The sequence below is a fragment of the Pseudomonas sp. A1230 genome, from assembly GCF_044218825.1.
GTDB lineage: Bacteria > Pseudomonadota > Gammaproteobacteria > Pseudomonadales > Pseudomonadaceae > Aquipseudomonas > Aquipseudomonas iridis.
This window is the reverse complement of the sequence record NZ_CP162582.1, coordinates 4926158-4983172: the sequence shown is the minus strand read 5'-3', so window position 1 is coordinate 4983172 and position 57015 is coordinate 4926158. Positions and strand designations below refer to the sequence as shown.

At 59.0% G+C, this 57015-nt stretch carries 53 protein-coding genes and 1 pseudogene (2 of these 54 only partly in view); 39 read left to right on the top strand and 15 right to left on the bottom strand.

Features of this window, described 5'->3' with window-relative positions:
- On the top strand, nt 1-530 hold the end of the coding sequence (locus tag AB4P97_RS23350) for a PLP-dependent aminotransferase family protein (RefSeq protein WP_200612775.1). It extends 1024 nt beyond the left edge of the window; only the last 530 of its 1554 coding nucleotides appear in the window; its start codon lies off the left edge, out of view; the stop codon is at nt 528-530.
- Here the strand turns inward: AB4P97_RS23350 and AB4P97_RS23345 are convergent.
- The 6 genes from AB4P97_RS23345 to aspA form a co-directional block, all read right to left on the bottom strand.
- Nucleotides 487-5100, bottom strand: coding sequence for a dermonecrotic toxin domain-containing protein (locus AB4P97_RS23345; RefSeq protein WP_395601674.1), 4614 nt, complete (start codon nt 5098-5100; stop codon nt 487-489). The genes AB4P97_RS23350 and AB4P97_RS23345 overlap by 44 nt on opposite strands.
- A 145-nt stretch (nt 5101-5245) precedes the next feature.
- Entirely contained in the window at nt 5246-6277 is a 1032-nt protein-coding gene (locus AB4P97_RS23340) for a histone deacetylase family protein (protein ID WP_042561831.1), read from the bottom strand.
- 168 nt (nt 6278-6445) lie between these two features.
- Nucleotides 6446-7441 carry an AraC family transcriptional regulator gene (locus tag AB4P97_RS23335; protein WP_395601673.1) on the bottom strand — a complete coding sequence of 332 codons (996 nt, stop codon included), beginning with the start codon at nt 7439-7441 and terminating at the stop codon, nt 6446-6448.
- 248 nt (nt 7442-7689) lie between these two features.
- Nucleotides 7690-8691 (bottom strand): asparaginase, encoded by a 1002-nt coding sequence (locus AB4P97_RS23330; RefSeq protein ID WP_395601672.1) that lies wholly within the window; start codon nt 8689-8691, stop codon nt 7690-7692.
- A gap of 168 nt (nt 8692-8859) precedes the next feature.
- Entirely contained in the window at nt 8860-10308 is a 1449-nt protein-coding gene (locus tag AB4P97_RS23325; RefSeq protein ID WP_042561827.1) for a sodium:alanine symporter family protein, read from the bottom strand.
- A 483-nt stretch (nt 10309-10791) separates the two neighbouring features.
- On the bottom strand, nt 10792-12216 hold the full coding sequence (gene aspA, locus AB4P97_RS23320; protein ID WP_042561826.1) for an aspartate ammonia-lyase: 1425 nt from the start codon (nt 12214-12216) through the stop codon (nt 10792-10794).
- 180 nt (nt 12217-12396) lie between these two features.
- Here aspA and AB4P97_RS23315 point away from each other — a divergent pair, with 180 nt between their 5' ends.
- The 5 genes from AB4P97_RS23315 (at nt 12397) to AB4P97_RS23295 (ending at nt 16203) form a co-directional block, all read left to right on the top strand.
- Nucleotides 12397-13305 carry a LysR substrate-binding domain-containing protein gene (locus tag AB4P97_RS23315; protein WP_042561825.1) on the top strand — a complete coding sequence of 303 codons (909 nt, stop codon included), beginning with the start codon at nt 12397-12399 and terminating at the stop codon, nt 13303-13305.
- 331 nt (nt 13306-13636) lie between these two features.
- The gene (gene purE / locus AB4P97_RS23310; protein ID WP_007954291.1) at nt 13637-14128 is read left to right on the top strand and encodes a 5-(carboxyamino)imidazole ribonucleotide mutase; all 492 of its coding nucleotides are present in this window, start codon (nt 13637-13639) and stop codon (nt 14126-14128) included.
- 10 nt (nt 14129-14138) lie between these two features.
- Entirely contained in the window at nt 14139-15221 is a 1083-nt protein-coding gene (locus tag AB4P97_RS23305; protein ID WP_042561824.1) for a 5-(carboxyamino)imidazole ribonucleotide synthase, read from the top strand.
- A 111-nt stretch (nt 15222-15332) separates the two neighbouring features.
- Nucleotides 15333-15578, top strand: coding sequence for a GlsB/YeaQ/YmgE family stress response membrane protein (locus AB4P97_RS23300; RefSeq protein ID WP_016772475.1), 246 nt, complete (start codon nt 15333-15335; stop codon nt 15576-15578).
- 88 nt (nt 15579-15666) lie between these two features.
- On the top strand, nt 15667-16203 hold the full coding sequence (locus tag AB4P97_RS23295) for a DUF3299 domain-containing protein (RefSeq protein WP_042561823.1): 537 nt from the start codon (nt 15667-15669) through the stop codon (nt 16201-16203).
- A gap of 122 nt (nt 16204-16325) precedes the next feature.
- Here the strand turns inward: AB4P97_RS23295 and AB4P97_RS23290 are convergent, their stop codons facing one another.
- Both AB4P97_RS23290 and AB4P97_RS23285 read right to left on the bottom strand, forming a co-directional pair.
- Entirely contained in the window at nt 16326-17225 is a 900-nt protein-coding gene (locus AB4P97_RS23290; protein WP_047304235.1) for a D-hexose-6-phosphate mutarotase, read from the bottom strand.
- Nucleotides 17226-17283: 58 nt separating this feature from the next.
- Nucleotides 17284-17688: an acyl-CoA thioesterase gene (locus tag AB4P97_RS23285; protein ID WP_003229628.1), complete on the bottom strand. Its 405-nt coding sequence runs from the start codon at nt 17686-17688 to the stop codon at nt 17284-17286.
- Between the two features lie 375 nt (nt 17689-18063).
- Between AB4P97_RS23285 and AB4P97_RS23280 the strand changes: the two genes are divergently transcribed.
- The 8 genes from AB4P97_RS23280 to AB4P97_RS23245 all read left to right on the top strand — a co-directional run bounded on the left by AB4P97_RS23280 (nt 18064) and on the right by AB4P97_RS23245 (nt 28791).
- Nucleotides 18064-19362 carry an MFS transporter gene (locus tag AB4P97_RS23280; protein WP_042561821.1) on the top strand — a complete coding sequence of 433 codons (1299 nt, stop codon included), beginning with the start codon at nt 18064-18066 and terminating at the stop codon, nt 19360-19362.
- A 230-nt stretch (nt 19363-19592) separates the two neighbouring features.
- Nucleotides 19593-20591 carry a phosphate ABC transporter substrate-binding protein PstS gene (locus AB4P97_RS23275; protein ID WP_042561820.1) on the top strand — a complete coding sequence of 333 codons (999 nt, stop codon included), beginning with the start codon at nt 19593-19595 and terminating at the stop codon, nt 20589-20591.
- 424 nt (nt 20592-21015) lie between these two features.
- Nucleotides 21016-23049: an ABC transporter permease subunit gene (locus AB4P97_RS23270; RefSeq protein ID WP_181818473.1), complete on the top strand. Its 2034-nt coding sequence runs from the start codon at nt 21016-21018 to the stop codon at nt 23047-23049.
- A gap of 16 nt (nt 23050-23065) precedes the next feature.
- Nucleotides 23066-24736 carry a phosphate ABC transporter permease PstA gene (pstA, locus tag AB4P97_RS23265; RefSeq protein ID WP_042561818.1) on the top strand — a complete coding sequence of 557 codons (1671 nt, stop codon included), beginning with the start codon at nt 23066-23068 and terminating at the stop codon, nt 24734-24736.
- A 93-nt stretch (nt 24737-24829) separates the two neighbouring features.
- Nucleotides 24830-25663, top strand: coding sequence for a phosphate ABC transporter ATP-binding protein PstB (gene pstB / locus AB4P97_RS23260; RefSeq protein ID WP_042561817.1), 834 nt, complete (start codon nt 24830-24832; stop codon nt 25661-25663).
- Nucleotides 25664-25788: 125 nt separating this feature from the next.
- Entirely contained in the window at nt 25789-26550 is a 762-nt protein-coding gene (gene phoU / locus AB4P97_RS23255) for a phosphate signaling complex protein PhoU (protein ID WP_042561816.1), read from the top strand.
- Nucleotides 26551-26726: 176 nt separating this feature from the next.
- A complete protein-coding gene (locus AB4P97_RS23250) occupies nt 26727-27686 on the top strand; it encodes a response regulator (protein ID WP_042561815.1) in 960 nt (319 codons plus the stop codon).
- Between the two features lie 208 nt (nt 27687-27894).
- Nucleotides 27895-28791, top strand: coding sequence for a M23 family metallopeptidase (locus AB4P97_RS23245; RefSeq protein ID WP_042561814.1), 897 nt, complete (start codon nt 27895-27897; stop codon nt 28789-28791).
- Nucleotides 28792-28905: 114 nt separating this feature from the next.
- Here AB4P97_RS23245 and AB4P97_RS23240 read toward each other — a convergent pair whose 3' ends face one another.
- From AB4P97_RS23240 to phoB, 3 genes are all read right to left on the bottom strand, one after another.
- A complete protein-coding gene (locus tag AB4P97_RS23240; protein WP_042561813.1) occupies nt 28906-30246 on the bottom strand; it encodes a hemolysin family protein in 1341 nt (446 codons plus the stop codon).
- 122 nt (nt 30247-30368) lie between these two features.
- Complete coding sequence (gene phoR, locus AB4P97_RS23235; RefSeq protein ID WP_215729332.1) at nt 30369-31655, bottom strand: phosphate regulon sensor histidine kinase PhoR; 1287 nt, start codon at nt 31653-31655, stop codon at nt 30369-30371.
- Nucleotides 31656-31792: 137 nt separating this feature from the next.
- Nucleotides 31793-32482, bottom strand: a complete 690-nt coding sequence (gene phoB, locus AB4P97_RS23230) for a phosphate regulon transcriptional regulator PhoB (RefSeq protein WP_007896474.1) — start codon at nt 32480-32482, stop codon at nt 31793-31795.
- 151 nt (nt 32483-32633) lie between these two features.
- Here phoB and AB4P97_RS23225 point away from each other — a divergent pair, with 151 nt between their 5' ends.
- Nucleotides 32634-33020 (top strand): hypothetical protein, encoded by a 387-nt coding sequence (locus tag AB4P97_RS23225; protein ID WP_150688302.1) that lies wholly within the window; start codon nt 32634-32636, stop codon nt 33018-33020.
- 110 nt (nt 33021-33130) lie between these two features.
- Here AB4P97_RS23225 and ubiA read toward each other — a convergent pair whose 3' ends face one another.
- Nucleotides 33131-34021, bottom strand: a complete 891-nt coding sequence (gene ubiA / locus AB4P97_RS23220; protein WP_042561810.1) for a 4-hydroxybenzoate octaprenyltransferase — start codon at nt 34019-34021, stop codon at nt 33131-33133.
- Nucleotides 34021-34581, bottom strand: coding sequence for a chorismate lyase (locus AB4P97_RS23215; RefSeq protein ID WP_261735507.1), 561 nt, complete (start codon nt 34579-34581; stop codon nt 34021-34023). The genes ubiA and AB4P97_RS23215 overlap by 1 nt, the downstream gene beginning before the upstream one ends.
- Before the next feature lie 200 nt (nt 34582-34781).
- Between AB4P97_RS23215 and AB4P97_RS23210 the strand changes: the two genes are divergently transcribed.
- From AB4P97_RS23210 to AB4P97_RS23200, 3 genes are all read left to right on the top strand, one after another.
- On the top strand, nt 34782-34949 hold the full coding sequence (locus tag AB4P97_RS23210) for a rubredoxin (protein WP_007954349.1): 168 nt from the start codon (nt 34782-34784) through the stop codon (nt 34947-34949).
- Nucleotides 34950-34970: 21 nt separating this feature from the next.
- Nucleotides 34971-36119 carry an NAD(P)/FAD-dependent oxidoreductase gene (locus tag AB4P97_RS23205; RefSeq protein WP_042561809.1) on the top strand — a complete coding sequence of 383 codons (1149 nt, stop codon included), beginning with the start codon at nt 34971-34973 and terminating at the stop codon, nt 36117-36119.
- Between the two features lie 190 nt (nt 36120-36309).
- Nucleotides 36310-36585, top strand: coding sequence for an HU family DNA-binding protein (locus AB4P97_RS23200; RefSeq protein ID WP_003213368.1), 276 nt, complete (start codon nt 36310-36312; stop codon nt 36583-36585).
- Nucleotides 36586-36682: 97 nt separating this feature from the next.
- Here AB4P97_RS23200 and AB4P97_RS23195 read toward each other — a convergent pair whose 3' ends face one another.
- Complete coding sequence (locus AB4P97_RS23195; protein WP_042561808.1) at nt 36683-37039, bottom strand: hypothetical protein; 357 nt, start codon at nt 37037-37039, stop codon at nt 36683-36685.
- 335 nt (nt 37040-37374) lie between these two features.
- Nucleotides 37375-37656, bottom strand: a pseudogene (locus AB4P97_RS23190) (type VI secretion system tip protein VgrG); the annotation flags it as partial.
- A 713-nt stretch (nt 37657-38369) separates the two neighbouring features.
- Here AB4P97_RS23190 and tssA point away from each other — a divergent pair.
- The 21 genes from tssA to tagH all read left to right on the top strand — a co-directional run.
- The gene (tssA, locus tag AB4P97_RS23185; protein ID WP_042561806.1) at nt 38370-39932 is read left to right on the top strand and encodes a type VI secretion system protein TssA; all 1563 of its coding nucleotides are present in this window, start codon (nt 38370-38372) and stop codon (nt 39930-39932) included.
- 32 nt (nt 39933-39964) lie between these two features.
- Nucleotides 39965-40468, top strand: a complete 504-nt coding sequence (gene tssB / locus AB4P97_RS23180) for a type VI secretion system contractile sheath small subunit (protein WP_042561805.1) — start codon at nt 39965-39967, stop codon at nt 40466-40468.
- A 26-nt stretch (nt 40469-40494) separates the two neighbouring features.
- The gene (gene tssC, locus AB4P97_RS23175) at nt 40495-41970 is read left to right on the top strand and encodes a type VI secretion system contractile sheath large subunit (protein WP_042561804.1); all 1476 of its coding nucleotides are present in this window, start codon (nt 40495-40497) and stop codon (nt 41968-41970) included.
- Nucleotides 41971-41979: 9 nt separating this feature from the next.
- The gene (gene tssE, locus AB4P97_RS23170; protein WP_042561803.1) at nt 41980-42387 is read left to right on the top strand and encodes a type VI secretion system baseplate subunit TssE; all 408 of its coding nucleotides are present in this window, start codon (nt 41980-41982) and stop codon (nt 42385-42387) included.
- Nucleotides 42388-42398: 11 nt separating this feature from the next.
- Nucleotides 42399-42797 carry a hypothetical protein gene (locus AB4P97_RS23165; protein WP_210623211.1) on the top strand — a complete coding sequence of 133 codons (399 nt, stop codon included), beginning with the start codon at nt 42399-42401 and terminating at the stop codon, nt 42795-42797.
- Nucleotides 42794-43210 (top strand): hypothetical protein, encoded by a 417-nt coding sequence (locus AB4P97_RS23160; RefSeq protein WP_210700698.1) that lies wholly within the window; start codon nt 42794-42796, stop codon nt 43208-43210. Before AB4P97_RS23165 ends, AB4P97_RS23160 begins: the two co-directional genes overlap by 4 nt.
- 64 nt (nt 43211-43274) lie before the next feature.
- Nucleotides 43275-43799: a PAAR domain-containing protein gene (locus AB4P97_RS23155; RefSeq protein WP_395601671.1), complete on the top strand. Its 525-nt coding sequence runs from the start codon at nt 43275-43277 to the stop codon at nt 43797-43799.
- 66 nt (nt 43800-43865) lie between these two features.
- Nucleotides 43866-44798, top strand: a complete 933-nt coding sequence (locus tag AB4P97_RS23150) for a DUF6402 family protein (protein ID WP_042561799.1) — start codon at nt 43866-43868, stop codon at nt 44796-44798.
- 981 nt (nt 44799-45779) lie between these two features.
- On the top strand, nt 45780-46562 hold the full coding sequence (locus AB4P97_RS23145) for a hypothetical protein (protein ID WP_200892971.1): 783 nt from the start codon (nt 45780-45782) through the stop codon (nt 46560-46562).
- The gene (locus AB4P97_RS23140; protein ID WP_155401177.1) at nt 46553-46903 is read left to right on the top strand and encodes a hypothetical protein; all 351 of its coding nucleotides are present in this window, start codon (nt 46553-46555) and stop codon (nt 46901-46903) included. Before AB4P97_RS23145 ends, AB4P97_RS23140 begins: the two co-directional genes overlap by 10 nt.
- Nucleotides 46900-47286 carry a hypothetical protein gene (locus AB4P97_RS23135; protein WP_042561796.1) on the top strand — a complete coding sequence of 129 codons (387 nt, stop codon included), beginning with the start codon at nt 46900-46902 and terminating at the stop codon, nt 47284-47286. Before AB4P97_RS23140 ends, AB4P97_RS23135 begins: the two co-directional genes overlap by 4 nt.
- Entirely contained in the window at nt 47283-47678 is a 396-nt protein-coding gene (locus AB4P97_RS23130) for a hypothetical protein (RefSeq protein ID WP_052491578.1), read from the top strand. Before AB4P97_RS23135 ends, AB4P97_RS23130 begins: the two co-directional genes overlap by 4 nt.
- Complete coding sequence (locus AB4P97_RS23125; protein WP_042561795.1) at nt 47675-47896, top strand: hypothetical protein; 222 nt, start codon at nt 47675-47677, stop codon at nt 47894-47896. Before AB4P97_RS23130 ends, AB4P97_RS23125 begins: the two co-directional genes overlap by 4 nt.
- Complete coding sequence (locus tag AB4P97_RS23120) at nt 47893-48339, top strand: hypothetical protein (protein WP_042561794.1); 447 nt, start codon at nt 47893-47895, stop codon at nt 48337-48339. Before AB4P97_RS23125 ends, AB4P97_RS23120 begins: the two co-directional genes overlap by 4 nt.
- Complete coding sequence (locus AB4P97_RS23115; RefSeq protein ID WP_042561793.1) at nt 48332-48757, top strand: hypothetical protein; 426 nt, start codon at nt 48332-48334, stop codon at nt 48755-48757. Before AB4P97_RS23120 ends, AB4P97_RS23115 begins: the two co-directional genes overlap by 8 nt.
- A gap of 27 nt (nt 48758-48784) precedes the next feature.
- A complete protein-coding gene (gene tssF, locus AB4P97_RS23110) occupies nt 48785-50572 on the top strand; it encodes a type VI secretion system baseplate subunit TssF (protein ID WP_042561792.1) in 1788 nt (595 codons plus the stop codon).
- Entirely contained in the window at nt 50536-51543 is a 1008-nt protein-coding gene (tssG, locus tag AB4P97_RS23105) for a type VI secretion system baseplate subunit TssG (RefSeq protein ID WP_042561791.1), read from the top strand. The genes tssF and tssG overlap by 37 nt, the downstream gene beginning before the upstream one ends.
- An 11-nt stretch (nt 51544-51554) precedes the next feature.
- On the top strand, nt 51555-54212 hold the full coding sequence (tssH, locus tag AB4P97_RS23100; protein ID WP_395601670.1) for a type VI secretion system ATPase TssH: 2658 nt from the start codon (nt 51555-51557) through the stop codon (nt 54210-54212).
- Nucleotides 54213-54222: 10 nt separating this feature from the next.
- Entirely contained in the window at nt 54223-55743 is a 1521-nt protein-coding gene (locus tag AB4P97_RS23095; protein WP_395601669.1) for a sigma-54 interaction domain-containing protein, read from the top strand.
- Nucleotides 55744-55836: 93 nt separating this feature from the next.
- Nucleotides 55837-55977, top strand: a complete 141-nt coding sequence (locus AB4P97_RS23090) for a hypothetical protein (RefSeq protein ID WP_042561788.1) — start codon at nt 55837-55839, stop codon at nt 55975-55977.
- 18 nt (nt 55978-55995) lie between these two features.
- On the top strand, nt 55996-57015 hold the 5' portion of the coding sequence (gene tagH, locus AB4P97_RS23085) for a type VI secretion system-associated FHA domain protein TagH (protein WP_042561787.1). It continues 177 nt past the right edge of the window; 1020 of the gene's 1197 nt are visible here — the first part of the coding sequence; it begins with the start codon at nt 55996-55998; the stop codon falls past the right edge of the window.

Sequence of the window (57015 nt, the reverse complement as noted above, 5' to 3'; positions counted from 1 at the left end):
CACTCGATCAACAGGGCCGCGTTCTGTATGTCGGCACGTTCGGCAAGGTCGCATTCCCGGCGTTGCGCCTCGGTTATCTGGTGCTGCCACCGGCGCTGGTGCCAGCGTTTTCGCAGCGCCGGGCGGTGGATGTCCGGCATTCCGAGGTGAGCACGCAAGCGGTGATGGCCGAGTTCATGGCGGCCGGGCATTTCCAGCGGCATATCCGCCGGATGCGCCGCGCCGCGCTGAATCGGCGCAATACGTTGCTCGATGGTTGGCCAACGGCAATCCTCGGCGTCGGTGACCTGCCGGCGGTGTCGGCCGGGCTGCACTTGACCGTGAAGGTGGAGAGCATCGACCGTGAGCGGCAACTGATCGAGCAAGCTGCGCGCGTGGATGTCGAAATCAGCGGCTTGAGCCATTACTGGCTGCCGGACTCTACGACTCCCCAGGACCAGCGCGCCGGACTGGTCCTGGGGTTCGCCGCCGTGCCGGAAGCCGCGATCAAAGCTGCGTTGGCCCGGTTGCAGCAGGCTTGGCGGGCGTGAAGAACAAGGTCTCGGCCAATTGGGTGGAAATCTCGCTGCGGTGAATATCGATAATTTGCTGATTATTCAAACCACGCAATTCATAGGTCCCCCCTAGATGCCGCTGCGCGTTGGTTTTCAGGTGTCCGGCGAGGAATGGCGTTAACGGCGCGCTGACACTGCTGTAGTGAAAGTGCGCGTAACACACCACCTTGCTGGTTTTGATATCGCGTACTTCGTACTCGTCCAGAAAGTCATTAGGACGACTTTTGAGTTCGCGTCGCGTAAGGATTTTGGCGATGGTCACTTCACCGTGATTTTTCAGCCATTCGACGCCGGCTCCCGTCGGCATCTGCTGTTTGATCATTCTGGCCCGGGTACTGGTGCCTTTTTCATCAAGCGCCTTTGCTGCCTTCTCCAGCGCGTGACCTAGTTCTTGCGTCGGGTTGTCGAGATCCGCCGTGGCATTGCGCGCCGTCAATGCCTCATCGATGTCCGCGTTGGCTTTACGCAAAAGCGCTGCATGCCGGTGGTATTCCTCCTCGACCTCCACCGGGAGCCGCGGACCCCGCTTGATCCGAGCGTCGGTAACCCGGTGAAACTCCGCAAGGCCATCGAGCAGTGCCTGGCCAGCGCGGATACTTTTATTGAGATTGGGCCTAGGCGGCGGCTTAGGGAGTTGCGTCGTCGGCGTAGCCGTAATGTGTTCCACCCAAACGCCGGGTGACTCTTCCTGAAAGGTAGCGATGACCCCTGCCATGTTCGAGCGCAATTCGACCAGGTCGCTTGGCCCGTCTTCAGTCGCAGTTTTCGGTACACCGACGAGAGTGCCTCTGCTACGGGTCTTGATGATTTTCCGGGTGTTCATGCCTGCAGGCCTGGACGGACCGGCTTGAGGTTCGACCAGACGCCGGTCACGCAGCAAGCCTGCCAGCTGCGTGACCGCTATGTCGCTGAACTCCTTGACCCTTTCACGTACCCGCGCAAGCCGTGGAAGGTTGAGCTGGTCCGCAAACTCGGCGGCGATATCGCCAAAACCCTGATCCACCGCGGCAAATTGCCGTGTCAGGTGATTCAGGGTGTCGATCCGCTCACCGAGGTTGTGCAGACTTTCATCGGTACTCAGATTCAGCGAGCTCTGAACGTTCAGTGCTGCGCTTTCGATGAGTTGTTCCATTGTCGCCTGCACCTGTCCCCTGACCGCTGTTGTGCCCGGCTTGACGCAAATCTCCTGGCCAAGACAGATTTGCAGCAGCTTGAAATCATTCAGATCGTAGTCCGGCAGAGTTTTCCGATATTTGATCAGTATCTCCACAGCGCCTTCGCCGAGGCGTTCAAGTTCTGCGAACCGGGCATGGGAAGCGTCGATTTTTTCCATGATCCCCTGAGTCTGATCGCTCATTTCTTCGCAGGTCTGAATGAACCGCTGCGACGAAGATTGCTTACGGTCCTCAATTGCCATCGTCGTAGCGCGGATATTGGCCTGAAAATCCGTGCCGTTCTCCATGAGCCATTCCTGGCCGAGGAACAGTTGCATCTCCAGCCGCTCGGTTATCACCGCGCGGAAATTGGGAACCTCCTGAAGCGAATTCAACAGTCTGATTTGATTGATATTTTCCCCGTATTCCTGGAGCTGTGAATCCAGCAGGTCGAGGTATTTTTTGCGTGCAGTCTTGGCCGTTTCCGGCAGGGCGGCGTCCATGGCGGTGCGGGCTTCTGTGAGCTCAGTCAGCTTGGACGGCATCGTCAAGTCGAAAGCGCTGATAGCACTTCGGTGCTGAGATATGCGCTGCATGTTCTGACGCTGGACCTGTCTGCGCCGACTGCTCAGGCTGCCGCCGCTCAGGCGCAATCGCAGATCGACGACCCATTGGCCGGCCGCGCTGCGTACCAGAAATGGTCCGGTACCGGGAGGCTGTCGGCTCGAGTCGATGATCTGCACGTGCTCCTCTTCATTGATCTGCACCTGGAACCAGCGCTTGTCGACCGGCGCGTACCATTTCCCGCCATGTTGGTAGAGGTGCTGATACGGGCCCTCACTCGCCGCAGTCCCAAGCGTTTCGGGTTTGCTGACGTTGAGACGGTCCAGCAGTGCGGCGAGGCTGTGGTTCGATTGCTCTAGAGCGGCGATGGTGTTGATCGACGTTCCATGATTGGCGACCAGTTCACTGCCCGCGATGTCCGGCGCGCGTACAGGGTTGATGAGCTCAGGTACGGGTTGAGGTGTCGGCGACTCCCACTCATCAACTGCACTGATGGCCTTGTGGGCGGGCTTGTGACCGACCGCTGCGCGATGGGCGAGGACCATGCCCAGTGCGAGGAGAATATCGGCAAGTGCCGACCAGGCGACTTTGCCGGATTGCTGATTGGCAGCGTCGCTGACCTCCTGCAAGTCGTCCATGATCTGCCAGATCCAGGCCGCTATCGAGACACCGCGCCCCAGAAAGGGCAGCGCCGCGTTAAAGAGTACCCAGCCACCGCGTTTGAGCGTGGCCCAGCGTGCTTGCGCGTTGGATACCGATTGGCGGTCAGCTTGAGTGATGACCGCTTGCACATTGGTCTTGTGCAGCGTTGCCAGAACATCGCCTTCGATGACGTCGGTGCCCAGCGTGACGGGCCTGGACATATCAACGAGGGTCAGCGGGTGAACCACTATCTCTGGAATGACCCACACCGAGGGAAACCTTGCCGCAAACACATACTGGCTGAAGTTGAATCGCACGCTATCGGGTAACCACGCCAATACCGATTCGCGCAGATCCTGAGAATGCTTGATTGCGTACAGCAAATTGGTAGGACCGGGGTATTGAATCAGCGCCTTTGCGAACAGCGGTCGATAAAGCAGGCAGGGCCCTTTGTCCGGCTCGCGCGGGCCGATGACGAACATGTTGTCCACGGTGTCCGCGCGGGAGGTGCTGCGGTGGGTCACGAATGCCAGAGGGCGGATGACGATTTCCTGCCCGTCGACCTGACGATCTGCAGCGACGCTGCTCAGTGCCGCAACCACGTATCGGTAACCCAGCTCAGTGAAGCCTGCTTCGCCACGGATCTTGTGTTGCAGGGCCAGCAACGGCAATTCAAGGGGTAACTGTTGGCTATAGATATCCTGCAAAGCAGCCGCCTGAGTGGCGTCGTCGACCAGTTTTTTCTTCAGGTAAGCGGGGTAAGTGCTGCCGATGTCGACGGTCTTCACCAGCTCTTCGACAAAGGTCACGGTCATCCATTGCGGTAATGCGCTGCCGTCTTTGTAGGCCACCCTTTTATTGCCCAGGGGCAGACCCGCCAGGTTTTGCAGTGCGAGTTCGAGAAGCGTCAGCGTTTTGGTCTGAAATTCGCCCGGCACTATGAACGTGCCCCAGATCACCAGGCTGACGATGGTCATCTCGATGTCGTCGAGCTTTATATCGGTCGCTGTCGGGTGGTCTTTTAGAATCTGTGCAGTCAGTGCCTCGCGTGTGAATGTCTGCAGATCCTTCACTTCGCTCTGAAACGATTTGCCCTGGTTCGCATGCTGCACCACGGTCAGATCCAGCAAGTGTCGGCCGTAGAGGGTCTGATCGGCAGGCGAGGCAGCGTCCAGCCACCCGGGCAGCATTGGCCTCAGTCGCTCGATGTGCGGTTTCAGGCGCGGTATCGGTTGTTGATGGTTGCCTGCGGTTCCGGCGTGAGGATAGAGCCTGTTGAGAATCGGACCTTCGAAGAAATTGATCTGGCCCAGCGCATCGGCTTCAAGCGCAATGACAGTGCAGGCCTGGTGGTTGAAGAAGTCGCCTTCAGGCTCGACAAGTCGCCAGCTCAGACCTTTGGCGCTGGCCCCTTCGCGAAACCGGTGTGGCAGGGCATTGCCGATTTCGTCCACCGAAGCGAAGCGCCGAAAGCCTTGTACCACCGAGTGAGTGAGCACCAGCGTGCGCTGCCCGAGCGTACCGATCAGCACGGCAGTATTGAGCAACGTCGCGTGTTTGCGGGCATCCCCTTCACCGTGATCCAGGTCAATCAGACAGGCGCGGGTCTTGTACTTGTCGTTGGTTCTTTTTCGTTTGTCCGGGTTGTTGAAAACGGCGAGGGCCATGGCTTGCTCATCGGCATCCCAGCCAAGGCTTGCGTCGACATTCCAGAATCTGCGCAAGCCATTCGACAGTTGGTACCAGCGCGGGTGATTCGCAGCGGTGTTTTCGCTCCAGTAATCGATGTGTTGCTCTTTGTAGGCAACGAACAGCAGTGGCGCCAGCTCGTTGATCAGCCGGGCGATGGCACTGATTTTCACCGGCAGCTGGATTGCCGGGCTGACAGTGGGCTGCAAGGTCAGGAAGTGTTCGTCGTCGAGGTACGTCACCGTGGTGCCGGACAGGCCAAGCCGCACCAGCGCGTCGGTAAGGGATTCGAACTTATCGGCGCCCGGGGTTGCATGCTCGTCAGTGATGACCCATGTCGGCGTCGCGACCATGGCCCGTTGCGGGTCGATCTCCAGGTTCGGATACAGCGTTTTGAGGGCCTGGCGCAGTGTTGTTGTGGCGACTTCCCGCAACGAGGGGCCGGTCACCAGTTGGGTCAACACATCGACCGCGCTGGGTATGGATATTTCGGGCATGGGCAATTCCTGCTCTGACTGTTGGGCACACCGGGGAAGTGGCCGAGCAGGGCAAGGTAAAGTTCGCGTCGCGACGGTGTGCGGTACATAGATCTTGCGGGCAAAAAAAGACCCGCACGAGCGGGTCCAGGTGTTTAGCCGTTGCTCAGTGAGCGCTTTCAAAGCCCTCAAGCACGTTGACTGCGTTGATGCCGATTTCTTCCACCGCGTAGCCACCTTCCATCACGAACAGCGTTGGTTTGCCGAGCGCGGCAATCCGCTTGCCCATCGCCAGGTAATCCGGGCTATCGAGCTTGAATTGCGAGATCGGGTCATCTTTGAACGTATCGACACCCAGCGACACGACGATGATCTCGGCGCCATAACGGTCGATCTCGTTGCAGGCTTGATCCAGCGCCGCACTCCAGGTGTCCCAGCCGGAACCGGCGGGCAGTGGATAGTTGAAATTGAAGCCTTCGCCGGCGCCTTCACCGAGCTCGTCTTCGTAGCCGAGGAAGAACGGAAACTCCGCTTCCGGATGGCCATGGATCGAGGTGAACAATACGTCGCTGCGTGCGTAGAAAATCGATTGGGTGCCGTTGCCGTGGTGGTAGTCGACGTCGAGGATCGCGACCTTCTTGTGGCCTTGATCAAGAAACGCCTGCGCCGCAATGGCCGCGTTGTTGAGGTAGCAATAACCGCCCATCAAATCGCCGGCAGCGTGATGTCCGGGTGGGCGACACAACGCGAAGGCACTGTGTGCGCCGTGCTGGATCGCCGCTTGCGCGGTCAGTGCAACTTGCGCCGCGCTGTACGCGGCTTGCCAGGTGCCGGCGGTGATCGGTGCGCCGCCATCGAAGCTGTAGTAACCGAGTTGGCCGTGCAGGCTGGTCGGTTTGATGGCGCGCAAGGTGCGCGCCGGCCAGGTGTAGGGCAGCAAGTCGCCGTCGGTGTTGAATTCAGTCCAGCGCGCCCACGCGCCTTTGAAGAACTCGAGATAGTCGCGGCTGTGAATGCGGGCGATCGGTTCGAGGCCGAAGTCCTTCGGTGCCTCGACCGGACCCAGATGCTGGTGCTGCACGCGTTGCAGCACATGGTCGGCGCGCGAAGGCATCTCGAAGCAAGGCTTGAGCTGGCCATCGATCAATTCGCAGCGGCCATGGTGCAGGTGGTGATCATCCGAGTAGATCGTCAGCATTTGTTGTTCTCCGCAGGGGCTGATTCGGTTTGCGTCCAGTGTTGCGGCGCACAGCGATTCGGAAAACGGCAGAAGAGGCCAAAAGGGGATCGATCTGGCCAGAACCTCTGACCGCTATTCGCCCCTTGCTTGAGTAGGCCTGCCCAAGCCTGCTCCCACAAAGGAATATCAATGCGGTCGGAACTGGCTCGGCGCGACCCCACTCCAGCGCACAAACGCATGGCGAAAGCTCGCGGTCTCGCTGAAGCCCAGGGTTTCGGCGATGCGGTAGATCGGAAGTTGATCCTCACACAGCATCTGCTTGGCTCGCTCGAAGCGCAGTTCATCGAGCAGTTCCTGATAACTGCTGCCCATGTACTTCAGATGTCTGCGCAAAGTGCGCGGCGAGCATTTCATTTGCTGGGCCAGACCTTCCAGTCCCGGTGCGGCGTTCAGCTGGGCACTGAGCAATTGGCGGATACGGCCCAGCCAGGCCTGACGTCCGGTGAATTCGAGGTTCTGCTTGCGACAGCGTTCAGCCATGGCTTGGTGGGTGACGGCGTCCGCCAGCGGCAGCGGCCGGTCCAGCCAGTGGCGGTCGAAGGCGAACGCGTTGTCTTTGGCGGCGAAGTGCAGCGCTGCATTGAAGTGCTCGGCATAGCTTTCGCGGTAATCCGGTGCCTCATGTTCAAAACGGACGGCGAGCAACGGCAGCTGACCACCGAGTAAATCGTCGCAAATGACTTTGAGCGAAACCAGACAGAATTCGGCATTGAACACTGCCATCGCCGGGCTCTCGCGGTAATCGGCGGCGACAAACCAGACGCGTTCGCCGTCGTCCTCAAGACTCAGCTCGAAAAGTGTTCCCAACAGCGCCGGATAGCGGATGGCCAGGCGCAAAGCGTCACCGAAGGTGGCACAGGTCAGCAGTGCGTAGCCAAGAATTCCATAGCTGGAAACGTGCATGCGTCGGCCCAGTTCCAGACCGATATCGTGCTTGAGCGCGACCGCGTTGGCGCACACCTGCATCTCCTGATTGGTGGTGATGCGCGTGTCGGCCCGGGCCAGATCCGCCGCACTGATGCCGCTGCCGGCCAGCAATGCTTCGCTCGACAAGCCTTGATCCCTGAAGGTGTTGAGCACCAGAGAGACCGCGTTGAGGGTGGTGAGGTGGGAGTGGAGCATGAGATTTTCCAGCCTTGGGATGGCTGGAACGCAGCAAGTTATATGCCGCAGCAGCCCCTCACCCCAGCCCTCTCCCTGAGGAAGAGGGGGCCGAGCGGGGAATATTGGCGAGATACGCCGACCTGAAAAAGCTCTGCTGAATCCATAATCGACACTTTTTTTCAGGTCGGCGTATAGCGCAGGACACTAAGGCCAGTTCCCTCTCCCTCTGGGAGAGGGTTAGGGTGAGGGGAAATCGGCAGCCTTGCTCAGACCAGCTCACCACACAAATCCAGCTCCATCAGCCGCCGCACTTCAGCCGTTTCAAGACCCGCCCCCAGCAAACCATGCAACTTGCCGAACGCCGCCTCGCGGGTCATACCGCCACCGGACAGCACGCCAACCCCGCGCAAGCGGCTGCCAGCCTCGTACACGTCCAGTTCAACTCCGCCCTCGTGGCATTGCGTCACCGCGACCACCACCACGCCGTTGTCCCGCGCACGGCTTAAGCTGGCAAGGAACTCTGGATTGTCGCTCGGCCCGGTGCCGCTGCCGTAGCACTCCAGCACCAGGCCCTGAATGCCGCTGTCGAGCAAGCCGTCGAGGATCGCGGCGCCGATTCCGGGGAACAACGGCAGTACCGCAATGTTCGCCAGTAGCTTGGGCTGGTTGTAATTCAACGCTGGCGGCACAGAAGTAGCTTTCACGCCGCCCTGACGCTCCAGGCGCTTGAACGGATGACGACCGAAGCTGCGCACTTTCGCGCAGCGGGTCGGCGCCAGCAGTTCACCGTGGAAGTACAGATGCACACCCGGCGCCAAACCCTGACCGAGGGCGACCAGTGCGCCGCTGAGGTTTTCCCAGGCATCGCTATCGGTGACACCGGCCGGCAACATGGAGCCGGTGAAGCACACACGGGCATGCAGGCCGAGCAACTGGAAACTCATGGCCGCGGCGCTGTACGCCAGGGTGTCGGTGCCATGCAGGATCAGCACGCTGTCGCAGTTCTGTACATCAACTGCATCGACCACAGCCTCACGCAGTTGCTGCCAATAGGCCGGGGTCATGTTGGCGCTGTCGATCAGCGGCGACATTTCACGAAAGCGCCATTGCGGCACGACCAGTTCTGGCTGGCTGTGCAGATAGTCGCGCATCCGCGCTTCGAAACCTGACGCCGGGGCCAGGCCATTGGCACTGGCCTGCATGCCGATGGTGCCACCGGTGTAGAGCACCATGACGTTTTGCGCGGCAGGATAGGTCGACGAATTCATGAGGATTCTCCGAAAGGATGAGGTCCTGTGGGAGCGAGCCTGCTCGCGAAAGCGGTGTGTCAGTCAATGCATGCATCAACTGCCAGACTGCATTCGCGAGCAGGCTCGCTCTCACAGTTTTCCGAACTGTAACTGACGAGCGCAGGAGATGCGCCCGTCATTCACCCATCAGCGTTGCGCTGCAGGGACGCCTTGCGGCTCGACTTCAGTCTTGCCGGCGGCGGGCGGATTGGCCGGCCAGGCTTTGCGGTCCAGGTCCAGATCCGGGAATTTGCTCGAATCGAACACCGGCGTCTTGATGCCGGCCGCACGCTGGTCATCGTAGTCACGCAGGATGCGCATGCCGATCTTGAACAGCAGGAACAGCGCGATCAGGTTCACAAACGCCAGCATGGTCATGGTGATGTCGGCGAAGGCGAACACGGTGCTGAGGTTTTCGATCGCACCCCAGAAGATCAACACCAGTACCAGTGCGCGGTAGCCGATCAGCGCCTTGCGGTTTTCACCGATCAGGAAGCGCAGGTTGCTCTCGCCAAGGTAGTAGTTGTAGAGGATCGAGGTGAACACGAACAACGCCAAGGCGACCGAGATGAACATCCGGCCCCATTCACCCACCACAGCGGCCAGCGAGTTCTGGGTCAGGGCAATGCCATCGCCTTCGAAGCCCGGGGTGTAGAAGCCCGAGAGCAGGATCAGCAGCGCGGTGCAGGTGCAGATCACGAAGGTGTCGAGGAACACGCTGAACGCCTGAACCACGCCTTGCGCGACCGGGTGCTCGACCGAAGCCACAGCCGCCACGTTCGGCGCACTGCCCAAACCGGCTTCGTTGGCGAACACGCCACGCTTCACGCCCATGACGATGGCGCTACCGATCAGACCGCCGAATGCCTGGTCGAGACCGAATGCGCTTTTGACGATGGTCATCAACATGGCGGGTACGTGGTCGAATTGCAGCACGATCACGTAGAGGGTCACGCCGATGTACACCAGGGTTTTCACCGGTACCAACAGGTCAGCGACCTTGGCGATACGCTTGATCCCGCCGACGAACACCAGGCCCAGCAGCACTGCCAGGCCGAGGCCGGTGTAAGTGGTGTCGAGGCCGAAAGCGTTTTCCAGCGAGTGAGTCACGGCGTGAGCTTGCAGGCCGTTGAAGGCGAAACCGAAGGTCACCAGCAACAGGAACGCCATGACCATACCCAACCAGCGTTTCTGCAAACCATGCTGGATGTAGTAGGACGGACCGCCACGGAAGGTGCCATCAGAGTCGGTGCGTTTGTAGAGCTGGCCGAGCGAGCACTCGAAGAAGCTGCTGGACATGCCGACCAGTGCGGTTACCCACATCCAGAACACCGCACCTGGCCCACCGAGGGTCACGGCGATGCCGACACCGGCGATGTTACCTGCACCGACACGGCCGGCGAGGCTGAGCATCAGGGCCTGGAACGAGCTGAGCTGCCCGGCGCTGCTTTTCAGACTGTCGCGGAACACCGCGAACATGTGGAAGAAGTGCCGCAATTGAACGAAACGCGAGCGAATCGTGAAGTAGCTACCGAGCCCGACAATGAGCACGATCAGTACTTTCCCTGAGAGGAAGTCGTTAATGACTTCGAGCATGGATTTTTCCTCGCTGTTTTTTGTGTAAGCAAATGCTGGATAGAAGAAACATCGTGTTACACCGGTCTGCGCACGGCACGACGGGTGAGGCGAAGGTTTCGTCCCGGATCCATTTCGCGGGTTTGTTATTAGTTCGGGTTTCGCATGGGTGATGGCCTCGTTACCGACGACCGCTCACGCGAAGAGGGGCGGCACTATACCGATCAGTGGCGCGCCCGTCTGCACGGTAGTGGTGCAAGCGACGAAACGAGGTGCTGCAGAATCAAAAGATCGCAGCCTTCGGCAGCTCCTACAGGTGCACGTCAATCAATGTAGGAGCTGCCGAAGGCTGCGATCTTGGCGGTATCAAAAGCACAAAACATTCAATGTCCTGCTGCAAAGAAGTTAAAAAAAAGGGCCTGGGGACGGATCCCCAAGCCCTCAAAAGGTGAGAGGTGTCTAGTCCCTCGACCTGGTGAGCGGTGCTACAAGTAACGCGTCGGCTCAGGCTTTGAGCGGAACCAGACGCGGAGCAATCATGTTTTCCGGGCGCAGGATGTCGGCGAGCATGGCTTCGTCGAGCAGACCTTCTTCGCGCACCAGTTCCAGCACGCCGCGGCCGCTTTCAAGAGCGATACCGGCGATGCGGGTGGCGTTTTTGTAGCCGATGTACGGGTTCAGTGCGGTGACCAGACCGATCGAGTGCTCGACCAGTTCACGGCAGCGCGCTTCGTTGGCGGTGATGCCGACGATGCAGTGCTCGCGCAGCATGTCCATGGCGCGTTGCAGCAGGCGGATCGAGTCGAAGATCTTGAACGCGATCAGCGGCTCCATCACGTTCAATTGCAGCTGGCCGCCTTCGGCTGCCATGGTCAGTGCCAAGTCGTTGCCGATGACCTGGAAGGCTACCTGGTTAACGGCTTCCGGGATCACCGGGTTGACCTTGCCGGGCATGATCGAGCTGCCTGGCTGACGCGCCGGCAGGTTGATCTCGTTGATGCCGGTGCGTGGACCGCTGGACAGCAGGCGCAGGTCATTGCAGATCTTCGACAGCTTGACCGCGGTGCGTTTGAGCATGCCGGAGAACAGCACGAAGGCGCCCATGTCGGAGGTGGCTTCGATCAGGTCGGCCGCTGGCACCAGCGGTTGGCCGCTGATCAGCGCCAGACGCTGTACAGCCAGCGCCTGATAACGCGGGTCGGCGTTGATGCCAGTGCCGATCGCGGTGCCGCCCAGGTTCACTTCAGTCAGCAGTTCCGGGGCCAGCGTCTTCAGACGGGCCAGGTCTTCGCCCATGGTGGTGGCGAAAGCACGGAATTCCTGGCCGAGGGTCATCGGTACGGCGTCTTGCAGTTGGGTACGGCCCATCTTCAGGACGTGATCGAATTCTTTGCCTTTGGCCGCAAATGCCTGAATCAGGCTGTCGAGGCTGGCGAGCAGGGTGTCGTGACCCAACAGCAGACCCAGGCGGATGGCCGTCGGGTAGGCGTCGTTGGTCGACTGCGCCATGTTCACGTCGTCGTTCGGGTGCAGGTACTGGTACTCGCCTTTCTGGTGACCCATTGCTTCCAGAGCAATGTTGGCGATCACTTCGTTGGCGTTCATGTTGGTGGAGGTACCGGCGCCACCCTGAATCATGTCGACCACGAATTCTTCGTGGAAATCACCGCGGATCAATCGTGCACAGGCTTCGCTGATGGCAGCGTGCTTGGCTTCGCTCAGGTGACCCAATTCACGGTTGGCGTCAGCGGCGGCCTGTTTGACCATCGCCAGACCCACAACCAGTTTCGGGTAATGCGAAATCGGAACGCCCGAGAGGCGGAAGTTGTTCACCGCTCGCAGGGTCTGGATGCCGTAATACGCTTGAGCCGGTACTTCGAGGGCGCCAAGCAGGTCGTTTTCTGTGCGGAAAGATGCAGCGGAGGACATGATAGAAATCATCTCGATATGGACCCGGTCTGTGCCGGAACGCTGCGAATGCTAGGCTTGTGGGGAAATTTGGGCCAATGCTGTTAAGCACTGGCCTATGCACATTCGGCATAATGCCCGTGTGACGCCGCGTGCGCGGCAGACGTGTGACCTGTTTTGGTGCGTGTCCGGGAGGACGTGATGAATCTGGAAAGCAAATGGCTCGAGGACTTCAGTGCTCTGGCCGCCACCCGCAGCTTCTCGCAGGCCGCCGAACGACGTTTCGTGACTCAGCCGGCATTCAGCCGGCGGATCCGCAGCCTCGAAGCGGCGCTGGGGCTGACTTTGGTCAATCGATCGCGCACGCCGATCGAACTGACGGCGGCGGGGCAATTGTTTCTGGTGACCGCGCGCACCGTGGTTGAGCAGCTCGGCGAAGTGTTGCGTCACCTGCATCATCTGGAAGGCGGGCAGGGCGAGGTGATGCAGGTGGCCGCCGCTCACTCCTTGGCGCTTGGTTTCTTCCCGCGCTGGATCGCGCAACTGCGTAATGAAGGACTGAATATTGCCACTCGGTTGGTGGCGACCAACGTCGGTGACGCCGTGCATGCGTTGCGCGAGGGTGGTTGCGATCTGATGCTGGCGTTCTATGACCCGGACGCGGCGATGCAGATGGACCCGGAGATTTTCCCGTCGCTGCATTTGGGCCAGACCGAAATGTTGCCGGTGTGCGCGGCGGATGCCGATGGCAAACCGCTGTTCGATCTGGAAGGCGAAGCCAGCGTGCCGCTGCTCGCCTACAGCGCCGGGGCTTTTCTCGGACGCTCAGTGAACGGTTTGCTGCGCCAGCGTCAGCTGCGGTTTACCACCATTTATGAAACCGCCATGGCCGACAGCCTGAAAAGCATGGCGCTGGAAGGCCTCGGCATTGCCTGGGTGCCACAACTGAGTGTGCGTGCGGAACTGGCACGCGGTGAACTCGTTGTGTGCGGCGGCCCGCAATGGCATGTGCCACTGGAGATTCGTCTGTACCGCTGCGCACTGGTGCGCAAGGCCAACGTCCGTCTGCTGTGGCGCAAGCTAGAAGGTGGCGCCGCACAAAACACCTGAACCCATCGAATAACCCTGTGGGAGCTGGCTTGCCAGCGATTGCTGGTTGGCCAGTCTCCCTCAATGTTTGCTGACACGACGTCATCGCTGGCAAGCCAGCTCCCACAAGGGATTTGCGGTGTTTCTGGACTGACCTTCAAGTCAATAAAACCGGGCTTTTGCGGCAGATGACAGATGGTCGTGCAGGGGGCTGTTTATTGCTTTCTTTGCGGTATACTGCGCGGCCTTTGGCCGGTACGACCGGCCATTTTTCGTACAATCAAGCCACGCAACCTGCGTGGCTTGTTGTTTTTGACGCGCCTGCGGGCGCCCAGAGAGAAGAGGCGCGACGATGAGTGCACTGGTTGGCGTGATCATGGGCTCCAAGTCCGATTGGTCCACCCTTAGCCACACCGCCGATATGCTGGAAAAGCTCGGCATCCCGTACGAGGTCAAGGTGGTTTCTGCACACCGTACCCCGGATCTGCTGTTCCAGTACGCCGAAGAGGCTGAAGGCCGAGGCATCGAGGTGATTATCGCCGGTGCTGGTGGCGCAGCTCACTTGCCGGGCATGTGTGCGGCCAAGACCCACCTGCCGGTGCTGGGCGTTCCCGTGCAGTCGGCAATGCTCTCGGGCGTCGATTCACTGCTGTCGATCGTGCAAATGCCGGCCGGCATTCCGGTCGCCACCCTGGCCATCGGCAAGGCTGGCGCGATCAACGCAGCTCTGCTCTCGGCGAGTATCCTTGGCGCCAAGCATCCGCAATTCCACGCGGTGCTGAAAACCTTCCGTGCCGAGCAGACAGACAGCGTCCTGGACAATCCAGACCCACGTATTGCCTGAGGTTGTTGAGATGAAGATCGGTGTAATCGGTGGCGGCCAGTTGGGTCGCATGTTGGCCTTGGCGGGCACTCCGCTGGGCATGAACTTCGCTTTCCTCGATCCTGCGCCGGACGCTTGCGCCGCTGCGCTGGGCGAACACCTGCGGGCCGATTACGGCGATCAGGACCATCTGCGCCAATTGGCCGATGAAGTCGATCTGGTGACCTTCGAATTCGAAAGCGTCCCGGCTGAAACCGTAGCGTTCCTCTCGCAATTCGTGCCGGTCTATCCAAGCGCCGAAGCCCTGCGCATCGCGCGTGATCGCTGGTTCGAAAAGAGCATGTTCAAGGATCTGGGGATCCCGACCCCAGCCTTTGCCGACATTCAGTCACAAGCCGATCTGGATGCTGCCGTGGCTGCAATCGGTCTGCCGGCCGTGCTGAAAACCCGCACGCTGGGTTACGACGGCAAGGGTCAGAAAGTCCTGCGCAAACCTGAAGACGTGGTCGGCACTTTTGCCGAACTCGGCAGCGTTGCCTGCTTGCTGGAGGGCTTCGTGCCGTTCACCGGTGAAGTCTCGCTGATCGCCGTGCGTGCCCGCGATGGCGAAACGAAGTTCTACCCGCTGGTGCACAACACCCACGACAGCGGCATCCTCAAGTTGTCGATCGCCAGCACTGATCACCCGTTGCAGGCGTTGGCCGAAGATTATTCCAGCCGTGTGCTCAAGCAGCTTGATTACGTCGGTGTGATGGCGTTCGAGTTCTTTGAAGTCGACGGTGGCCTCAAGGCCAACGAAATCGCCCCACGCGTGCACAACTCCGGGCACTGGACCACCGAAGGCGCCGAGTGCAGCCAGTTCGAAAACCACCTGCGTGCCGTTGCCGGTCTGCCGCTGGGTTCGACGGCCAAGGTCGGCGAGAGCGCGATGCTCAACTTTATCGGCGTTGTCCCGCCGGTTGAGAAAGTCATCGCCATCGAAGGCTGCCATCTGCACCACTACGGCAAGGCCTTCAAGGCCGGGCGCAAGGTCGGTCACGCCAACCTGCGCTGCGCCGACAAGGCCACGCTTGAAGCGCAGATCCTCAAGGTCGAAGCGCTGATCGCCGAGTAAAAGAGTTTCATGTGGCAGCGACGGAACCATTCAGGGGCCGCCGTTCTCTCATGGCAGGATGCCAAAGTCTGTCTAGGCTTTGGCATATCTACCAAATCAGAGGGAAATGCCATGGGAATTATCGGAACCATCTTTATCGGCTTGATCGTCGGCCTGCTGGCTCGGTTCCTGAAACCGGGCGATGACAGCATGGGCTGGATCATGACCATCCTGCTCGGTATCGGCGGTTCGCTGGCGGCCACCTATGGCGGCCAGGCTCTGGGCATTTATCAGGCGGGCGAGGGCGCAGGCTTCCTCGGCGCGCTGGTTGGCGCAGTCGTGTTGCTGGTGATCTACGGCCTGATCAAAAAGAACTGATTCAAAGCGACAAAGTCCTCTCCGCCATCGCGGCGGGGAGGGCTAGAATGCTCGGCGTTTCAACTTCCTTTTTTTACCGAGCTCCTTCATGCGCCGTCTCCTGTTGACTCTCCTCTTGCTGGGCAGCGGTCTGGCCCACGCCAGCGAACTGCCGGAAACCGATTGGCTCGAACTGATGCCCAAGTCGGATCAAAAGGCCCTCGAGGCCATGCCTGAAATCGACCACAACTCCCCGGAAGCCACCGGCACCTTCACCGAGAAGGGGGGGATGAAGCAGGCCAAAGGTCTGCCGGCGGTCATGTACTCGACCAAAACCGTAGCGTCGATGAACGACAAGCACATCCGCATCGGTGGTTATCCGGTGCCGCTGGAATCCGACGCCAAGGGCCGCAGCACGCTGTTCTTCCTCGTGCCGTACCCGGGCGCGTGCATCCACGTGCCGCCACCGCCGCCGAACCAACTGGTGCTGGTGCGGTATCCGAAGGGTTTGAAGCTGGACGACATCTATACGCCGCTGTGGGTGAGCGGCACGCTGAAGGTCGAGAAGGTCAGCAATGACCTGGCCGATGCGGCCTATGCGCTGGAGGCGGACAAGGTGCGGGTGGTGCAGGAATCTGATCTCTGACACCACGAAACAACTGTGGGAGCGAGCCTGCTCGCGAAAGCGGTGTGTCAGGCATTTGAATGTTGACTGATACCACGCCTTCGCGAGCAGGCTCGCTCCCGCATTTTGTATTGTGCTGCTGATTAGAGCGCTTTGCTGGCGACGCTGACGCCCATCGTATGGCTCGCACCCGGTGCCAGAGTCACCACATCACTCATCACATTCGCCGTCTCGATGCACAGCATGCGCTGCCAGCCATCGTTATCCATATCGCTGAGCGCCGCAGCGCGGTCGATCCAGGGGTTCCAGATCACGGCCGTCCGCGAGCCGGTAGAGGTCAGCACGATGCGCCGTTCCCACGTCGAGTCGACGATGCTCAGTTGCGGCGGCGTATCGAGGTAGATGCGGTCGGTTTCCCCGGCAAAATGCAGATCGCCTTGCTGGCTGTGGGTCTTCCAGTCGTCCAGCGTCTCGATGTAATCCAAGCCCTTCACGCCGTCGACATGCACATTGCGTACGTCGCTGACAGCAAAGTAAGTATGCAGCGCCTGACTCAGGCTGACGGAGTCACTGCCACGGTTATGGCTGGTCAGGCTGAATTGCAGCTCATCCGACAGACGCAGCGTCAGGGTCAGATCCACCTGATGCGGCCAACCCGGCAGGCCGCCTTCGGGATAGGGCAATTTGAACTCGACCTTGATCCCGTTGCTCTCGGCTTCGATGCCGCCCAGCTCCCAATCCATCGCACGCACCAGACCGTGCGCAGGGGCCGGTTGCTCACCGGTGTACATCGCCTGCACGCTCTGCGGATTGCGTTCGAACTTGCCGAACCACGGCCAGCACACCGGCACGCCGGCACGGATGCTCTTGCCGGTCTTGAACGTGGCCTTGTCGTTGAGCCAGATGATCGGCGGCTGGCCGTCGATCTGGTAACTGAGGATGTGCGCGCCTTGCTGGGCGACCAACACTTCAGCCTGACCGTGGCGAATGCGCCAGCAGTTCAGTTCATCCAGTTTCACGGCTTCAACGTTGGGCGTGGTCATGGGACAGCTCTCGATCAGACACTTGGGACGACTATCGACCGTCAAACGGCCGTGAGGTTTAACGTGCGCGTGGTGGCACCGAACGAGTGCGGCCACTGCCGTCGATGGCGACGAAGACGAATACCGCTTCGGTCACCTTACGCCACTCGCTGGACAACGGATCGTCGCTCCACACCTCGACCATCATCTGGATCGAGCTGCGACCGATTTCCAGGGTCTGGGTGTAAAAGGACAATTGCGCTCCGACCGCCACAGGCACCAGAAACGCCATGCGATCAATGGCGACAGTGGCCACGCGGCCACCGGCGACGCGGCTGGCCATCGCGGTGCCGGCCAAATCCATCTGCGCTACCAGCCAGCCGCCGAAAATATCGCCAAAGCCATTGGTTTCGCGTGGAAGCGCGGTGATTTGCAGGGCCAGGTCGCCCTGTGGGATCGGATCTTCTTGTTCGAGTTCTATCATGCCGAGGGGCCTCTGACCCGTGACTCTTTGTTAGTGCTGCTGGTGGTAGCCGTCTTCGGGAAAAACGATTCAGCACCGAACATACTACGTTCGTCACGTTTTCCATAAGGCGCCTAAGGAGAAACTCTGCGAAACCGGCTGCGCCGATCAAAGGGCGGGCCAACAACGTTTTCGCACAGCAACCCCCTACAAACCGGGGCAAGGTTGCGAGTATATCGGTCGGTAGACTCCACGACGACCGTCCGGTTCTGATTTCGACTGTCAAATACGCGGCTCTATGTGCTTTTTCGAACAATTTGCTATGGTGCCGAACCTGCCCAAGCCACCGCCAGCGTTGTTGTGGCGGCAGATCCGACTATAAGAGAAGCCCTTGCCATGACCACAGCGCCTTCGAGCCTCGCGCAGCCCGAGCAACCCGCACGACCGTTGACCCGCAATGACTACAAGACCCTGTCGCTGTCCGCCCTGGGGGGCGCGCTGGAATTCTACGATTTCATCATCTTCGTATTCTTCGCCACCGTAGTCGGCAAACTGTTCTTCCCGGCCGACATGCCTGAGTGGCTGCGCATGATGCAGACCTTCGGCATCTTCGCCGCCGGTTATCTCGCGCGTCCGCTGGGCGGCATTGTAATGGCGCACTTCGGCGATCTGCTGGGGCGCAAAAAGATGTTCACCCTGAGCATCTTCATGATGGCCGTGCCGACCCTGATCATGGGTTTGCTGCCGACGTATGCGCAGATCGGCATGTGGGCGCCGATCCTTCTTCTATTGATGCGCGTGATTCAAGGCGCGGCGATTGGCGGTGAAGTGCCGGGGGCGTGGGTCTTTGTTTCCGAACACGTGCCGCAAAAGCATATGGGTTACGCCTGTGGCACCCTCACCAGCGGCCTGACCGCCGGTATCCTGCTCGGCTCGCTGGTCGCCACGGCGATCAACAGCCTCTATACGCCGACCGAAGTTTCCGATTACGCCTGGCGGATTCCGTTCCTGCTCGGCGGCGTGTTTGGCCTGTTTTCGGTTTACCTGCGCCGCTGGCTGCACGAGACCCCGGTATTTGCCGAGCTGCAACTGCGCAAGGCGCTGGCCGAAGAAGTGCCGCTGCGCGCGGTGCTGCGTGATCATCGCGGGGCGATCGCGATCTCGATGCTGCTGACCTGGCTGCTGTCTGCCGGCATCGTTGTGGTGATCCTGATGACCCCGACCGTGCTGCAAACGGTCTATCACTTCTCGCCAACCACCGCGCTGCAATCCAACAGCCTGGCGATCGTATTTCTGAGTTTTGGCTGCATCATTGCCGGCGCGCTGGCGGATCGCTTTGGCGCCGGGCGCGTATTCGTGTTCGGTTGCCTGGGCCTGCTGATCAGCTCCTGGACCTTCTATCACAGCCTTGCCGATCACCCGAACTGGCTGTTCCCGCTGTATGCCCTGACCGGTTTGCTGGTCGGCACCATCGGTGCGGTACCGTATGTGATGGTCAAGGCGTTCCCGCCGGTGGTGCGCTTCAGTGGCTTGTCGTTTTCCTACAACGTGGCGTACGCAATCTTCGGTGGCCTGACGCCGATGATCGTCAGCCTGCTGCTGAAAGAAAGCCCGATGGGGCCTGCCTACTATGTGGCGGTGCTCTGCGCGGTGGGAATCCTGGTGGGGGCGTGGCTCTGGAAGAAGGGGCGCTGATCCGAAATCTCCTCGGTAGTCACGACCCTTTCGCGAGCAGGCTCGCTCCCACACTTGGAATGCGTTCCCGGTGTGGGAGCGAGCCTGCTCGCGAATGGGCGCCTCGAATCATCTTTTAAAACCCGAATGCTGGCCTTTCATCCAATTGTCATATTTCAGCCATAGAGTGTTCACACGGCCTGCTGATACTTGGCCCCGACTTAACACACCCTATCTGCTAGGAGTAAGGCATGAAACTGAAGCGTTTGATGGCGGCAATGACTTTTGTCGCTGCTGGCGTTGCGACTGCCAACGCGGTTGCCGCTGTTGACCCTGCTATCCCGAGCTACACCAAGACCACCGGTGTGTCGGGCAACCTGTCCAGCGTCGGCTCCGATACCCTGGCCAACCTCATGACCCTGTGGGCTGAGAACTACAAAAAAGAATACCCGAACGTAAACATCCAGATTCAGGCCGCCGGTTCTTCGACCGCGCCACCTGCGCTGACTGAAGGCACCGCTAACCTGGGCCCGATGAGCCGCAAGATGAAGGATAACGAGCTGCAAGCCTTCGAAACCAAATATGGCTACAAGCCAACCGCTATCCCGGTTGCCGTGGACGCCCTGGCTGTATTCGTACACAAGGACAACCCGATCAAGGGTCTGACCATGGAGCAAGTCGACGCGATCTTCTCGTCCACTCGCCTGTGCGGTGCTAAAACCGACGTGAAAACCTGGGGTGACCTGGGTGTGACTGGCGACCTGGCCAACAAGCCGGTTCAGCTGTTCGGTCGTAACTCGGTATCGGGCACCTATGGCTACTTCAAAGAAGAAGCCTTGTGCAAAGGCGACTTCAAGCCAAACGTCAACGAACAACCAGGTTCGGCTTCGGTCGTGCAGTCGATCAGCTCCTCGCTGAACGGCGTTGGTTACTCGGGCATCGGCTACAAAACCGCAAGCGTGAAAACGGTAGCTCTGGCCAAGAAAGGCAGCACCGATTTCATCGAAGACACCGAAGAAAACGCCCTGAACGGCAAGTACCCGCTGTCGCGCTTCCTCTACGTTTACGTCAACAAGGCCCCGAACAAGCCTCTGGCCCCGCTGGAAGCCGAGTTCGTGAAACTGATTCTGTCCAAACAGGGTCAGGAAGTGGTTGTGAAAGACGGCTACATCCCACTGCCGGCCAAGGTTGCTGCAAAAGCACTGGCTGACCTGGGTCTGCAAGAAGGCGGCGCTGTCGCCAAGAAGTAACAAATTGAGTCCGAGGTGAACCCCTTCGGACTCAGGTGAAAGGCCGGATCTGCCCGCAGACCGGCCTTTTATACACCTCTCAAATTTTCGATCCTCTGCCAGCTCTGTTGGCGGTGGATTTGCTGCGTCACTGCATTGTCATCTTTCTGTCATACAGGATCGCTAGGGTGAGCGCATGAATGATCTGGCCAATTCCAACATGACTACAAATCCTCCCAAGCGCATTGACTTCAATACGCCTGAGCTGCAACGCAAGCGCCGCATTCGCGCGCTCAAGGATCGCTTCACCCGCTGGTACGTCCTCGTTGGCGGCCTGGCGGTGCTGGTAGCCATCACCCTGATCTTTTTCTTCCTCGCCTACGTCGTCGCGCCGCTGTTCAAGGGTGCCGATCTGACCGTGAATGATGCCATCACCCCGGCCTGGATGCAGGACGCCGGCAAGCCGCTGATGATTTCGCTCGAAGAACAGAATCAGGTGGCCATGCGCGTTTCCGACAAGGGCCAGGCGCTGTTCTTCGATATCGACAGTGGTGCTGAACTGAGTCGCGTCGATCTGCCGTTGCCGGCAGGCGCAACCGTGACCTCCATTGGTAAAGACCAGCCAGGTCATCCGCTCGTGGCCGTAGGCTTGTCCAACGGTCAGGCACTGGTGTTCCGACACACCTATAAAGTCAGCTACCCCGACAGCAAGAAAACCATCAGCCCGGCTATCGAGTATCCGTACGGCAACACGCCGATCACGTTGAACGAAAGCGGCGGTGCGCTGGAGCACGTCAGCCTCAATGCCACTGATTCGACCCTGATGCTGGTGGGCTCGACCGGTTCGCAACTCAATGTTTTGTCGCTGACCAGCGAAGAAAACATGATGACTGGCGAAGTCACCAACGAGCAGAAGCGTATTGATCTGCCGCAGATGACCGAGCCGGTGAAAAACATCTTCGTCGACCCGCGCCAGCAGTGGCTGTATGTGGTCAACGGTCGTGCCCAGGCCGACGTGTTCAGCCTGCGCGACAAGAGCCTCAACGGTCGCTATAAATTGCTCGAAAACGCTGACGCTGAAGTCACCGCGACCACGCAACTGGTCGGCGGTATCTCGCTGATCGTCGGTGACTCCAAAGGTGGTCTGGCCCAGTGGTTCATGGCCCGCGACCCCGATGGCGAGCAGCGCCTGAAGCAGATTCGTACGTTCCAGATGGGCAAGGCGCCAATCATTGAGATCACCGCCGAAGAGCGCCGCAAAGGCTTCCTCGCGCTGGATGCCGACGGCAAGCTCGGCGTGTTCCACAGCACCGCGCACCGTACCTTGCTGGTCGATCAGGTTGTTGAAGGCCAGGGCCTGTTCGGTCTGTCGCCACGCGCCAACCGCGTCATCGTCGAAGCCGGCGGCAAGCTGCAACCGCTGCTGCTCGACAACCCGCACCCGGAAGTGTCCTGGAGCGCGCTGTGGAGCAAGGTCTGGTACGAGAACTACGACGAGCCTAAATACGTCTGGCAATCGACTGCGGCCAACACCGATTTCGAACCGAAACTGAGCCTGTCGCCACTGACCTTCGGCACCCTGAAAGCCGCGTTCTACGCGATGCTGCTGGCTGCGCCGCTGGCTGTTGCCGCCGCGATCTACACCGCGTACTTCATGGCGCCGGGCATGCGCCGCAAGGTCAAACCGGTCATCGAGCTGATGGAAGCGATGCCGACGGTGATCCTCGGTTTCTTCGCCGGTCTGTTCCTCGCGCCTTATGTAGAAGGACATTTGCCGGGCATCTTCAGCCTGCTGATGTTGCTGCCGATCGGCATTCTGGTGGCCGGTTTCACCTTCAGCCGTCTACCTGAGTCGATCCGCCTGAGAGTTCCGGATGGCTGGGAAAGTGCGTTGCTGATTCCGGTGATCCTGTTTGTGGGCTGGCTGTCGCTGTACATGAGCCCGTTCATGGAGAACTGGTTCTTCGGCGGCGACATGCGCATGTGGATCTCCCACGATCTGGGCATCACCTACGACCAGCGCAACGCTCTGGTAGTTGGTCTGGCCATGGGTTTTGCGGTGATCCCGAACATCTACTCGATCGCCGAAGACGCCGTGTTCAGCGTGCCCCGTGGTCTGACCCTCGGCTCGCTGGCCCTCGGTGCCACGCCGTGGCAGACCATGACCCGCGTGGTGATCCTCACCGCCAGCCCGGGCATCTTCTCGGCACTGATGATCGGCATGGGCCGTGCGGTCGGTGAAACGATGATCGTGCTGATGGCCACCGGTAACACCCCGGTCATGGAAATGAACCTGTTCGAAGGCCTGCGCACCCTGGCTGCCAACGTCGCGGTGGAAATGCCCGAGTCGGAAGTCGGCGGCAGCCACTACCGCGTGCTGTTCCTCTCGGCGCTGGTGCTGCTGTTGTTCACCTTCGTCATGAACACCCTGGCAGAACTGATTCGTCAGCGTCTGCGCAAGAAATACTCGTCGCTTTAAGCAAAGGTAGAAGTCTGTGAAACAGAACTCCCTGAAAGGATGGTTCAAGAGCGGCGCCCCAGGCGTCTGGATCAGCGGTGGCGCGGTGTCCATCGCGGTCATCATGACCATTGGCCTGCTGGCGGTGATTGCCGTGCGCGGTCTGGGTCACTTCTGGCCGGCGGATCTGATCCACGCCAGCTACGACGTGCCGGGCCAGGCCCAGCACCTTGTGGTCGGCGAAGTGGTGCAGAAAGAAGAAGTGCCCCGCGCCCGTCTGAAGAGCGCCGGTTTGCCGGTGCCGGACGCTGGCCCGGAATTCATGACGCGCGAGCTGATCAAAGTCGGCAACCGTGACCTGAACGGCAACGACTTCACCTGGATCGTCGGCGAGTGGCTGACCAACCAGAAGACGCCGCCGGAGCTGATGGCGATCGAACGTCGCGAGTGGGGCAATTTCTACGGCTACCTGGTCAACGTCAAACAGGACGGCAAGGTCATCGCTGAAGGTGAAGCGGCCTGGCCTGAACTGCAAGCGCGGATCGACCGCGTCAATGGTCTGGCCGCGCAACTGAAATCGCTGGAAAAATCCGACATCGGCGCGATCAACGCAGGGCTGGAGCGCATCCGTCTGCACAGTCGCAAACTGGAGCTTGAAGGTAAGTTCGACGCCGCCGCGCAAGCCGACATGGAATCCGAGCGTGCCGAACTCAATGCCCGCTATCAAGACATCGAAGCGCGTCTGGCTGACCTGCATGCGCAGTTCAACCGCGACGCTTTGACCGCTCGCGATGCCAACGGCAAAGAGATTCAAATCGATCTGGGCAAAGTGGTTCACGCCTACCAGCCGAACGCGATGAGCACTCTGACCAAGGTCGGTTTCTACTTCAGCAAGATCTGGGAGTTCCTGTCGGACGACCCGCGTGAAGCGAACACCGAGGGCGGGATCTTCCCGGCGATTTTCGGCACCGTGATGATGACGCTGATCATGGCGATGATCGTGACTCCGTTCGGCGTGCTGGCGGCGGTGTACCTGCGTGAATACGCCAAGCAGAACACCCTGACGCGGATCATCCGGATCGCGGTGAACAACCTCGCGGGTGTTCCGGCAATCGTTTACGGCGTGTTTGGCCTGGGCTTTTTCGTTTACGTGTTGGGTGGTTCGGTTGACCGCTTGTTCTTCCCGGAAGCGTTGCCGGCACCGACCTTCGGTACGCCGGGTCTGCTCTGGGCTTCGCTGACGCTGGCGCTGCTGGCGGTGCCAGTGGTGATCGTGGCCACTGAAGAAGGTCTGGCGCGGATTCCTCGCACCGTGCGTGAAGGCTCGTTGGCCCTCGGCGCCACCAAGGCTGAAACCTTGTGGAAGATCGTCATCCCGATGGCCAGTCCGGCGATGATGACCGGCATGATCCTCGCGGTGGCCCGTGCCGCCGGTGAAGTGGCGCCGCTGATGCTGGTGGGTGTGGTGAAACTGGCGCCTTCGCTGCCGGTGGATGGCAACTATCCGTACCTGCACCTGGACCAGAAGATCATGCACCTGGGCTTCCATATCTATGACGTCGGCTTCCAGAGCCCGAACGTCGAAGCGGCACGCCCGCTGGTATATGCCACGGCGCTGTTGCTGGTGTTGGTGATCGCGACGTTGAACCTGTCGGCGGTGTATATCCGTAACCACCTGCGTGAAAAATACAAAGCACTGGATAGCTAAAGCCATTAGCCACAAGCGGCAAGCTACAAGCCGCTTTTGCTCAAACTTGCAGCTTGCAGCCAGAAGCTTGCAGCTACGAACGGAGTGAGACCCATGCAGCACGAAACGCATACCCACGGCATTAACATGTCTGCCCTGGGCCGCGACAAGCAGAGCCTGAACCTCGAGCAGGAAACCGTTGCCATCGAAGTGCCGGGCCTGAGCCTGTACTACGGCGAGAAGCAAGCGCTGTTCGACGTCAGTATGAATATTCCGAAACAGCGCGTGACCGCGTTCATCGGCCCGTCCGGCTGCGGCAAATCCACGCTGCTACGGACTTTCAACCGCATGAACGACCTGGTTGACGGCTGCCGTGTCGAAGGCGCGATCAACCTGTACGGCAACAACATCTATCGCAAGGGCGAAGATGTGGCCGAACTGCGTCGTCGCGTCGGCATGGTGTTCCAGAAGCCGAACCCGTTCCCGAAAACCATCTACGAAAACGTGGTTTACGGTCTGCGCATCCAGGGCATCAACAAGAAGCGCATCCTCGACGAAGCCGTTGAGTGGGCCCTCAAAGGCGCGGCGCTGTGGGACGAAGTAAAAGATCGTCTGCACGAGTCGGCACTCGGCCTGTCCGGTGGTCAGCAGCAACGTCTGGTGATCGCTCGCACCATCGCGGTTGAACCGGAAGTCCTGCTGCTCGACGAACCGTGCTCGGCACTCGACCCGATCTCGACGCTGAAAGTCGAAGAGCTGATCTACGAACTGAAGTCCAAGTTCACCATCGTCATCGTGACCCACAACATGCAGCAAGCCGCGCGGGTGTCCGACTACACGGCGTTCATGTACATGGGCAAACTGGTGGAATTTGGCGATACCGATACGCTGTTCACCAATCCGGCCAAGAAGCAGACCGAAGACTACATCACGGGGCGGTATGGCTAGTCGTACAGCTGCAAGCCGCAAGCTTCAGGCGGCAAGAAAGATGCGGTGCGATATCAGGACTTATACATAACTGCTTGAAGCTTGCAGCTTGCAGCTTGAAGCTTGCAACTTTCGCGGAGCGAACAATGATTTCTAAAGAAGGCCTTACCCATCACATTTCCGCGCAGTTCAACGCCGAGCTTGAGGAAGTGCGCAGCCACCTCCTGGCTATGGGCGGGCTGGTCGAGAAGCAGGTCAACGACGCGGTCACGGCATTGATCGAGGCCGACTCCGGCCTGGCTCAGCAGGTGCGCGAGATTGACGACCAGATCAACCAGATGGAACGCAACATCGACGAAGAATGCCTGCGCATTCTGGCCCGTCGTCAGCCGGCGGCGTCCGACCTGCGTCTGATCATCAGCATCTCCAAGTCCGTGATCGACCTGGAACGCATCGGCGACGAAGCTACCAAGATCGCCCGCCGCGCTATCCAGTTGTGCGAAGAAGGCGAAGCCCCGCGCGGTTACGTCGAGGTTCGCCACATCGGCGACCAGGTGCGCAACATGGTCCGCGATGCGTTGGACGCGTTTGCCCGTTTCGACGCCGATCTGGCCTTGTCGGTGGCGCAATACGACAAAATCATCGACCGCGAGTACAAGACCGCCCTGCGTGAACTGGCGACCTACATGATGGAAGACCCGCGCTCTATCTCGCGCGTCTTGAGCATCATCTGGGTGCTGCGTTCGCTGGAGCGCATCGGCGACCACGCGCGCAATATCTCCGAGTTGGTGATCTATCTGGTGCGCGGTACCGACGTGCGCCACATGGGCCTCAAGCGCATGAAGGAAGAAGTTCAGGGCACAAGCGGCGAAACCGCTAATGTTCCGGGCGTTGCTGACGATAAGTAAGATTGCCTGAGAAAAGCGCCCGGCCCTTTGGCCGGGCGTTTTTGTTTCCGGTGCTTTTGAATCAATCGAATTAAAAAGCAGCACCCGCGAACGAAAAGTCCCGGCGTGACTGAAGAGTTTTGGCAATGTGCCATCAGCCAGCGTTATGCTTGCCGGGATTTTAATAGGGGTGTTGGATGAGCAAGATCAGTGTGTTGGTTGTGGACGATGCTTCGTTCATTCGTGACCTGGTGAAAAAGTGCCTGCGTAATTATTTCCCGGGGATCCGCACCGAGGACGCCATCAACGGCAAAAAGGCCCAGGCCATGCTGGCCCGTGAAGCCTTCGACCTGGTTCTGTGCGATTGGGAAATGCCGGAAATGTCGGGTCTGGAACTGCTGACCTGGTGCCGCGAGCAGGACAATCTCAAGACCATGCCGTTTGTCATGGTCACCAGCCGTGGCGACAAGGAAAACGTCGTGCAGGCGATTCAGGCCGGCGTTTCCGGCTATGTCAGCAAGCCGTTCACCAACGAACAACTGCTGACCAAGGTCAAGCAGGCACTGAACAAGGTCGGCAAGCTCGACACCCTGATGAACAGCGCACCGACCAAGATGAACTCGGCATTCGGCAACGACTCCCTGAGTGCCTTGACCGGCGGCAAAGCAGCGGTCATTGGTGGCGGCGCCCCGGCTGCGGCGGCGGTCAATCCGTTTGCCAAGCCTGTCGCCGCAGCGCCTGCGCCTGCGGCGGCCGCGTCGCGTGGCCTGCTCAACAGTCCGCCGGTCAAGGCACCTGCGGCTGTGTCCTCGCCTGCCAGCGGTCGCGGCCAGGGCCAATTGCGCCTGCCGAGCGGCACGCAGCAATGTGTGATCAAGGCCCTGAGCATCAAGGAAGCGCTGCTGGTAGTGAAACGCACCGACACCCTGCCGCAGATCCTCGACAGCGCTGTGCTCGATCTGGAGCAGGGTGACAACGCCGAAATCGCTCGCCTCAATGGCTATCTGCACGCCATCGTTGCGTTTGAGCAGAAACCTGACAGCGAATGGCTGCAACTGACGTTCCGCTTCGTCGACCAGGACGCGCAGAAACTCGACTACATCTCCCGCCTGATCGCCCGCGGCACGGCGCAGAAGCACTTCGTTCCTGGCGCGTGATCTCTATCGCCTGACGGTCCGTCTTCGCAAGCAGGCTCGCTCCCACCTTGGATCGCATTCCAAATGTGGGAGCGAGCCTGCTCGCGAAGGGGCCATCCCTTACGGCGTCCATTTTCCAGACTGGCTAATTTGAAACATCTCTCGACTACCCTGGTCTGTCTCACCTGCTAGGCTCTTTCCCAGGCCTTACTTCGACAGACTCTTGCCCATGCTCGCGCGACTGCTGTTTTTCTGTGGTTTGGTCATGGCCTCCAACCTGGCTGTGGCGATGACAATCTACAAATCCACCGATGCCAACGGCGTGGTCTCTTACAGCGACCGTCCGAGCAAAGGTGCGAAGGTGTTCGTGTTTCAGGACCGAATGGTCGAGCGCCTCGAGCGCCAGGTCTACCTCGACATCAAGAAACAGAAAGGCGCCGACGTGGTATTCGTGCGCAACGACCTGTATGCGCCGGTTGAGATAGCGCTGGCGTTTACCGGGCTGAGCAACGTGCGTGGCGCGCCGACTCAAACCATTCGCCGGGTGCTGCCGGCGCGCAGCAATACGCGGTTGGCGTTGCTCAGAGCGGTGTCCGGCGGCCAGCCACTGGTGTATTCGCCGCAGTTTCACTACTCCCTCGGCGATCCTGCCGGAACGGCGCAGGGCTACCGTTATCCGCTGCCGTGGCGTGGTGGGCCGTTCCGCTTGAGTCAGGGTGCCAACGGCCAATACAGCCACTACGGGCCGAAGAACAAATATGCGATGGACATCGCCATGCCGGTCGGCACGCCGATCATCGCGGCGCGGGCCGGCGTGGTGGTAAAGACCGAGAATTCGCAGAGTGGGCGCGGCAATGATGCGTCCGGCAATTTCGTGCGGGTGCTGCATGACGACGGCACGATGGGCGTGTACCTGCATCTCAAGCAAGGTTCGGTGAGTGTGCGCGAAGGGCAGCGGGTGACGGTGGGCAGTCCGTTGGCGCTGTCGGGCAACACTGGCAACAGCAGTGGCCCGCACCTGCACTTTGTGGTGCAGCGCAACAGCGGCGCGGGGCTGGTCTCGATTCCGTATCAGTTCAACCAGCCGCTGGGGGCGATGCCCAACTTTGCGTTGGGCAAGCAGTAACGCGGTGTCAGACCTGGCGCCTTCGAGAGTAGGCTCGCTCCCACATTTGAAATGCATTTCAGGGTGGGAGCGAGCCTGCTCGCGAAGCGATCGGCGCGGTGCCGGATCCGTCGATCAACCCAGCATCAACACCTTCGCCAGCACAATCTTCGGCCCTTTCATCTTCTTGATGATGATCCGCAAGCCTTCGACTTCCAGCACTTCTTCCTCTTCCGGCACCCGTTTCAGGGTTTCATAAACCAGGCCGGCGAGGGTTTCGGCTTCGATGTGGTCCAGGTCGATTCCCAGCAGGCGTTCAACCTTGAACAACGGCGTGTCGCCGCGCACCAGCAGCTTGCCCGGCTGATAGGCAAGAATGCCGCGTTCAGCCTTGCGGTGTTCGTCCTGAATATCGCCGACCAGCACTTCCAGCACGTCTTCCATGGTCAGGTAGCCGATGATGTTGCCATCAGCCTCCTCGACCACGGCGAAGTGCGAGCCACCCTTGCGGAACTGCTCCAGCAGCTGCGACAGCGGCATGTGCCGCGACACGCGCTCCAGCGGGCGGGTCAGCTCAGCCAGGTTGAACGATTCGGGAATGTGATCCAGCGCCGCCAGTTCCAGCAGCAGATCCTTGATGTGCAGCAGGCCGACGAACTCCTGGCGCTCGCTGTCGTACACCGGATAACGGCTGAACTTGTGGCGACGGAACATCGCCAGAATTTCTTTAAGTGGCGCGTTGAATTCCAGAGTGATCAGGTCTTCGCGGGAGTTGGCCCAGTCGACCACTTCCAGTTCGCCCATCTCCACTGCCGAGGCCAAAACACGCATGCCCTGATCGCTCGGGTCCTGGCCACGGCTGGAGTGCAGGATCAGTTTCAGTTCTTCGCGGCTGTAATGGTGTTCATGGTGCGGGCCGGGTTCACCTTGGCCGGCGATACGCAGAATCGCGTTGGCGCTGGCGTTGAGCAGGTAGATCGCCGGGTACATCGCCCAGTAGAACAGGTACAGCGGCACCGCCGTCCACAGCGACAGCAGTTCGGGTTTGCGGATCGCCCAGGATTTGGGCGCCAGCTCACCGATCACGATGTGCAGATAGGAAATGATGAAAAACGCGGTGAAGAACGACACGCCTTTGATGATCTCCGGCGATTGCACGCCGACCGCGCTCAGCAGCGGTTCGAGAATATGCGCAAACGCGGGCTCACCGACCCAGCCCAGACCAAGCGAGGCGAGGGTGATACCGAGCTGACACGCCGAGAGGTACGCATCGAGCTGGCTGTGTACGGTGCGCAGGATGTGCCCGCGCCAGCCGTTCTTGTCAGCGATGGCCTCGACCCGGGTCGAGCGCAGTTTGACCATGGCGAATTCTGCCGCAACGAAAAAGCCGTTGAGCAAAACCAGGATCAGAGCAAAAAGGATCATGCCGAAATCGGCGAATATTGATGCGAGGGACAAGCCAGGGGAAGGGTCCATGATGGAGTTTTGCGGGTTCCGTGTGATTCAAAAGAGATAAAAGCCGCGCCTGAAAGGCAGGCACAAGTCAGCCAATGTAGCGGCTGACTTGGCGATTGCCTAGTGGCGCGTGCCGGCCGGTATCACTCGGCGGCGCTGATCGCCCGTGCGTAAGCGACCTGAGCCGGGGCGAAATGGCAGGTGAATGTGCTGCCGTGGCCGGGCACGCTGCTGATCTCCATGCGCGCGCGGTGGCGCAACAACACGTGTTTGACGATGGCCAGACCGAGCCCGGTGCCGCCGGTGTTGGAGTTGCGGCTGGAGTCGACACGGTAGAAGCGTTCGGTCAGTCGCGGCAGGTGTTTGCTGTCGATGCCGATCCCCGAATCCTGCACGCTCAGGTGTGCACCTTGATCGTCGCCCCACCAGCGAATGCGGATATTGCCCTCGGCCGGGGTGTACTTCACCGCGTTGAACACCAGATTGGAAAACGCGCTGCGCAGCTCCGCCTCGCTGCCTTTGAGCGACAGGCTGCTGTCGGCCTCCAGAGTAATGCGCTGGTTTTTCGAGCCGGACAATTGCTGCGCGTCGCTCGTGATCGATTGCAACAGCGTGTCGATCTGTATCGGTTGGTTGTCGGACGGGTAATCGGTGGCTTCCAGCTTCGCCAGCAGCAACAAGTCGTTTAGCAGCGTCTGCATGCGCCCGCCCTGTTGTTGCATCTGCTGCAGGGCGCGGCTCCAGCGCGGGTTCACTTCTTCGACGTTGTCGAGCAGGGTTTCCAGATAGCCGCAGATCACCGTCAGCGGCGTGCGCAATTCGTGGGAGACGTTAGCGATGAAGTCTTTGCGCATCTGTTCCAGCTGATGAATGCGCGTGACGTCGCGCACCAGCATCAAGTGTTCATTGTTGCCGTAGCGCGTGAGGTACAGCTGAATGCGCACGCGATCGTTGGTCGGCGAGGGGATTTCCAGCGGCTCTGCGTAAGCGTCCTGCTCGAAGTATTCCTTGAAGCGCGGATGGCGCACCAGGTTGGTCACCGGTTGGCCACTGTCCTGTGGGGTTTTGAGTCCGAGCAGGGTTTCGGCGGCGCGGTTCCACCATTCGAGGTTGCCGTCGCTGTCGAGCATGATGACCGCGTCTTTCAGCGCGGCGGTGGACTCCTGAACCCGGTCGATCACCGCTTGCAGGCGCCCGCGCACTCGTTGGTCGCGGCGTTGCAGGTGATAAATGCTGTCGAACACTTCGCCCCACAGACCGTAGCCATCGGGCGGTGCTTCATCGGGTTGGTGCAGGCGCAACCACTCGTGCAGGCGCAGCAATTGCTTGAGTGTCCAGGCCAGGTAAATGCCCAGACCCGCCGCGAGGCTCCAGCCGTAATAGCCGGTGATCAGGCCTATCACCAGACAGGCGGTGACCAGCAGCAGCATGTGGCGAATCAGGGTGCCATGCCAGTTTTGATTCACGGGGGCGTCCTTAGCCGCAGCTTTAAGTTTCAAGCTGCAAGCTACAAGTCAGAGCGGCTCGCTGTTTCTTGCCGCTTGTAGCTAGAAGCTTGCAGCTGTTTTTATGCTTTTGTGGAAAACCGGTAGCCGGTGCCACGCACGGTTTGTACCAGATTTTCGTAGGCGTCGCCGAGGGCCTTGCGCAGGCGTCGGATGTGCACGTCGACCGTACGCTCTTCAACATAGACGTTGCCGCCCCAGACCTGATCCAGTAACTGGCCGCGAGTGTAGGCGCGTTCCTGGTGGGTCATGAAGAATTGCAGCAGACGGTATTCGGTCGGGCCCATCTCGGCCGGTTTACCGTCGATGGTCACGCGGTGGCTGATCGGGTCGAGCAATAGGCCACCGACTTCGATTGGCGCTTCGCCATCGGTTGGGCCGGCACGGCGCAACACGGCCTTGAGGCGGGCAACCAGCTCGCGTGGGGAAAACGGTTTGGTGATGTAGTCATCGGCGCCGACTTCAAGACCCTGGATCTTGTTGTCCTCTTCGCCCTTGGCGGTGAGCATGATGATCGGGATGTCCCCGGTCAGCTCGTCACGCTTCAAACGTCGGGCCAATTCGATGCCGGAGGTGCCGGGCAGCATCCAGTCGAGCAGGATCAGGTCCGGCTTGCGGTCGACGATGATGGCGTGGGCCTGCTGCGAGTTCTCTGCCTCGAGGCAGTCATAGCCGGCCATTTCCAACGCCACGGCGATCATTTCGCGAATGGGCGCTTCGTCGTCGACGATCAGAATGCTCCTGCCAACCATGCCTTAATCCTCTTGTCATTTAACTGTCTTGCGCCGCATTAGATAACGGAATTATTGCAGTCGTGTGACAGTATTTTAGCTCGGGGGCGAATGTGCAGATCCTCAACTAAGCTTTGAGTCCGAATCCTGACAACCACAAGAGAAGGTTTCCATGACTCAAATGACTGTTTCCTTCAAGGCTTTGCTGATGGCTGCCGCCCTGACTCTGCCTGGACTGGCGATGGCTGCCGATCCGGCCATGATGAAAGACGGCATGATGGTCGACCACAAAGGCATGACGCTTTACACGTTCGACAAGGACGCTGGCGGCAAGTCGATGTGCAACGACGACTGCGCCAAGAACTGGCCACCATTGATGGCGCCGGCGGACGCCAAGGCTGACGGCAAATGGAGTGTCATCAAGCGCGATGACGGCATGATGCAGTACGCCTACGATGGCAAACCGCTGTACACCTTCATGAAGGACGAGAAGCCTGGAGACATGACAGGCGACAAGATGAAAAGCGTCTGGCACGTCGTTCGCGAATCGCAGAAATAACCGCGATTCCCCGTGGGATCGAGCCTGCTCGCGAACGCGTCGTGTCAGTCAGAATATTTGTGAACTGATCCACCGCTATCGAGCTGGCTCACTCCCACTGGGTCTGTGGCTCAACGCAACGCGTAATCCAGCACGATCCCGACAAAAATCGCCAGCCCGGCCCAGTGGTTGTGCAAAAACGCCTGGAAGCAGCGCATCCGGTCCTTGCTGCGGGTGTACCAGAACTCCCACGCATAGCAGCCGGCGGCCACCAGCAGACCGAGTTGAAACCAGGTCCCCAGCTCAAATTTCGACCCGGCCAGTAACAGGCATCCCAGCGACAGCGCCTGCAAGGTCAGGATGATCACCCGATCCGCCTCGCCAAACAGAATCGCCGTGGATTTCACGCCAATCTTGAGGTCGTCATCGCGATCGGTCATCGCGTAATAGGTGTCGTAACCGACCGTCCATAACAGATTGGCGATCCACAGCAGCCACGCCGCCGCTGGCAACTCGCCGGTCTCTGCGGTGAAGGCCATCGGCATCCCCCAGGAAAACGCCGCGCCCAGTACCACTTGCGGGTAATAGGTGTAGCGCTTCATGAACGGATAGGTGAAGGCCAGCGCCAGACCGCCCAGCGACAACCAGATCGTCGGGGCATTGGTACACAACACCAGCAGGAAACTCACCCCCATCAGCAGCGCAAAGAACACCAGCGCCTCTTTTGAGCTGATCCTGCCGGCTGCCAGAGGCCGTTGCGCGGTGCGTTTGACGTGGCCGTCGACCTTGCGATCGGCCCAGTCGTTGATCACGCAGCCACCGGCGCGGGTCAGTACCACACCGAGGACGAAAATCACCACGTTGGCCAGCGACGGCGAACCTTTGCCTGCGATCCACAACGCCCACAAGGTGGGCCACAGCAGCAGATAAATGCCGATCGGCTTGTCCATGCGCGTCAACTGAATGAAATCCCAGGCACGCGGGTTCAAACGGTTCAGGGACTTGAGCAGGCTCTGGTACATCAGCAGTTCTCCGGATGGGCGCGTGCGGCGTCCCACAGGCTCGGCAAGAAGATTTCCGCAACCAGCACGCTCAACGCGCCACGGTCGAAACGCGAACGACGCCCCCACAGCTCGGGCGCCCTGGCGGCTTGCGGCAGCCATTGTTCCGGGTAGTGACAGACTTCGATGGCGCGGCGCTGGAAGGCCTGATCGCAAAACAGCAGTTCGCCCAGCGAGCGGCTGCCCAACTCATCCATGTGCAAACCATCGCCCTGCAATGCACTGCGCGATGCCACGCTGCGGGCGAATACCCACGCTTGGCCATGGCCGCGCAAATACACCTCGCGCACCCAGCCTTCGCTGCCTTCTGCCAGGTCCAGCGCGGCGCATTCATCGTCGCGCAAGGTATCCCAGCCTTCGAACAGCGGCATGACACTGAAGCCATCGTTGGACAGACGGCTCAGGCGACGGGTCAGTGAACCTTCGTCGAACAGCCAGTCCAGGGTCGAAGAGTCGGGGAGGGGCGTCAGTCGGCTTTGGGGCAGCCAGAGCGGGGCCGGGGAGGAATTTGTCTGTTGCACAATGAGTCATTATTGGCCGCAAATGAGGCGGCGAGCTTACCATGGCGAGCATCGACATTGATTGATCCGGGTCGCCGTTGCGCCGAACAGGCTTGCATCTGCCCGGTACCATCAGTACAAAACGCCCTGAGCCGGATGGCAGCGCAACACCCATCGACCATTCGCGCCGGCAAAAGTCTGAATCCTGAGGAAGTACCTGAATGAAGAAGTGGCAATGTGTGGTCTGTGGCCTGATCTATAACGAAGCCGATGGCTGGCCGGATGACGGCATCGCGCCGGGCACCCTGTGGCAGGACGTGCCGGAAGACTGGCTGTGCCCAGACTGCGGCGTTGGCAAGATGGACTTCGAAATGATCGAAATCAACTAAGAAAAACTGAGGAAGTAAGGCATGAGCGCACCAGTCGTAATCATCGGCACCGGGCTTGCGGGCTATAACCTGGCCCGCGAGTTTCGCAAGCTCGACAGCGAAACACCGCTGCTGCTGATTACCGCCGATGACGGTCGCTCCTACTCCAAGCCGATGCTCTCCACCGGTTTCGGCAAGAACAAGGACGCCGATGGCCTGAGCATGGCCGAGCCAGGCGCGATGGCTGAGCAGTTGAAGGCCGAGGTGCGTACGCACACGCGCATCAGCGGCATCGACGCGGGCCACAAGCGCCTGTGGATCGGCGAAGAAGCCGTGGCATATCGCGACCTGATCCTCGCCTGGGGTGCAGAAACCGTACGCGTGCCGATCGAAGGCGACGGCGCTGATCGGGTGTTCCCGATCAATGATCTCGAAGACTACGCACGTTTCCGCGCGGCAGCGGCTGGCAAGCGTCGGGTGCTGGTGCTCGGTGCCGGGCTGATCGGCTGTGAATTCGCTAACGATCTGATCCTCGGTGGCTACGAGGTGCAACTGGTTGCGCCGTGCGAGCAAGTCATGCCGATGCTGCTGCATCCAGCGGCCGCAGCCGCGGTGCAGTCCGGGCTGGAAAGCCTTGGCGCAAAATTCCACCTCGGCCCGGTGCTGACCCGTCTGCACAAGGTCGCCGACGGCCTGGAAGCGCATTTGTCCGACGGTCAGGTCATTCCCTGCGACGTGGTGGTTTCGGCCATTGGCCTGCGCCCTCGCATCGATCTGGCGGCGGCGGCCGGCGTGCAGGTCAATCGCGGTGTCGTGGTTGATCGACAACTGAAAACGTCCCACGCCAATATCTATGCCTTGGGTGACTGCGCAGAGGTCGACGGGCTTAATCTTTTGTACGTGATGCCCCTCATGAGTTGTGCGCGCGCGCTGGCACAAACCCTCGCAGGCAACCCGACGGCGGTGAACTACGGCCCGATGCCGATCACCGTGAAAACTCCGGTCTGCCCATTGGTGGTATCGCCGCCGCCACGGGGTAGCGAAGGGGTTTGGACCGTCGAGGGGCAGGGCGCCGACATCAAGGCCCTGTGCCACGGCGCCGACGGCCAGTTGCTGGGTTATGCCCTGACCGGTGCGGCGGTGATGGAAAAACTCGCCCTGAACAAACAGCTTCCGGCCCTGCTGGCGTAAATACCGGTCGTTCTGTCGGAATCACCCAGCTTTTGCCCCTACAAAGGTCGCGGGGAGACTGGCGCCGCCCGTATCCGCGTGCCATTCTCACTCCCGTCTGCCGCAGCGTAGAGCCTGCGGCGCCTTGGGCGCTGTTCCAACGAGAACAGCACGGACATAACAACAAAAAACCGTCAAAGGGGCTTCACTAATGCGTAAACCAGAACTCGCCGCTGCAATCGCTGAAAAAGCAGATCTGACCAAAGAACAGGCCAACCGCGTGCTCAACGCCGTTCTCGAAGAAATCACCGGCGCTCTGCACCGCAAGGACAGCGTCACGCTGGTGGGCTTCGGCACCTTCCTGCAACGCCACCGCGGCGCCCGTACCGGCAAAAACCCGCAGACCGGTGAGCCGGTGAAAATCAAGGCCAGCAACACTGTTGCATTCAAGCCAGGCAAGTCGTTGAAAGACAGCGTCAATCCTTAATTGCGGCGAACTCCCTGAATAGTGGGGAGAACCGTAGTAGAAAAATGGGCACATCGATTGCGGTCGAGTGCCCATTTTTTGTGGCTGTTTAACGCGCTTACTTGCGTCGGAAGCAAGCCTTGCCGTTGCCGAAGTCTACCGCCAGACAGTTTGGTTCGATGGCCAATTCCAGATCCTGAAACAGGCCGGACAAATCGCTGTTGGAGGCGGCTTTGGTCGCGCTTTTCAGCGTCAGTGTTTCGTTCTCCACCTGCCATGTTCCCTTGGCAAAACCGTCGGCACTGCCATACGAAACACCTGCGTCAAAGGTGCCGTCCTTACGCAATAGCAACTCGGCACCCATTTCCATTGCGCCGTACAGATAGTAATGGCCGTCCAGCGGCGGGGCGTCCGCTGACGCTTGGGTGATGGGCAGCCACATCAGTGCTGCGAAGAATAGTGGTTTCAATTCCATGAGGTAATGCTCCTTAAGCGCTTTCGTGGCGCGTTGAATTTTCCGGTGAAGGTTTCAAATTCCAGCTCAATAAGCAACGAATAACGGCCTTCGTTTTTGCCAGATAGTGGTCCTCTTCATTGACGAATTCCCTGATCGTAGCGTTTTGAGAGACCCTCTTTAGTAGCGTTTGAAGTCGAAATGAAAGGGACGACAGTGGTGAATGGTCGGTGACCGACGGTGGGTAAATGAATGCCTGGAGATTTTGACGCCTTACCAGCCCTCATAGTGAATCCCGAACTTTTCGATGTAGGCTTTGGATGCATCGGTAAGAGGTCGATGTTTATCGCCGGACTTATCAGCGTCAGCTCATAGGGAGTCAGTCGTTTACCAGACTCTGCCACCGTCACATCTTCGATATGCCCATGAATGCCTTCGCCGTTGAAACCGGATCGTAGAAATGCAGGTTGGCTGAGCAGGCTCTCCAGATCGAAATCCGGATGCTCGCTGACCAGTTCGATTCTCACGGAGTAGAGCTGACTGATGGCTTCGGTGCCGTTGAAGGCAAGCACCTTGAAGTCGTGTCGAATAGCGGGGATTTGCAGGGTGAATAGCGAGCAATTGCCTGCATTGAACATACGCTTGTCCTTAAGCAAGTGAGTCGATGCGCGGTGTCCGATCGTCCGTGATGGCCACGCAAAATAATTTGCAAAGCCAAGCTAGCAACGTTGGAAATAAATTGATGTAAGAAGTGTCCCTGAGATTTGTCAGAGTGTTTCGGGCGTGATGTGGCTGGGTGAATTGACGGAAAGGACTGTGCGAAAGCAGTTCGATAATTATTGAGTTAGCACTGATGCGCAGTATTTGCGGGGGGGAAAGTTTCAATATCATGATTTGCTATCAAATTGATGGCACTTTTGTAGTTGAGCGTTGTCGCCGATGAGTTATGGATAGAAGTCAGCAAATTTTCGGAAGAGTCCTACTTCTATTTTTTCAAAGTGTTGTCATGCTTGCCGACGTGAAATGGGACGGTCGTTCGGGTGAATGCGGTCGAGCTTGCTCGGACCGCTCTGGGCCGATGGTTTCGAGGGTGTCGGGGAAATGCCGGCAATATAAATCTATGTCAGGGAATCCCTTGTCATATATAGGGCGATCTCTTACAGCCCCTCATGAACACTTCGTCTTGTTGTTTGATCAGATGCTTGCTAGTGGCCATCATAGTGATTACGATGCGCCCACTTGAAAGAGCACTCACTCAATTTGGATGAGTTTCATCACTGCTCTTCGATACTGTCCGGCGCCGCCGCACCTGAAATTGGCGCCTGACTGTAATCCTTAATAAAGGCCATGGATGTCCTACTCAAGCAAACTTTCCGCCCATTACCTCGAACTCGCCAAAGTCTCTGTTTCCAAAGAGAATTTCGCGGGCGAAGACGTTCGTTTTTCGAGCGAATTCGAGGCGCTGGAAAGCGAGCTGGCCAAAGCTTCGTCGATGCATGAAAGCGGGCAGATCGACTGGCTGAAAATTCGCGAAAACAGCGAAAATCTCCTGCGTACCCAATCCAAGGATTTGCGTGTCGGCGCCTGGCTGACCTGGTCGCTTTACCAGCGTGAATCCTTCCCCGGCCTGCTGGCCGGCCTTGGCTTGCTGCACCACTTGTCGGAAAACAACTGGGCCGACGTTCACCCGCTCAAACCCCGCACACGTGCCGCTGCCATTGGCTGGCTGGTGCCGCGTCTTGAGCAGGTCATCACCGAAAATATTGCGATCAAAGAGCAGTTGCCGATGTTCCGGCAGCTCTCCGAGCACCTGTCTGGTCTCGAAGCCGCTTGCGCTGAACATCTGGGTGACGACTCGCCGCTGTTGCTGCCGATCTCCCGCCGCCTGAAAACCATGATCCAGCGCGCCGCCGACAACCAGCCAGCCCCCGGTGTTGTGGGGGCGGCGGTGGCGCAGGTCAAGCAGGCGGCGAGTCAGTTGCTGACGCCCGGCGCGCCGATCGACAACGAAAGAGACGCCCACAAAGCGCTGCGCGCCCAGCAGGAAAGCGCCCGGCCGTTGTGTGCCTGGTGGCTCAAGCAGAAAGCCACCGACCTGCGCGCCCTGCGCCTGAACCGCACGCTGCTGTGGATGACCATCGACGCCGTGCCCGAGCGTAATGCCGAGCAGATTACCGTGTTGCGCGGTCTGCCGCTCGACAAGCTGAAGCTTTATCAGGATCGATTCGATCAGGGCAAATACGCAGACCTGCTGGTGGAACTGGAGGCGAGTCTGGCGAAGGCGCCGTTCTGGTTCGATGGCCAGAGGATGGTCTGGGAGTGTCTCCAGAACCTCAACGCCGAGCTGGCCATGCGCGAAGTGGAAATCCACTTCGCGCTTTTGATTCAGCGCCTGCCCGGCATTGTCGAATTGCGTTACCACGACGGCGCGCCGTTTGCCGATCCGTCTACCCGGGCGTGGATTGCCGCCAACGTCATGCCGCACCTGCAAAGCGCCAGCGCGCCACGCAAGGTTGAAAGCGACAACGTCGAAACCCAGCCAGCTTGGGAAAAAGCCCTCGAAGAAGTCTTGCCGACTCTGCGCAAGGAAGGCCTCAAGCCTGCCGTGCAGATTCTCAAGCAAGGGCTGCAATCGGCCCACGGCGGGCGCGAGCGATTCTTCTGGCAGTTCGCGCTCGCAAGGCTGTGCTTCATGGCCAAGAAATACGAACTGGCCAAAAACCAGCTGGAAACCCTCGATCAAACATTACAGGACTCAGGCCTGCACGCCTGGGAGCCCGATCTTGCATTGGAAGTGCTGCACCTGCTGCACAGTTGCTGCGAGTTGTTACCGCAGAACCATGCAGTGCGTGAACGCAAGGAAGAGATTTATCGCAGGCTGTGCCACCTCGATCTCGAAGTGGTACTCGAATAGGCCCCAGGGCCACAACCGCAAGGAGAAAAGCCATGGCCAAAGAAGGCTCGGTAGCCCCCAAGGAACGCATCAACGTCACCTTCAAACCCGCCACCGGCGGTGCTCAGGAAGAGATTGAACTGCCGCTGAAACTGCTGGCAATCGGTGACTACACCCACCGCAAAGACGAGCGCAAGATCGAAGATCGCAAGCCGATCAGCATCGACAAGATGACCTTCGACGAAGTGCTGGCCAAGCAAGAGCTTAGCCTGACGATGAACGTGCCGAACCGTCTGCAGGAAGAAGGCAGCACTGAAGAGTTGGGCGTGCAACTGCGCGTCAATTCGATGAAGGACTTCAACCCGGCCAGTCTGGTCGAGCAAGTGCCTGAGCTGAAAAAGCTGATGGAACTGCGTGACGCGCTGGTGGCCCTCAAAGGCCCGCTGGGTAACGCACCTGCTTTCCGTAAAGCCATCGAAGGCGTGCTCGCCGACGACGAATCCCGCGGTCGCGTACTCGGTGAGCTGGGCCTGAACGCCGCAGCCACTGACGCCTGAACCCAGCAGCCAAGGAAGCCAACACAATGAGCACTAGCGCAGCACAAGAGAAAGGCGCCGCGAGCGGCGAGTACAGCATTCTCGACAGCATCATCGCCGAAACCCGCCTGACGCCGGACGACGAAGCCTACGACATCGCCAAGCGCGGTGTGTCGGCGTTCATCGAAGAGCTGCTCAAGCCGCAGAACAACGGTGAGCCGGTCAAGAAAGCCATGGTTGACCGCATGATCGCCGAGATCGATGCCAAGCTCAGCCGTCAGATGGACGAAATCCTGCACCACCCGGACTTCCAGGCTCTGGAATCGTCGTGGCGTGGCCTGCAGTTGCTGGTGGACCGCACCAATTTCCGCGAAAACATCAAGATCGAAATCCTCAACGTCTCGAAAGAAGACCTGCTGGACGATTTCGAAGATTCGCCGGAAGTCATGCAGTCGGGCCTGTACAAGCACATCTACACCGCTGAATACGGCCAGTTCGGTGGTCAGCCAGTTGGCGCGATCATCGCCAACTACTACATGTCCCCAAGCTCGCCGGACGTGAAACTGATGCAGTACGTGTCCAGCGTAGCCTGCATGTCCCACGCGCCGTTCATCGCGGCGGCCGGCCCGAAATTCTTCGGTCTGGAAAGCTTCACCGGCCTGCCGGATCTGAAAGATCTGAAAGACCACTTCGAAGGCCCGCAATTCGCCAAATGGCAGAGCTTCCGTACTTCGGAAGACTCCCGTTACGTTGGCCTGACCGTGCCGCGTTTCCTGCTGCGTAACCCGTACGATCCGGAAGAAAACCCGGTCAAATCGTTCGTGTACAAGGAAACCGTTGCCAACAGCCACGAGCACTACCTGTGGGGCAACACCGCTTACGCGTTCGGCACCAAGCTGACCGACAGCTTCGCCAAATTCCGCTGGTGCCCGAACATCATCGGCCCTCAGAGCGGTGGTGCTGTTGAAGACCTGCCGTTGCACCATTTCGAAAGCATGGGCGAAATCGAAACCAAGATCCCTACTGAGGTTCTGGTTTCCGACCGTCGTGAATACGAACTGGCCGAGGAAGGCTTCATCTCCCTGACCATGCGTAAAGGTTCCGACAACGCGGCGTTCTTCTCCGCAAGCTCGGTGCAGAAGCCGAAGTTCTTCGGCATCAGCGCAGAAGGTAAGGCGGCAGAGCTGAACTACAAGCTCGGCACCCAACTGCCGTACATGATGATCGTCAACCGCCTGGCTCACTACTTGAAAGTGCTGCAGCGCGAGCAACTCGGTTCGTGGAAAGAACGTACCGACCTCGAGCTGGAACTCAACAAGTGGATCCGTCAGTACGTGGCCGACCAGGAAAACCCAAGCGCCGAAGTCCGTGGCCGTCGTCCGCTACGCGCTGCGCAAATCATCGTCAGCGACGTTGAAGGCGAGCCAGGCTGGTACCGCGTGAGCTTGAACGTGCGTCCGCACTTCAAGTACATGGGTGCCGATTTCACCCTGTCGCTGGTTGGCAAGCTGGACAAAGAGTAAGAGCGACTCATGGACGGATACGGCAGCCTTTTCGAACGTCTCAATGGCGACGCGGAAAAACGCAAGGGCAGGAGCCTCGAGGTTTCTGCCATGGCGTCAGTCGCTGCCCATCTGGCCAAAATGCTCAGCACCCGGGCCGGCAGCGTGCAAACGCTGTCCGACTACGGGTTGCCCGATCTCAATGACATGCGTCTGAGCCTGCACGACTCCCTGAGTCAGGCCCGTCTGGCCATCGAAACTTTCATCGAAGCCTACGAGCCACGCCTGAGCAACGTGCGTGTCATTTCCCTGCCGCGTGACCACGATCAACTTCGCCTGTCCTTCAGTATCGAAGGCCTGCTGGAAGTTGAAGGGTTCAAGCGTCAGGTCAGTTTTTCCGCGCGCCTGGATGGCAGCGGTCAAGTGAAGGTCACCTAAGGAGAATCCCGATGTCTGGCAAACCTGCAGCACGTTTCACCAGAAAATCCGGGTTTGTTCTCCTGATAGCGGTACCCCTGTTTCTGCTGATGTTCATTGTATTGAAGGTGTTCAGTTCGCTGACTGCAAAGCTATTGAAAACCAATGCAAGTGAATCGGGTAAATGCCACATCTCCCGATATGCACCTGATTACGCGTTCCTGGGCGCGATGGGCGGTATTTTCGAGCTGTTCAGCAGTCAGTTTTTCTACCGTGTTTACACAACAGATGGACGGCTCTTGAAAACGTCGGAGTGGAATCTGTGGATGAGGGAAGGCGATCCAGGCATTGCCCCTGAGTTTCAGGGCGAGATGATTCTATATCCGGGCTCAGAGGGCTGGGAAAGTTGGATCATTCCAGAATGCCGATGAGTCATGCTTTTCAAAAACTGCTGACCTCCGTTGCGATAGTCGTTGTGTTGCTCCTGGTGATTTTTGCTGTTGCTGTCTATGAGCTGCTGAGCCGAAAAGCGGATGTGTCTGTTGTGAGTCCAAGCGGGAAATACATCATTGAGTCGGTTGCGGGAGCCTCACTGCTGACGCCAAGAGAGACGGTTTACCTTCGTTTTTATGAACGTGAAAATCCAGCTCATGTGTACCGAACTCCTTTGTTTTCCGAGCTGGCTCTGGACATGAGGGCGCGCGAGGACGAGGCAGAAGTGGGTGTGGTTTTTATCTATCTGGACAAAAAGGCCAATACGTTTTCTCTCGCCTTGTCCCGTCCGGATGAACACTGGATGAATAGGTTCATCAGCAATACGTCTTACATGCTCATGGAAAATTAATGCGATGAACCGCACTCAGGAACAATGAACAGTCATCACGCCAAAGCCTATTAAGGAGAGCTCAATGTCAGGAAAACCCGCAGCACGCGTATCCGACCCCACCGCTTGCCCGCTCCCCGGCCACGGCACCAACCCGATCGCCGCCGGTTCCGGCGACGTGTTCTTCGACGGCCTCGCGGCCGCCCGCCAAGGCGATGCCTCGGCGTGTGGTGGTGCGATGTCGGGAGGTTTGGCGACCACTGTGTTGATCAACGGCAAACCTGCCGCGACGGTTGATTCGGTGGGTACGCATGGCAACAAGGTTACGGCTGGATCCGGGACGGTGATTATCGGGAATTCCCATTCGCCGGCGCCATTTATGCCGCCGTTGCCGGTGGAACTTCAATGGCCGTTTAACGAGCACTTCGTAATCAATTGTCAGGACACAGGAAAACCAAAAGCCGGGATCGAATACACGCTGAAGACGGCCTCCGGAAAAATTGTGACCGGCGTTACAGGTGCTGACGGCAAGACAAAGATGATTCATTCGGATATCGCCGAGCCCGTTGAGCTGATCATCGAGCAGCAAACCAAAGTGGCGATCGCTTGAAAATATACCTTAGTCCTTTCCCTGTCAGTAGCAGGGGCGGCGACCAAAACAGGCAGGGATGTTGAAATGGCGAATACGACAGTGACTGCAACGTTGACACCGGCGAAAAATAAAACCGGTCAAACGGCAGCTGTACGTGAATTTCGAGTTTCGGACATCCCTGGTGCCATGGATAAGATGAACTGGCCGGTCGCTGCCGGATTGATGCGGTATTGGTTTAAAGGCAATCCATGGACTACTGAAGATGGTGGGATGGATGAACTTACAAAAGATCATAAAAAAGAGCCTGTTGACCCATATGTAGAAAGTTCCATTGTAAAAATGGCGTGGGTTTTGAAGTTTGAGCGCGCTAATGAAATTTTCAAAGAGTTAAAGGGTAAGTGGAATACCCCAAACTCATTGAAGAGAATGAACGAAATATTCAAAGATAAGTTTGCAGGAAAGGTTGATGGTGCTTATCAACAAAAATTTGCAAGCGCCAGAGACGCTGAAAAATTCGGGTATACCAATTACCTTTCAGTAAAAACATCGAACGCTAATGTATTTTTGCTAGACGAGCTTAGGGGCGCCTTGGCAAATTTCAATATGAGAGTGATCGCTGAGGGCGAAATTATTATCGCTTCCGGTAAAATTAGCTTTCTGGTTAACCGTCTAGGATATTACATCGATGATAGTTACGATTTCAGCGACGTAGGTAACCGTTTTAGTCAGCCTTTAGGTTACTGGAATTATGATGGTGTAGCTGATCCAGTAACAAGCAATGGGTACAACTTCCTCTCGGCAATGGGTAAGGCAGAAATGGCCAGAACAGCCGCAATGCGTGGAGAGGACGTACAGGCCTTATTCAAGGATGTTGACGGTAAACGTTATCACCTGATCCAAAACAGTGATTTTGCCGAGTACCGGGCGATACATGGCAAAGGTGGCGATTTTACCGTGTATTCCGATATTTTGTATGAAGACGTAACCCCGCCTGTTTTGATAAAGGTAGTTGAGTAATGCGTTACAGAATTGCATGCATGGTTTTGTTAGCGTCCCTGACGATCGGTGCGCTATCGGTTTATTTGTTTGTCGATAATCTATCTGTACGGCGTCCAGATGTTATCGAGTTGACTGACTCCAGACAGTATATTGTCGAGCGTGTACCCTTTCCGTCTCTTTTTTTTGGCGAAGACCTTTCTTATCTCCGAGTTACAGATCAAGACGCGCCTAAATATATTTATCGTAGTCCTCTGTACCCAACCAAACTACTGACTATGCAATTAAATGAAAGTAAGCGGAAGGTGAGTGTTCCCAATGTTGATTTTCTCATCGTGGAAAAGAAATTTGTTTTTCATGCCCACCGTTGGGTGGATTACACGATGAATCATTTTGTGAGTAATACACCGTACGTTATCGAGTCATTGAATGAGAGTGAGAGATAATGGCTGGCTTCAGTTATTTCATGTTTCGTAAGTACAGGAAGGTGACTTGTCGTATAGCTGTGTTGCTTGTCTTGCTTTCCGTTTCATTGTTTTTTGTTGTGTCTACCATGCAGAATTATCCGGCTAGTTCGACGGTAATCAGCCCGTCCGGTCGGTACGTTATGGAAAACGTGCGGGTGGGGAAGATACTCACCTTGGGTGGAATGGCCTATTTGAGAATTATTGACAGGCAGAATCCGCAAGAAGTTTATCGTACGCCTTTGTATGACACTCAGTCGTTGGACATGAGAGCGTCAGAGAATGAATCAACTGTCGGTATTGCATGGATATATTTCGATAAGGATAAGAAAGCGTTCGAAATAGCCTTGCCTCAATGGGAATCCCATTGGTTGAATTTGTTTATCAGTAATACGCCGTATGTATATCTTGAGAACTGAGACTTCCTCAATTCGCCCCAGGGTGATCTGGCTACAGCGCTTCTTCATAGCGTTGGGAGCGCTCGCCTGCATGGCGCTCGCGATCTTCGGTGCCGACAAAGCCATGGCCGGGATCGCGCATGAATAGCCGTCGAGTCATCGGTCTGGCCGTGCATGCGCTGGCCTGCGTGATTTATATCGTCCTGAATGGCTATGCCGTGCCGGCCTACAAACAGCTGGTCGGCGGGCTGACCTCGCGTGGCGTTGCCATCGGCATGGCGATGTACCTGATTTTCTATTTTTTCGTTTCTCTCAATCTGATTCTGGTCTTCATCCAGCGCCAGGCCATTCAGCTCGGTCTGGTGATTTTCATGATGCTGACGATCCTGTTTTACCTGCTGCCGCAGTATCCCATCCGGGGTTTGGCGTATTGCGCGCTCACGGGTGGTTTGGCGGTTGGCGCTGTCCTGCTGAGCAACGCCCTGAACTCGCTGTACACCCGCTGGTGCCGGCCGGCTGGCGGGCAACCGCTGACGATTCATCCGCGTCGAGCGACATCTCGACTGCTGTTGATTACCGCGCTGATTGGCGTGTGTATATGTACCGGTTTGCTGGGGTTGAAGATTTTCGGTGGTGCAACGGCAGAGCCCATCACCCGACACTCGAACGATTCGGGCGAGTGCTATCTCGTCACTTACGCGCCCGGATATCACAAGCTGGGATTGATCGGGCGTGTGTTCGAATTGTTCGCCGGCGAGTACTTTTTCCGCGTCTACACCGCTGACGGCGCGCTGCTCGAATCGTCCGAATGGAATTTCCGGGTCACTGAAATTTTCGGTGGGCCTGCGGAGTTCAGCGGCTCGACAGTGCTCTATTCCGGTACGCAAGGTTATGAAGACTGGTGGGTGCCGGAATGCGCCTGATCACACCATTGAATACGCTGCTCGCCCTCGCTAGGCAGCCTCTTTTTTACGGGCTGACAGCGGTGCTGTTGGCGCTGGCGCTCTTCGCGACGCCGGTGTTTTCCAACGCCCTGATGTTGTTGATGGAACGGAGCAACTTCATCCCGGCAGAGTCGTCGATCTGGGCCTTCGAACCTTATGAAATCAATCAAGGCTCCTCGTCGTACTGGCTCTACGGTGAGGACCGGGTGAATTACTACAACTTTGCCTACAGCCCTGAAAACGTCTACCGCCTGATCGCCAAAAACAACCAGTGCGCAGGCTTCGACAAGCGTGATGTGCGCACATGGTGTACGCCATGACGCCTTGGCCGCGTGTATGGAAATGGCTCAATCACGTGCTGAGCCTGATCGGAGCATTAGCCATCATCGCCGTCGTGATGGTCGCGATCAAATTGAGCTGGAGTCACTCGAAAAAGCCGGTATTGCCCGGTTACCCCGACGCGGTGTGGCGCGGTGCTGAGGACGGTGGAGACTTCATCGAAATTACCCGGTCGATGCCGCCGGACTACTTCATTGAAGTGCGCTCCGAGGGCGGCAGTCTCGTCAAAGAAGGCTGGGTGCGCTTCGCCACCCACGATGGCAAACCGTTGACTATGAACCGTGTCAGCGCTTCCGACGGTGAATACCTCTTCATCGACTCGTACGTGCCGATCACCGCCAGCAAGGGAGGGCGCGCTCAATGAAATTTCGCGCCTGCATGAAATCGCTGTCGGCGGTGGCTGGCCTGTTATTGACGGGCTGCACGACGCAGCTGGTTTATATGAACGACATTTACTTGGTCAACACCTGTGGCGTACCGCTTGAAGTACAATCGCAGCACTCGACCAACTGGCTGCCGCCAACGGAACCGCGTGTGGTTGCGCCGGGCGAGCGAGTCAGCGTGGCCAGTTACCGGTCCTACGGCGAAGACATAGACGAACAGGTCAGCTGCCGCTATTCGCTCACGGTGAAAGGGCCGCAACGCACGCGCCTGGTCAGTGCCGATGAAATGCGCCAGGCCTTGCTCGACATCAAACGCGAGCGCGATGGACTGCAGCGCAGCTGGACTCTCAAGGAAGGAGTGTTTTGCCCATGATCGACGTATCGGATGAGATGCGTTCTTACCTGATCTTCATGATCGACAGCGATCTGTTCGGCAGCATCGCGATCCTGAGTTTTCTGCTGCTTGTCACGGCGATCAGCAAGCGCCTGCGTCAGTCATGGCTGCATCGCGCCTTGACGTTCTCGGTGCTGGTGGTGCTGGTCGCCATCGAAATGGCCGGCGCTTACTACTCATCGTTGCCTGTCGCATGAACCTGCCGGCCCGCCTGATCTGCTGCCTGTTGATCCACACAGTTTTCTGTGTGGGTTACACGTTGCTGAACAACTTCGCGGCCGACTGGTACATCTCGACCTACGGCGGTTTGACCTCGCGTGGCGTGAACATTCGCCTGACCAGCAAATTCCTCTACGAGTTTTTTCTGGTGTTCAACTGGCTGCTGGCGATGATTCTGGTCCTGCGCGTGAAGCTGGTGTTGTGGGCGATCTGGGTGGCGCTGGTGCTGTTGTGGATGTTGCCGGATCACCCGCTGCGGGCGCTGCTGTATGGCGTCGGTCAAGGGACTTTCACCTTGGCGGCGATCCTTTTCTGCACCGGGCTGGACCGTTGGTACACGCGTAAATCCATGGCTGGCAAGAGCCCGGAACTCGGGCAAGAACCGGACAGTATGACTGCTTCGGGGGCCGACCATGCTTAGTCGCGCGCAACTGAATTTCTTCATGGCTGCCTTGTGGTCGCCATTGCTGTTGATGCTGGCGTTTTCATCCTATGGCCTGTGGATTGGCGACTATTCGACATTCGAATCGTCCGAGACCCGCTGGGTGTATCTGCTGTGGTTCGGTATGCCCGGGCTGCTTTTGTTTGCGTTGTGGGTATCGCGGTCGGCGAAGAGTCAAAGCGAGCGACAAGCGCTGCGGATGGTGTGGTGGGCGCCAGTCAAGTTCATCCCGTTTTACGCCGTGCCGTGGATGCTTTATGGCTTGTTCAGCCTGATCGCCGGCCCATTCGATGACGCTTTCATGGCCTACAGCTGGATCATGCTGGTGCCATACCTCCTGATCGCCGGTTATGTCTGTGCCGGCGTGACGGTCGCGCTCTACAGGATATTTTTTTGATGAGTTCCACTACCAGGCAGGTAACCCGTGTCCTTTAACCACTACTACCAAAGCGAGCTCACCGCACTGCGCCAACTCGGTCGCCGTTTCGCCGAGCGTAGTCCGGCGTTGGCGCCGTATCTGGGTCAGGCCGGGCGGGATCCGGATGTGGAGCGGTTGCTGGAAGGCTTTGCGTTTCTGACCGGGCGGCTGCGCCAGAAGCTCGATGACGAGTTGCCGGAGCTCAGCCATTCGTTGATGCAGTTGCTGTGGCCGAACTACATGCGCCCGCTGCCGGCGTTCAGCATTTTGCAGTTCGATCCGCTCAAACGTTCCGGCCCGGCATTGGTGGTCGAGCGCGATACACCGGTGGAAAGCAAGCCGGTCGAAGACGTGCGTTGCCGCTTCCGCACTTGCTACCCGACTGAGGTGCTGCCGCTGGATCTAGCCGCGCTGAATTATTCGGTAAAGGGCGACGGTTCGCTGCTCAGCCTGCGTCTGGAAATGAGCGCCGACGGCCACCTCGGCGAACTGGAACTGAGCAAGCTGCGCCTGCATTTTGCCGGTGAGCGTTATATCAGCCAGATGCTTTATCTGAGCCTGCTGCGCAACCTCGAAGGCATCGAACTGATCCCGCTCGACGGCGCCGGCAAGCCGATTGATGGCGTCAGCGGCAAACCGATGGCGTTCAAGATTCCCGGTGACCGGGTCAAACCGGTTGGCTTTGCCGAAGAAGAAGCGTTGATCCCGTATCCGCTGAACACCTTCCGTGGCTACCGCTACCTGCAGGAATACTTCGCGTTCCAGGATAAATTCCTGTTCGTCGACGTCAACGGTCTGGACATTCTCAAGGCATTGCCGGAAGACACCCTCAAGCAGATGCGCGGCCTGGAGTTGCGTTTCGATATTCGCAAGAGCGGCATCATGCGCATGCGTCCGACGCTGGATAACGTGAAGCTGTTCTGCACGCCGATCGTCAATCTGTTCGAGCACGACGCGCTGCCGATTCGCCTCGACGGCAAGCAGGACGAATACCTGCTGCTGCCGGCGGAATACGATTTGGAAAACTGCGGCGTGTTCTCGGTGGAAACCGTGACGGGATGGAAGCCCGGCGGCCTCGGTTATCAGGAATACGTGCCGTTCGAATCTTTCGAGCACGATCCGAGTTTCGACGTGCCCAACAGCCGTCCGCATTACAGCATCCGTCAGCGTTCGTCGCTGCTGCACGATGGCCTCGACACCTACCTGAGCTTCGGTATTCGCCACACCGAAGCTCACGAAACGCTGTCGATCGAGCTGATGTGCACCAACCAGAACCTGCCGAAGAAGCTCAAACTCGGCGACATCTGCATGGCCTGCGAAGAGACCCCGGAGTTCTTGAGTTTCCGCAACATCACCCCGGCCACTTCAAGCTTCGCGCCGCCGCTGAACCGTGACTTCCTGTGGAAGCTGATCAGCAACATGTCGCTTAACTATCTGTCGCTGGCCGACGTCAATGCGTTGAAGGTGATTCTGGAAACCTACGACCTGCCGCGCTACTACGACCAGCACGCGGAGAAAGTCAGCAAGCGCCTGCTCGGCGGCCTCAAACATATCAAGCACCACCACGTCGATCGGCTGCACCGTGGCCTGCCGGTGCGCGGTTTGCGCACCGAGCTGACCATCGATCCGGAAGGGTATATCGGCGAAGGCGACCTGTTCGTTTTCGCTTCGGTTCTTAACGAGTTTTTCGCGCTTTACGCCAGTCTCAATTCATTCCATGAACTGCGGGTAAAAAGCACACAGGGAGAGGTGTACCAATGGACACCACGTATGGGCCTTCAGCCCCTGCTTTAAGCGGGCTGACCCGGGTAATACGCGAGTACTCGCTGTTTCAGGCCGTGCTGCTGGTGATCGACCGGCTGCGCGAGGCACACCCGCACCTGAGCGAAGACGATTTGTACGATCAGGTCGAGTTTCAGGCCAACCCCAGCCTCGGATTTCCGCGTAGCGATGTCGATCGCGTGGAGTTTTTCGAAGAGCACGGGCAGATGCGCGCGCGCGTGCGTTTCAACCTGATCGGTCTGGTCGGTTCCGGTTCACCGCTGCCGGCGTTCTACGGCGAACAAGCCTTGGGCGACAGCGAAGACGGCAACCCGACGCGCAATTTCCTCGATCTGTTCCACCATCGTCTGCAACGGCTGATGCTGCCGATCTGGCGCAAGTACCGTTACCGCGCGAGTTTCCAGAGCGGGGCGATTGACCCGTTTTCGTCGCAGCTGTTCGCACTGATCGGCCTGGGTGGCGACGAGATCCGCAAGGCCAAGGAACTCAACTGGAAACGCCTGCTGCCGTACCTCGGCCTGCTCAGTTTGCGGGCGCACTCGGCGGCGTTGATCGAGGCCGTGCTGCGTTACTACTTCAAGCACGAAGACCTGGTCATCGAACAGTGCATCGAGCGCCGCGTGGAAATTCTCGACGAGCAGCGCAATCGTTTGGGCCGCGACAACAGTGTGCTTGGCGAGGACCTGGTGCTCGGTGAGCGCGTGCGCGACCGCAGCGGCAAATTCCGCATTCATATCACCCAACTCGACTGGCAGCGATTCCACGAATTCCTGCCGATCGGTTTTGGTTACCAGCCGCTCTGCGCGCTGGTGCGGTTCACCCTGCGTGACCCGCTCGATTACGACATTCGCCTGGTCTTGCGCCAGGAAGAAATCCGCGAACTGCGCATCGGTGAGCAGAACGCCTGTCGCCTCGGCTGGACCAGTTGGCTGGGCCGCGAGAAGGCGGACGGCGTGGTGACACTGGGCAGCAAAATTCATTAAGGACGTGAGCCATGATCAACGTAGACCTGCAACAACTCATTCAGGCGCTGGACGCCGAAACCCGTCGTGATCTGGAGCGTTCGGCTGAGCGCTGTGTAGCCCGTGGCGGTAGCAAGATCCTCGTCGAAGACATGATGCTTGGCCTCCTGGAGCGTCCGAATGGCTTGCTCGCACGCGCGTTGCAGGACGCCGATGTCGATGCCGGTGAACTCAGCGCCGCGCTGCAATCGCGGGTCGAACACAGCGCTTCGCGCAACCCGGTATTCGCCCCGGAACTGGTGCAATGGCTGCAAGACGCGCTGCTGGTGGCCAACCTCGAGCTGGGCCAGACTCAGGTCGAAGACGCTGCGTTGATCCTCGCCCTGCTGCGCAACCCGATGCGTTACGCCGGCAGTCGTTATCAGCCGCTGCTCGCCAAGCTGAACATCGATCGCCTGAAAGAATTTGCCCTGTCGCAAAAGGAGCAACCGGCGGCCAACGGTAAACCTGCCGCGCAGGGCGAATCGCTGTTGCAGCGCTTCACTCACAACCTGACTCAACAGGCCCGTGACGGCAAACTCGATCCGGTGCTGTGCCGCGATGGCGCGATCCGTCAGATGATCGACATCCTCGCTCGTCGCCGCAAGAACAACCCGATTGTGGTCGGTGAGGCTGGTGTTGGTAAAACCGCCATCGTCGAAGGTCTGGCTTCGCGCATCGCTGCCGGTGAAGTGCCGCAAGTGCTCAAAGGCGTTGAACTGCTGTCGCTGGACATGGGCCTGTTGCAGGCCGGCGCCAGCGTCAAAGGTGAATTCGAGCGTCGTCTCAAAGGTGTGATCGACGAAGTCAAAGCTTCGCCAAAACCGATCATTCTGTTCATCGACGAAGCCCACACCCTGATCGGCGCGGGCGGCAACGCTGGCGGTTCCGATGCGGCCAACCTGCTGAAACCTGCACTGGCCCGTGGCGAACTGCGCACCATCGCTGCGACCACCTGGGCCGAGTACAAGAAATACTTTGAGAAAGACCCGGCGCTGGCCCGTCGTTTCCAGCCAGTTCAACTGCACGAACCAACCGTCAGCGAAGCGGTGACCATCCTCCGTGGCCTGGCCCAGGTCTACGAGAAGAGCCACGGCATTTACCTGCGCGACGACGCGGTGGTGTCGGCGGCTGAATTGTCCGCGCGTTACCTGGCGGGTCGGCAACTGCCGGACAAAGCCGTCGATGTCCTCGACACTGCTTGCGCCCGCGTACGCATCAGCCTCGCCGCTGCGCCGGAAAGCCTTGAGCGTCTGCGTGGCGAACTGGCCGAAGGTGGTCGTCAGCGTCAGGCCCTGCGCCGCGATGCCGAGGCTGGTTTGCTGATCGACCACGAAGCGCTGGATGCACTGGAAGCGCGACTGGAAGAAGCCGAAGACGAAATGGTCGCGCTGGAAACCCTGTGGACTGAACAGAAGGCACTGGCCGAGCGCTTGCTGGACCTGCGTCAGCAACTGGCCAAGGCGCGCGAAGCCGCTGCCGTCGAGCCGACCGTATCGGTTGAGGAAGACGCCGAAGGCACTGTCATCGAAACCCTGGCCGCCGAAGTCGAAGAAGGCCAAAGCGTCGCAGCGCTGGAAGCCCAACTCAACGAAACCCACAGCGCACTCACCGCCGCCCAGGTCAAAGAACGCCTGGTCAGCTTCGAAGTCTGCCCGCGTCTGGTCGCCGAAGTGATCAGCGCCTGGACCGGCGTGCCGCTGGCGCAACTGGCCCGTGAGCACAACGCCAAGGTCGCCAGTTTCGCCACCGACTTGCGCACGCGCATCCGTGGTCAGGAGCAAGCCGTGCACGCACTGGATCGCTCGATGCGCGCCACTGCTGCTGGCCTGAACAAACCTGACGCACCGGTCGGCGTGTTCCTGCTGGTCGGCCCGAGCGGCGTCGGTAAAACCGAAACCGCGCTGGCCCTCGCTGACCTGCTGTACGGCGGCGACCGTTTCATTACCACCATCAACATGTCCGAGTTCCAGGAGAAGCACACCGTTTCCCGCCTGATCGGTGCACCACCGGGCTACGTCGGGTACGGCGAGGGCGGCATGCTCACCGAAGCCGTGCGCCAGAAACCGTATTCGGTGGTGCTGCTCGATGAAGTCGAAAAGGCTGATCCGGACGTGCTCAACCTGTTCTATCAAATCTTCGACAAAGGCGTGGCCAACGACGGCGAAGGTCGCGAGATCGACTTCCGCAACACGTTGATCCTGATGACCTCGAATCTTGGCAGCGATCGCATCAGCGACCTCTGCGAAGGCGGCGCGCGGCCGACCGCCGAAGTGCTCGAAGAGACCATTCGCCCGGTGCTTAGCAAACATTTCAAACCCGCCCTGCTGGCGCGGATGAAAGTGGTGCCTTACTACCCGGTCGGTGGCCCGGTGTTGCGCGAGCTGATCGAGATCAAACTCGGTCGCCTGGGCGAGCGCCTGAACCGTCGTCAGCTGGATTTCAGCTGGTGCCAGAACCTCGTCGATCATCTGTCCGAGCGCTGCACGCAAAGCGACAGCGGCGCGCGTCTGATCGACCATCTGCTCGATCAGCATGTACTGCCACTGGTAGCCGATCGCTTGCTCGATGCCATGGCCACGGGTGAAAGCCTCAAGCGCGTGCATGCCACACTCGACGGCAACGCCAGCGTGACGTGCGAGTTCGCCTGAGGTGGGCGTGATGTTCACTCAAGTGCCGCAGCCGCTGGCTTACGCCGAAGCGTTGCTGGCGCAGTTTGCCAGCCTGTCGCGTGCGGCGGACGGTGCTGCGCTGCTGGGTGAATTTGTGCGTGGGCTTGCCGAGCTGAGCGGTTGCGAACTGACGCAGCTGTATCTGCTCGATGCCACCCACACCTGCCTTGGGATGAACGCCGAGTGCCTCGACGGCGCGTTGCAACCGCGCCAGGCGGCGAGCCTGCCGGCGGATTACAACGGTGAGCAATTGCTGCAGTTCGCCCTGTGCCAGAACCGCGTGGTGTGCCTCGACGACCTTGGCGCCAGCCTGCACGAAACCAGTTTCCTGCCGGCCGCGTCTTCGCCGTGGCAATCATTGTTGTGCGTGCCACTGGTCAATCAGCACAAGGCTGTGGAAGGTCTGCTGCTGTGTGCCAGCCGTCGTCGCATGGATCTGCAAGGCTTTGCCGATTCCCTCGGCCAGCTCGGCTCGTTCGTGCTTGGCCAACTGCACTTGCTGCAACGCCTGCGCCAGCCAATGGATGTTCAGGCGTCAGCGGTACGCAGCGTGCCGAGCATCAGCGGTTACGGGCTTATCGGCAAAAGCGCGGCGATTCGCCAGACCTATTCGCTGATCAGCAAAGTCCTGCACAGCCCGTACACCGTGCTGTTGCGCGGCGAGACCGGCACCGGCAAGGAGGTGGTCGCGCGGGCGATTCACGATTGCGGGCCGCGTCGTTCTCAGGCGTTCATCGTGCAGAACTGCGCGGCGTTCCCCGAGAACCTGCTGGAAAGCGAGCTGTTTGGCTATCGCAAAGGCGCGTTCACAGGTGCCGACCGCGACCGCGCCGGGCTGTTCGATGCGGCCAACGGTGGCACGCTGTTGCTCGACGAAATCGGCGACATGCCGCTGTCGCTTCAGGCGAAGATTTTGCGCGTGTTGCAGGAGGGCGAGATCCGCCCGCTGGGTTCCAACGACACGCACAAGATTGATGTGCGCATCATCGCCGCGACGCACCGCGATTTGTCAGTGCTGGTCAGCGAAGGCAAATTCCGCGAGGACTTGTATTACCGACTCGCGCAATTCCCCATCGAACTGCCGGCCCTGCGTCAGCGCGAAGGCGACATCCTCGACCTGGCGCGGCACTTCGCCGAAAAGACCTGCACATTCCTGCAGCGTGATCCGGTGCGCTGGTCGGCCCCGGCGCTGGAACATTTGTCCGGCTACACCTTCCCCGGCAACGTTCGCGAACTCAAGGCATTGGTCGAGCGCGCGGTGTTGCTGTGCGAGGGCGGTGAGTTACTGGCCGAGCATTTTGCCCTGCGTATGGAGCCGATGCCCGAAGACAACAGCGGCTTGAATCTGCGCGAGCGCATGGAGCGGGTCGAACGCACATTGCTGCTCGATTGCCTGCGCAAGAACGACGGCAACCAGACCCTCGCCGCCCGCGAATTGGGCCTGCCACGCCGCACCCTGCTGTACCGCCTCGGGCGGTTGAACATCAATCTGGGAGATTTCGATGGGTAGGCAAAGATCATCGTTTTCTCCTCGAAAAACCTGTTTCAGCGCCGCCCGCAAGGGTCGGCGCTTTGTGCTTTGTCTACCCCTGGAGACCCTCTGATGTCTGTTCGTCACTGGCACGCTGTCCTGCTGACCCTCGTCGTTCTATGTGGCCTTGGCGGCTGTAGCGGCAATTACAAATTCAACGACACCGACTATCGCCCGTTGGGTGATCCGCAAGCGGTCAATCGCGGCAAGTGACCGCAAGGAGCATCAAACATGGAACTGGTTTTCGAAATGCTGAACACCAAGCAGTTCGTGCCCACCGAGTTGTGCCAGAAGACCTTCAAACAGGCCGGCGGCGTGATCGGACGGGGCGAGGACTGCGACTGGATCATCCCTGACCGCAAGCGTCATCTGTCCAATCACCACGCGATTGTCAGCTACCGCGAAGGCACGTTTTTCCTGACCGACACCAGCAGCAACGGTGTTCAGGACGGCACAAGCGGCGCACGCCTGCACAAGGGCGAACCGATGCGCATCGAGCATGGCAGCACTTACGTGCTCGGCGACTTCGAAATTCGCGCGCGTCTTGTGCGTGACCCGGCGACCTTCGACGGCGAAGTCGGCCGTCCGCGTGCGGCCGGCAGCATCATTCCGGACGACGCGTTCCTCGATCTCGACCCGCTCAACGCCCTCGAACAGCAAGAGCGTGTGTACTCGGAAATCGACGAACTGCTGGCGCCGAACACCAAGCCTGAAGACTCCCGTCAGCGTGCCGACTACGCGCGCATCGACATGGAAAGCCTGATGGTGCCGGAGCTGATCGCCGCGCCCGCAGAACCTGAACCCGCTCCGGCACCGAAAGCCGTCGAGCGTCAGAGCGAAGGTTTCTGGGAGCACTTCGGTGCTGCGCTGGGTGTCGATGTCAAAGGCCTCAGCCACGACGAACGCGAAGCCTTGGCGCTGAACGCCGCGCGTTTGCTGCGTCAGAGCGTCGGCGGTTTGCAGCAGAGCCTGCGTACCCGCTCGGAGCTGAAAAACGAACTGCGTCTGGCCCAGACCACCGTGCAAGGCACCAACAAGAACCCGCTGAAATTCGCCGTTGATCCGAGCGAAGCGCTGGAAATTCTGTTGCAGCCAAGCAAGCCTGGGCATCTGCCGGCCGAGCAAGCCATCTCCCGCGCGTTCCGCGATTTGCAGGCGCATCAAGTGGCACTGCTGACCGCTAGCCGCGCTGCCGTGCGCGGCACGCTGGAGCACTTCTCGCCCGAGCAACTGACCTTGCGTTTCGAGCGC

What these genes read in the sequence shown, in the direction of transcription:
- tssC (WP_042561804.1), top strand. Translation starts at nt 40,495, where the DNA reads ATGAGCACTAGCGCAGCACAAGAGAAAGGCGCCGCGAGCGGCGAGTAC.
- AB4P97_RS23280 (WP_042561821.1), top strand. Translation starts at nt 18,064, where the DNA reads ATGACCACAGCGCCTTCGAGCCTCGCGCAGCCCGAGCAACCCGCACGA.
- pstB (WP_042561817.1), top strand. Translation starts at nt 24,830, where the DNA reads ATGCAGCACGAAACGCATACCCACGGCATTAACATGTCTGCCCTGGGC.
- AB4P97_RS23335 (WP_395601673.1), bottom strand. Translation starts at nt 7,441, where the DNA reads ATGCTCCACTCCCACCTCACCACCCTCAACGCGGTCTCTCTGGTGCTC.
- AB4P97_RS23240 (WP_042561813.1), bottom strand. Translation starts at nt 30,246, where the DNA reads ATGGACCCTTCCCCTGGCTTGTCCCTCGCATCAATATTCGCCGATTTC.
- AB4P97_RS23315 (WP_042561825.1), top strand. Translation starts at nt 12,397, where the DNA reads ATGAATCTGGAAAGCAAATGGCTCGAGGACTTCAGTGCTCTGGCCGCC.
- AB4P97_RS23330 (WP_395601672.1), bottom strand. Translation starts at nt 8,691, where the DNA reads ATGAATTCGTCGACCTATCCTGCCGCGCAAAACGTCATGGTGCTCTAC.
- tssE (WP_042561803.1), top strand. Translation starts at nt 41,980, where the DNA reads ATGGACGGATACGGCAGCCTTTTCGAACGTCTCAATGGCGACGCGGAA.
- AB4P97_RS23290 (WP_047304235.1), bottom strand. Translation starts at nt 17,225, where the DNA reads ATGACCACGCCCAACGTTGAAGCCGTGAAACTGGATGAACTGAACTGC.
- AB4P97_RS23155 (WP_395601671.1), top strand. Translation starts at nt 43,275, where the DNA reads ATGTCAGGAAAACCCGCAGCACGCGTATCCGACCCCACCGCTTGCCCG.
- aspA (WP_042561826.1), bottom strand. Translation starts at nt 12,216, where the DNA reads ATGTCCTCCGCTGCATCTTTCCGCACAGAAAACGACCTGCTTGGCGCC.
- tssA (WP_042561806.1), top strand. Translation starts at nt 38,370, where the DNA reads ATGTCCTACTCAAGCAAACTTTCCGCCCATTACCTCGAACTCGCCAAA.
- AB4P97_RS23135 (WP_042561796.1), top strand. Translation starts at nt 46,900, where the DNA reads ATGACGCCTTGGCCGCGTGTATGGAAATGGCTCAATCACGTGCTGAGC.
- AB4P97_RS23195 (WP_042561808.1), bottom strand. Translation starts at nt 37,039, where the DNA reads ATGGAATTGAAACCACTATTCTTCGCAGCACTGATGTGGCTGCCCATC.
- phoR (WP_215729332.1), bottom strand. Translation starts at nt 31,655, where the DNA reads ATGCTGCTGCTGGTCACCGCCTGTCTGGTGATAGGCCTGATCACCGGC.
- AB4P97_RS23250 (WP_042561815.1), top strand. Translation starts at nt 26,727, where the DNA reads ATGAGCAAGATCAGTGTGTTGGTTGTGGACGATGCTTCGTTCATTCGT.
- AB4P97_RS23205 (WP_042561809.1), top strand. Translation starts at nt 34,971, where the DNA reads ATGAGCGCACCAGTCGTAATCATCGGCACCGGGCTTGCGGGCTATAAC.
- AB4P97_RS23245 (WP_042561814.1), top strand. Translation starts at nt 27,895, where the DNA reads ATGCTCGCGCGACTGCTGTTTTTCTGTGGTTTGGTCATGGCCTCCAAC.
- ubiA (WP_042561810.1), bottom strand. Translation starts at nt 34,021, where the DNA reads ATGTACCAGAGCCTGCTCAAGTCCCTGAACCGTTTGAACCCGCGTGCC.
- AB4P97_RS23285 (WP_003229628.1), bottom strand. Translation starts at nt 17,688, where the DNA reads ATGATAGAACTCGAACAAGAAGATCCGATCCCACAGGGCGACCTGGCC.
- AB4P97_RS23145 (WP_200892971.1), top strand. Translation starts at nt 45,780, where the DNA reads ATGAATAGCCGTCGAGTCATCGGTCTGGCCGTGCATGCGCTGGCCTGC.
- AB4P97_RS23200 (WP_003213368.1), top strand. Translation starts at nt 36,310, where the DNA reads ATGCGTAAACCAGAACTCGCCGCTGCAATCGCTGAAAAAGCAGATCTG.
- purE (WP_007954291.1), top strand. Translation starts at nt 13,637, where the DNA reads ATGAGTGCACTGGTTGGCGTGATCATGGGCTCCAAGTCCGATTGGTCC.
- AB4P97_RS23150 (WP_042561799.1), top strand. Translation starts at nt 43,866, where the DNA reads ATGGCGAATACGACAGTGACTGCAACGTTGACACCGGCGAAAAATAAA.
- AB4P97_RS23140 (WP_155401177.1), top strand. Translation starts at nt 46,553, where the DNA reads ATGCGCCTGATCACACCATTGAATACGCTGCTCGCCCTCGCTAGGCAG.
- AB4P97_RS23300 (WP_016772475.1), top strand. Translation starts at nt 15,333, where the DNA reads ATGGGAATTATCGGAACCATCTTTATCGGCTTGATCGTCGGCCTGCTG.
- AB4P97_RS23165 (WP_210623211.1), top strand. Translation starts at nt 42,399, where the DNA reads ATGTCTGGCAAACCTGCAGCACGTTTCACCAGAAAATCCGGGTTTGTT.
- AB4P97_RS23295 (WP_042561823.1), top strand. Translation starts at nt 15,667, where the DNA reads ATGCGCCGTCTCCTGTTGACTCTCCTCTTGCTGGGCAGCGGTCTGGCC.
- AB4P97_RS23275 (WP_042561820.1), top strand. Translation starts at nt 19,593, where the DNA reads ATGAAACTGAAGCGTTTGATGGCGGCAATGACTTTTGTCGCTGCTGGC.
- AB4P97_RS23305 (WP_042561824.1), top strand. Translation starts at nt 14,139, where the DNA reads ATGAAGATCGGTGTAATCGGTGGCGGCCAGTTGGGTCGCATGTTGGCC.
- AB4P97_RS23130 (WP_052491578.1), top strand. Translation starts at nt 47,283, where the DNA reads ATGAAATTTCGCGCCTGCATGAAATCGCTGTCGGCGGTGGCTGGCCTG.
- AB4P97_RS23325 (WP_042561827.1), bottom strand. Translation starts at nt 10,308, where the DNA reads ATGCTCGAAGTCATTAACGACTTCCTCTCAGGGAAAGTACTGATCGTG.
- tssG (WP_042561791.1), top strand. Translation starts at nt 50,536, where the DNA reads ATGGACACCACGTATGGGCCTTCAGCCCCTGCTTTAAGCGGGCTGACC.
- AB4P97_RS23095 (WP_395601669.1), top strand. Translation starts at nt 54,223, where the DNA reads ATGTTCACTCAAGTGCCGCAGCCGCTGGCTTACGCCGAAGCGTTGCTG.
- AB4P97_RS23120 (WP_042561794.1), top strand. Translation starts at nt 47,893, where the DNA reads ATGAACCTGCCGGCCCGCCTGATCTGCTGCCTGTTGATCCACACAGTT.
- AB4P97_RS23225 (WP_150688302.1), top strand. Translation starts at nt 32,634, where the DNA reads ATGACTCAAATGACTGTTTCCTTCAAGGCTTTGCTGATGGCTGCCGCC.
- phoU (WP_042561816.1), top strand. Translation starts at nt 25,789, where the DNA reads ATGATTTCTAAAGAAGGCCTTACCCATCACATTTCCGCGCAGTTCAAC.
- phoB (WP_007896474.1), bottom strand. Translation starts at nt 32,482, where the DNA reads ATGGTTGGCAGGAGCATTCTGATCGTCGACGACGAAGCGCCCATTCGC.
- AB4P97_RS23270 (WP_181818473.1), top strand. Translation starts at nt 21,016, where the DNA reads ATGCAGGACGCCGGCAAGCCGCTGATGATTTCGCTCGAAGAACAGAAT.
- AB4P97_RS23340 (WP_042561831.1), bottom strand. Translation starts at nt 6,277, where the DNA reads ATGCTGACGATCTACTCGGATGATCACCACCTGCACCATGGCCGCTGC.
- tssB (WP_042561805.1), top strand. Translation starts at nt 39,965, where the DNA reads ATGGCCAAAGAAGGCTCGGTAGCCCCCAAGGAACGCATCAACGTCACC.
- AB4P97_RS23345 (WP_395601674.1), bottom strand. Translation starts at nt 5,100, where the DNA reads ATGCCCGAAATATCCATACCCAGCGCGGTCGATGTGTTGACCCAACTG.
- AB4P97_RS23115 (WP_042561793.1), top strand. Translation starts at nt 48,332, where the DNA reads ATGCTTAGTCGCGCGCAACTGAATTTCTTCATGGCTGCCTTGTGGTCG.
- AB4P97_RS23090 (WP_042561788.1), top strand. Translation starts at nt 55,837, where the DNA reads ATGTCTGTTCGTCACTGGCACGCTGTCCTGCTGACCCTCGTCGTTCTA.
- AB4P97_RS23210 (WP_007954349.1), top strand. Translation starts at nt 34,782, where the DNA reads ATGAAGAAGTGGCAATGTGTGGTCTGTGGCCTGATCTATAACGAAGCC.
- AB4P97_RS23160 (WP_210700698.1), top strand. Translation starts at nt 42,794, where the DNA reads ATGAGTCATGCTTTTCAAAAACTGCTGACCTCCGTTGCGATAGTCGTT.
- tssH (WP_395601670.1), top strand. Translation starts at nt 51,555, where the DNA reads ATGATCAACGTAGACCTGCAACAACTCATTCAGGCGCTGGACGCCGAA.
- AB4P97_RS23125 (WP_042561795.1), top strand. Translation starts at nt 47,675, where the DNA reads ATGATCGACGTATCGGATGAGATGCGTTCTTACCTGATCTTCATGATC.